Origin of the sequence: Dissulfurirhabdus thermomarina, assembly GCF_012979235.1 — a bacterium.
GTDB classification, from domain to species: Bacteria; Desulfobacterota; Dissulfuribacteria; order Dissulfuribacterales; family Dissulfurirhabdaceae; genus Dissulfurirhabdus; species Dissulfurirhabdus thermomarina.
Genome location: NZ_JAATWC010000002.1, coordinates 224,718 through 281,872 on the forward strand (window position 1 = coordinate 224,718; position 57,155 = coordinate 281,872).

The window sequence follows — 57,155 nt, forward strand, 5'->3', positions numbered from 1 at the left end:
GTGACCGCCACGCCGGCGTGCTGGAGTGTCCCGTTCGGGTAGAGGAGCTTGGCTCCCACCGCCGCCACGCCGGGGTCCCGGTCGAGGACGCGCATCAGGGGTTCGAGCCACCCCGCCTGGACCTCTGTGTCGTTGTTCAGGAAGAGGATCCGGTCGGCCGAGGCGGCCGCGGCCCCCTGGTTGCACGCCCGGGCGAAGCCGAGGTTCTCCGCGTTTCTGAGGATGACGAGCCCTTCCTGCTCGCCGGGCGAGAGGACGTCCGTCACCGGCGGATCGGACCCGTTGTCCACCACCACCACCTCGCATCGCCCCATGTCCGTGTGGCGCCGGAGCGCGGCGAGGCACCGGCCGAGGTCCTCGTGGCGGTTGAAGGTGGGGATGACGATGGCGACCCCGGCCGTCCCCTGGTCCTCGCCCAGGGCCTCCCGGATCACGCGGACGATCTGCCCGGAATGGGTCGAGACGAGGTGGGCGGCAAGGACGTCGCGCCGGGCCGCGGCGCCCATGCGGCGGCGGAGTTCGGCATCGGCGACGAGTCGTTCCAGGGCCGAGACCCAGGCCCCGGTCTCGTTGGGGACGAGGCAGCCGTTTTCGCCGTCCCGGACGTAGGGACGGTAGGGCGGGAGGTCGGAATAGACGCCGGGGATGGCGCAGGCCGAGTACTCGAGCCATTTGATCGGACTCTTGGCCCGGTTGAAGGGGTTGTCCGCCAGGGGCACCAGGGCCACGTCCACGCCCAGCGACTGGAACTTCTCGGCGTAGCGGAGGTAGCCCGCCTCGAAGTCCACGTATTCCGCGCCGGCGATCCCGAGGAGATTCGGGGTCACGCACCCCATGAAGACGAAGGTCACCTCGCCCTCGTGCCGGCCGGCGACCTCGAGGATGGCCCGCTCCACGATCTCGAGATCCGCCCGGTGCGTGGGCGTCCCCGCATATCCGACGCGGACCGGTCCTTCCCGGCGGGCGGGCCGGGGCCGCCAGGCCTTCCCGTCCACCCGGTTCGGCACCACGCGGACGTTCGCGTTGAAACGGGCGAGGCGCTCGCCCAGGAGGGGAGTCGAGACGGTGACCACCCGGGCCCGGCGAAGGACGTCCTCCACGTAGGGGAGGTGGGCCTGGACCTCGCGGTGGTGGGGGTTCGACTCGGGGAGGTCGAAGAAGAGGTCGTCGATGTCGTAGATGACGGGCTTTCCGGAGGCGAAGACCCAGTCGAGGACGGGTTTCGACCCCTCGGAGGGAAAGAGCCGCTGGACGATCACCGCGTCCGCCGCCTCGAGGATGTCCCTGGATATGCGGACCTCGTTTCCCTGCCGGAGCATCGCCCAGCCGGCCTCGACCTGCCACGCGTGCGCCTGGAACGGAGAGACGATCCGGATGTGGCTGCAGGCCTCCTCGCGCCCGCAGTTCGAGAGCACGGCCACGCGCGGCCGCTCCGGGCGCGCCGCCCTGGGGGGGCGGCGGCCGCCGGCCGCCGCCGTGGTGCGCGTCTCCGCCATCCCGTACTGGGGCACGTAGCCGAGGGAGGCCCCGCCCGGCGCCTCCCGGTCCGCGGACGCCTCCCCGCTTTCGTCCGGGATCCGGTAGGGCGCCACGCGCCCGGCGTCGGTGGGGACGAAGCGCCCGTCCCGGAGGATCACGGCGTCGTAGCAGGCCTTGTCCCGCCAGCGCTCCACCAGCCGCTTGAGATTCTGGCCCTCCTTCGCGAAGCGTTCGGCCCCGCTCTGGGATTCCTTGTGGACCACCACGCTCCGAGGCTCGTAGACCAGCCGGTGCCCCGCCTCCCCCAACCGGAGGCAGAGGTCCACGTCCTCGAACCCGTTCCAGTACCCCTCGTCGAACCCGCCCGCCGCCTCGAAGGCCTCCCGGCGGATCGCCAGGCAGGCCGCCGTGAGCACCTGGTAGGTCCGGGCCACGTTGGCGTCCGGGAAATCCCCGGGCAGCCCGTAGTAGTTGTGGATGGGCGAGAGGCGGTGCTCCCGCTGGTGGTTGTCGACCACGAGGACCCCGGCGTGCTGGAGGGTCCCTTCGGGGAAGAGGAGCTTCGCCCCCACCGCCGCCACGGAGGGGTCGGCGTCGAGGACCTCCAGGAGCGGGGAGAGCCACCCGGGCCCCGGCTCCGTGTCGTTGTTCAGGAAGAGGACGTAGGGGGCGGAGGCCGCCTTCGCTCCCTGGTTGCACGCCCGGGCGAAACCGAGGTTCCGCTCGTTCCGGATCACCTTGAAAAGCGGCTCGCCGCTCAGGGTTGCCAGGTAGTCCGGGGTGGGATCCGTGGAGGCGTTGTCCACCACGATGACCTCGGCGCGCACCTCCCGGCTGTGGCGCCGGAGGTGGTCCAGGCATTGGATGGTGAGCTCCAGCCGGTTGAAGACCGGGATGACGATGGAGACCTCGGGCCGATCGTCGTGGTGGCACAGCCCCGGGTCGATGACCTCCCGGGCGGCCTCGACGAGGTCGCCGGAGACCTCGAGAAACGCTCCGAGCCGCCGGAGGACCCCTTCCCGCCCGGGCCCGAGGAGCGCTTCGTAGTGGAGGTCGAAGGCGGGATAGCCCTCCCGGTGCCGGTCGGCCCGGGTGTCGTACACCTCCACAAGATCCAGCCCCTTTCCCACGGGCAGTCGGTGGGTCCGCTTGAGGGACCGGGCCACGGAGAGGGGGTCGCGCCGGATCCGGACCACCCGGAGCCGGTCCCGGCCGAGGACCGCTTCGAAGGCCGGCTTCCAGGCCGGCAGCGTGAGGCAGAACCGGGGATCCTTCAGGAAGAACCGCCGTCCGCCGAAGCGGCGCAGGATCGCCCCCTGGCGCTCCCGCACCGTTTCTCCCGCCGCGGCCACGGCGGCCTCTTCCGGCGGCTGGTGCCAACTGCCCCCGGCACGCCGCAGGATCTCGTCGTTGAGTTCCACCACGGCCCGCCACTCGAAGTAGCCCTTGGCGTTGAACTCGTCGGCCGCGAGCAGCTCGTCGGGCGGCCCGGGGTCGAAGCCCGCCCGAGCGAGGAGGTTCCCCACCATCGAGGTACCGGACCGGTGCATGCCGAGGACGAGAACGGCGACGGGGCCCTCCCCCGCCGCCGGGTCCGCGTCTTCTCCCGGCCGGTCCCCGTCTCCGGCCAGCACCCAGGGCGAGCCCTCGAGGTCCGAGACCTCGTCCGCGACCCGGGCCGTCACGGTGTCGCCCGGGACGGGCCGCGTCCCCTCGGGGAATGTGAACCGGAACCCGACGTTGCGGCGCTCCAGGCCGGGGACCCCGGCGAGGTCCTCCCTGTCGATGTCCGCCCGGACCGTCCCGGCCGGGCGGCCGTTGACCCGGATCTCCACCTCCACCACGCGGTCGTGATGGACACCCGCCGCCCAGCCGATGACGTGGTCCGCCGTGACCGCCTCCACCCGGCCCCGGGCCTTGGTGATGCGGGTGAGATCCAGGTACTGGGGCCGGTCGGGCGAGACGAAGTCCAGGACCTTTCGGACGGCGTCGGGGGTGGGCGCCAGGCCGCAGAACCCGGCGAGTGCCTCGACCAGCTCTTCCTTGAACCGGAGGGCCTTTTCGTACGAGACCAGCAGAGCGGGCGGCCGGAACCGCTCCAAGAAATCGAGGACCTGGCCGTACTCTCGGTGATTCCGGCGCATGTTGGCCAGGATGTCGGACTTCATGGAGATCCGGTTCCGGTTCGAGATGGAGAAGATATCCTTGAACGTAATGATGTAATGCGGACGGCGGAGGATGCCGTGGGTCCGTTCCAGGTAGCCCACTGCGGAGGGCCGCTTCCATCCCCAGGCCTCGTGCTCCCGGTCGTAGGCGGCGACGATGCGGCGGGCGGCGGCTCCACCGTCGGCATTCCAGCCATCCATGGCCCGGCTGAGGTCCTGGTCCTCGAAGACCGGGTCGACGGCCGAGGTCCCCATGAAGAGCCCGAGGTGATGGAGGGCTCCCGCCACCATGGACGTTCCGCTCCGGGCCGGCCCCACCACCACGATGGTCCTCGGCTGTGCGGCCTCGGGCTCGCCCATGACGAAGAGCCCCTTGTTCACCAGTTGTTCCATGGCATCCGATCCTCCCCCGCCGTCCCCCGCTGGGATCTCCCTATCGTTCCCTTCCTTCCGGTAGACGAGGACGTCCTGGAAGAAGAGCCCCGGGCGTTCCTTCCAGTTGCCGGGATAGTGGGCCAGGCGCCGGAGCGGGGTCTTCGCCTCCAGCATCCCGAGGCCTTCCGGCGTGAGCCCGACGGCCTCCTCCGGGACCCGGGCCCACCCGGGGCAGAGCCATTGGCCGGAGGGCGAGCAGGGCCGGTCGAAGATCCAGTGCGCCTGGGAGGTATTGTGGTACCGGCCCTTGGCCGCCCGCCGCCGGGCGAGCGAGGCCTCGTAGTCCGCGTCGAGCAGGAAGGCGGTCACGATGAAGATCCCTCCCTCCCTCCGCCAGCACCCGGGCCGCCTCTCGGAAGTAGAAGACGGCGTCCGCCTCGTTCATGTGGGTCCAGACGGAAAGGGCCGTCACCAGGTCCTGGGAGCCGTCCGGGATGTCCCAGGGCGTCCGTTCCCGTATCTCTTCCGGCGTGTAAGCCGGGTTTCGGGCCTCGAGGTGGACGAAGCGGAAGTGGGGCTCCCGGTAGTGGCCCTTGCAGAACTCGACGTCCCGCCGGCTGACGTCCATCCCCACGTAGAGGCCACCCTCCTGGACGTAGGGCTCGCAGGCGATGGCCAGGAGCCCGGTCCCGCAGCCCACGTCCAGGACCTTCAGCCCCGGCCGGCACGCCGTGAAGTGGGCCACGAGGGCCTGGAAGAGCCCGATGACGTGGGCCCACTCGGCGTAGGCCACCTTCCCGCCCCGGCGGTCGTCGAAGTCGGGGACGAGGCGCAGGTTCGCGGTCCGCAGTACCCGCGCCTTGTCCATGGGGCCGAATCGGGCGTCCAGTTCCCGGTAGGCCTGGTCGTCGCTGGTCATGGCCCGCTTTTTCCTCCCCGTCCGGCCCCGGCGACGGCGGCATGCCCGCCGGGCCCCGTCCCGAATTTCAGCCACCTCGTCCCTGGTCCGATAGAAGGCATGTGGGGGTCGTCGACATGCTCTTGGAACCTGTAAGAACTGCAAATTCCATGCTAGGAAACGGACAGGCGGACCGGGAGGCCAAGGAACTTCCCACCCTCCGGCGGCACGGCGTCCTCATGGGGCCGAATCGGGCGTCCAGTTCCCGGTAGGCCTGGTCGTCGCTGGTCATGGCCCGCTTTTTCCTCCCCGTCCGGCCCCGGCGACGGCGGCATGCCCGCCGGGCCCCGTCCCGAATTTCAGCCACCTCGTCCCTGGTCCGATAGAAGGCATGTGGGGGTCGTCGACATGCTCTTGGAACCTGTAAGAACCGCAAATTCCATGCTAGGAAACGGACAGGCGGACCGGGAGGCCAAGGAACTTCCCACCCTCCGGCGGCACGGCGTCCTCGTGGTGGAGGACGACGACCTCCAGCGGGAGGTCTTGGTCACCTGCCTCCGGCAGTGGGGGCTCACCGTCCGCGAGGCGGCGGACGGCCGCCGGGCGCTCGCCGTCCTCCGGGAGGACGATGCCATCCGCCTCATGATCACGGATCTCCGCATGCCCGGCATGGACGGATTCGACCTCCTGCGCGAGGTCACCGGCCGGTGGCGGGGCCGGATCTACACCATCGTCCTGAGCGGCGTCCGCGACCGGGCCAACCTGGTCCGCGCCCTGGACCTCGGCGCCCGGGACTTCTGGGTGAAACCCTGCCACCCAGAGAAGATGTTCGCCCGCCTGGCCGTCCTCGACCAGGTCATGTCCTACGAGAACCAGTACCAGCGCCTGGTCCGGGACCTCTTCGAACTCATGGGCGAGATGCTGGGCTTCCGGGACAATTACACGGAAGAACATTCCCTCCGGGTGGCAGGCCTTGCCTGCCGGACGGCGGAGCGGCTCGGGTTCTCGCGCGAGGAGCTGGAGGTGCTCGAGATCGGGTGCCTGGTCCACGACATCGGAAAGATCGTCATCCCCGACGACGTGCTCCTCAAGCCGGGCCGCTTCGATTCCCAGGACTGGGCCCTCATGAAGATGCACCCGACGGTGGGCGCCAAATTCCTGGCGCACCGCTATCCCGACGACCGGGTGACCGAGATCGTGCTCCAGCACCACGAGCGCCTGGACGGGTCGGGGTATCCCCTTGGGCTCGGCGGGAACGAGATCGGCCCCATGGTGCGGATCGTGGCGGCCTCCGACGTCTACGAGGCCCTGGTGGCTCGGCGGCCCTACAAGTCACCCATGCCCCGGGAGAAGGCCCTCTCCATCCTCCGGGAGGAGGTGGAGCAGGGGCGCCTCGACGGGGAGGCGGTGGAGACCCTGGCCTCGGTGGTGGCCGAATGGGACCCCTTGGCCATCACCCGGCCCACGTTCTCGGGCGACCACGAGCAGCTGGAGGCCTTCCGGCGGATGACCTACTTCCGGGAGCCCTTGACCGGGCTCCACAACTACCGCTACCTCCTCGCCCTGGACCGGGACCCCGGGTTCCGCTCCGGGCTGGAGGAATACCACCTGCTCCTCCTGGACTTCCGGGATCTCCGGATCTTCAACCAGCGCTGGGGCTACCTCAAGGCGGACAGCCACCTGGACGAGCTGGGCATGGCCATGCAGGAGATCGTCAACCGGTTCGACCGGCGGGGAGTCAGCGGCCGGGGGCCCACGGCCATGCTCTTCCGGAAGGGCGCCGACTACCTCATCTACACCACGTGCCCGCGGGAGGAACTCCGCTCCATGGCGAAGAGCCTCCGGAACCACGTGGCCGGCGTGGAGCAGAAGATCGGGCTCAAGGCCCGGCTCCTGATCCGGAGCCACCCCGCCACCTGCCCGCTGGAGGAGGCGGTGGACCTCCTCGTGGCCGACGAGGAGGAATCCGACGCCGAGGAGGCGCTTCGGGACCATTCCCGTCCCGCCGCCGAGGGGCGGCTGCTCATGTAGAGCCGGCCCCCTCGGGCCGCCCTTCCCCTCCGCCCTCTTCCCTCGCGAAACGGCGTGCCTCTTCCGCCAGGGCACGCAGCCGGGCGTCCACCATGGCGAAGAGGCTGCCGTCCGGGTAGCGGCCGTCCGGCCCGGGCGTCCCGGCGGGCCGGCCCGTCAGGAGTTCGATCCCCTCCTCCACCGTGTGGATGGCCCACACGTGGAACCGCCCGGCGGCCACGGCCTCCACCACCGCCGGCTTCAGCATGAGGTCCCGGACGTTGGCCTCGGGGATGAGGACCCCCTGGCTCCCGGTGAGACCCCGCTCGGCGCAGAGATCGAAGAACCCCTCGATCTTCTTGCTCACCCCGCCGATGGGGAGGATCTGCCCCGTCTGGCTCACCGCGCCGGTGACGGCCCGCCCCTGGTCGATGGGCACCCCGGAGAGGGCCGACAAGAGGGCGAAGAGCTCCGCCGCCGAGGCCGAATCCCCGTCCACCATGCCGTAACTTTGCTCGAAGCACAGGGTGGCGGTGAGGGTGAGGGGCTTGTCCGCCGCGAATCGCGAGCGCAGGTACCCGGACAGGATGACCACGCCCTTGGTGTGGATCCGGCCGCTGAGCTCCGCCTCCCGCTCCACGTTCACCACGCCCTCCTTGCCCAGGGAGACCGCCGCGGTGATCCGGGCGGGCTTTCCGAAGAGGGTGTCGCCGAGGTCGTGGATGGCCAGCCCGTTGACCTGCCCGACGGCAGCGCCGTCGGTGGCCACCTTGAGGACGTCCTTGCGGAGGAGTTCCTGGATGCGGTCCGCGTAGAGCCCGGCGCGGCGCTCCTTGGCGTCCACGGCCCGCTGGACGTGGGCGGCGGAGATGACGCCGCTGCCGTCCGCCGAGGCCCAGTAGTCGGCCTCCCGGAGGATGTCGGCCACCTCCTCGCGCCGGAGCGTGAGCTTGTCCTGGGAGCCGGCCAGCTCCGCGCTGTACTCCAGGATCCGGGCCACCCCGCCCTTGTCCAGGTCGCGGATGGCGCCCCGCTCCACGAGGGACCGGAGGAAGCCGAGGTATTCGGCCAGGTGCGCCTCGTCCCGGTCCACCAGGGTGTCCATGTGGGCCTTCACCTTGAAGAGATCCCGGAAGTCCTCGTCCAGGTTGTAGAGGAGGTGGTACATCTCCGGGGCGCCGAGCAGGATCACCTTGACGTCGAGGGGGACGGGCTTGGGCTTCAGGGTCTTGGTGGAGAAGACGCCGAGCTGCTCGCCGAGGTCTTCCACCTCGAGGCGGCGGTGGCGGAGGCAGCGCTTGAGGGCCTCGTAGCTGAAGGGCCACTTGAGGAGGTCCAGGGCCTTTACCACGAGGTAGCCGCCGTTGGCCCGGTGGAGGGCTCCGGCCCGGATCATGGTGAAGTCCGTGAAGAGGGCCCCGAACTGGGCCTTGCGTTCCACCGTCCCGAAGAGGTTGGCGTAGGTGGGGTTCGCCTCGAAGACCACAGGGGCCCCCTCGGTGGTCCCGTGGTCCACCAGGACGTTGACCTCGTACTGGGTGAAGCTCGGCCCCCCCATGCCTGGGAAGGGAAAGGGGGGCATCCCCTCCGGGGCCTTCTGGCGGAAGGCGTCCATGTTGCGGACCACGTCCTCCCGGACGTCGGAGAGGTAGCCGGAGAGCACGGGGTGCTCCCCGTAGGCCGCCCGGAGTTCCTCCATGAGCGAATCGGCGGTCTGCCCCACGAGTTCCCGGTCGAGGTCCTTGAGCCGCCGGCGCACATCGTGCTCCATCTCGTGGATCCGGCGCATGGCAGCCCCCATCTCCCGGTGGAGGTCCTCGCTCTTGGCGCGAAGGGCCTTCTGCTCCTCCTCCGAGAGGGCGGCGATGTCCTCCGGGGTCATGGGGGTGTCGCCCTCCTTGGCGGGCATGACCATCATGCCCGACTGGTCGGCCTGGAGGAGGAAGCCCTGGGCCCGGACCTTGGCGTCCAGCTCCTCGAAGACCCCGGCACGGGCCTTGTTGAAGCCTCGGATCACCTCTTCCTTCCGGGCCAGGTAGGTCTCGCTCTCGAAGATCTTGGGGACGTGGAGGCGGAGGTTGTCCACGAGCTCCGCCATGGCCGCCTGGAACCGGCGTCCCTCCCCCCTGGGAAGTTCCACGGCCAGGGGGGCGTCCGGGTCCCGGAAGTTGTGGACGTAGCACCAGTCGGAGGGCGCGGCGTCGGCGGCCCGGGCGGTCTCTTCCACGAAGGCGCGGGCCAGATCGGCCAGCCCCGTCTCCTGGTCGCCGGCCACGAAGACGTTGAAGTCCGGGTGGCGGATGCGGAGACCGAAGTTCAGGGCCTCCACGGCCCGTTCCTGGGCCACGATGTCCCGGCCGGCCGCCGGCGCCTGGCTCAGGCGCTCGAAGCCGAGGCTGTCGGGATCCACCGAGTAGCGGAGCGATTCCTTGGTCAGGGCGATGCCGGCCATGGAAGGTATCCCCTCGTCTTGCTGTCGTTGTACGGGTTCATCCGGGCCGGGGCGGCGGCCGGCGGCGGGGCCGTCACGGCTCCCGGCGCCGGTTCAGGTGGGCGTAGGCGAGATCCGTGGCCACGCGCCCCCGCGGGGTCCGGTGCAGGTATCCCTGCTGTATGAGGTATGGCTCGTAAACATCCTCTATGGTGTTTTTTTCTTCACCAACAGCAGTGGCGATGGTCTCCAGCCCCACGGGGCCGCCGCCGAACTTGTCCATGATGGTGGCCAGGATCGTCCGGTCCATCCGGTCGAGGCCCCGTTCGTCCACCTCCAGCATGGTCAGGGCCGCGTCGGCGACCTCCCGGGTGATGGCCCCCTCGGCTCGGACCTGGGCATAGTCGCGGACGCGGCGGAGGAGCCGGTTGGCGACGCGGGGGGTCCCACGGGATCGGCGCGCGATCTCCATGGCGCCCGCCCGGTCGATCTCGATGCCCAAGAGCCGGGCAGAGCGCAGGACGATCTCGGTGAGATCCGTCGGCTGGTAGAAGTCCACCCGGAAGACCACCCCGAAACGGTCCCGGAGCGGCGGGGTGAGCAGCCCGGCCCGGGTGGTGGCCCCCACCAGGGTGAACCGCGGCAGATCGATCTTGATGGTGCGGGCGCCGGGCCCCTGCCCGATGACGAGGTCCAGCTGGAAGTCCTCCATGGCCGGGTAGAGGATCTCCTCCACCACGGGGCTGAGGCGATGGATCTCGTCGATGAAGAGGACGTCGCCGGGCTGGAGGTTGGTGAGGACCGCGGCGAGGTCCCCGGGCCGCTCGATGACCGGCCCGGAGGTGGCCCGGAGGCTCACCCCCAGCTCCCCGGCGATGATGTGGGCGAGGGTGGTCTTGCCGAGGCCGGGGTGGCCGTGAAGGAGGACGTGGTCCAGGGCCTCGCGGCGTTCCCGGGCCGCGCGGATGAAGAGCTCGAGGCCCCGCTTCACGTCCTCCTGGCCCACGTACTCGCGGAGGGTCCGCGGGCGGAGCCCGGGATCCACCGCGGCATCGTCCTGGACGGCCTCTGGGAAGAGATCTTCGATCATGGGCGCGGTCTGCGGCCGGCGAGGGCCGCCGCGGGTCTTACCTTACCGTGTCCCGGCCAAAAGGCGAAGGGCGCGGCGCACGAGTTCCTCCACCGTGGGTTCGCCCTCGATCTCCTCCCGGGCCCGGGCGAGGATGCGCTCGGCCTCCGCCGGCCGGTAGCCGAGGTTCTCGAGGGCGGAGAGGGCGTCGGCCAGGACCGGCCCGGCGGCGGCGCCACCCGGAGCCGCCGTCGGCGGCGGGGCCTTGCCGTAGGCCGCCTCCAGGAAGTCCCGGGCCCGTTCCCGGAGATCCACGCAGAGGCGGGCCGCGGTCTTCTTGCCCACGCCGTGGATGGCCTGGAGCCGGTGGGCCTCGCCGGCGGCCAGGGCGTAGAGCAGGTCCTCCACGGTCATGGCGGAAAGCACCGACAAGGCCAGCCTGGGCCCCACCCCGGAGACCTCGAGGAGGATCCGGAACATCTCCTTCTCCTCCGGCCGGGGGAACCCGTAGAGGGCGATGCTGTCCTCCCGCCAGACCACGTGGGTGTAGAGCACGACCTCTCCCTCCCGGGGGAGCTCTGCCAGCCCCCGGGCCGGCATGCGGACCTCGTACCCCACGCCGCCGGTATCCACCAGGACGCCGTCGGCGAAGACGGCGTGGACCCGCCCCCGGACCAGGCCGATCACGGCGCCCTCCCGGCCTGCTGTGCGGCCCGGGCGAGGGGACCCGCGGCGAAATTCGCATGGCAGACGGCCACCCCGAGGGCGTCGGCGGCGTCCTGGGGCGGCCGGCGTTCCAGGTTCAGCAAGAGCCGCACCATGTGCTGGACCTGGCCCTTCTCCGCCCGCCCGTACCCCACCACCGCCTGCTTGACCTGGGTGGGCGTGTACTCGAAGACGGGGATCCCTTCCCGGACGGCGGCCAGGATGGCCACGCCCCGCACGTGGCCCAGCAGCAACGCAGAGCGGGGATTGCGGGCCTGGAAGACGTTCTCCACGGCGGCGGCGGTGGGCCGATGGCGCCGGATCACCTCCACCAGCCCTTCGTGGATCCGGTGAAGGCGCTCTGCGAGGTCCCACCCGGCGCGGGTCCGCAAGACCCCCGCCCCCAGGCACCGGAAGCGGGTCCCATCCACGGCCACGAGGCCGAAACCGGTGGCCCGGGAACCGGGATCGATGCCGAGGATGAGGTCCAACCGCGGGCCCTACTGCGCCTTCTCCAGGATCTCTTCCGGGATGTCGAAGTTGGCGTAGACGTGCTGGACGTCGTCGTGGTCCTCCAGGGCCTCCATGAGCTGGAGGACCTGGAGCGCCTTCTTCTCCTCGGCGACTTCCACCGTGGTCTTTGGGACCATGGAGATCTCGGCGGACAGACACGGAATGCCCGCCCGGTCCAGGGCCTCCTTGACCTCGCCGAAGGTCTCCGGCGTGGTGTGGATCTCCCATTCCCCGCCCTGGTCCTGGATGTCCTCGGCGCCGGCCTCGATGGCCGCCTCCATGAGGGCGTCCTCGTCCACCGCGTCCTTCGAGACCACGATGAGGCCCTTCTTTTCGAACATCCAGGCCACGCTGCCGGGTTCGCCGAGGTTGCCGCCCCGCTTCCCGAAGAGGTAGCGGAGGTCGGCCACGGTCCGCTGGCGGTTGTCCGTCATGGCCTCCACCAGGACGGCCACGCCCCCGGGGCCGTAGCCCTCGTAGGTGACCTCCTCGTAGGCGGTGCCCTCGAGCTCCCCCGTCCCCTTCTTGATGGCCCGCTCGATGTTGTCCTTCGGCATGTTCTGGGCCTTGGCGGCGGCGATGGCCGCCCGCAGCCGGGGGTTGGCCTCCGGGTCGCCGCCGCCGAGGCGGGCGGCCACCATGATCTCGCGGATGAGCTTCGTGAAGATCCGCCCGCGCCGGGCGTCCTGGGCGCCCTTCTTGTGCTTGATGGTGCTCCACTTGGAATGGCCTGACATAGAGAAACGTCCTCCAGGTCGTTCGGATGATGTGTGTTCGGGGCGGCCGGCCTACCGGGCCTGTATGCGCTCGTAGAAGGCCTTCAGGTCGTCCGCCAGGAAACGCTCGATGCGGGAGAGGTTCCGTGCATGGGCCACCAGGACCTGGCGGGGGGCCTGTTCCGCGACGAGGCGGCGCACCCGGCCCGAGACCTTCTTCCAGAGATCCTGCCGGTAGGCGGTGTCCAGGGGGACGAGGCCGTCCAGGTCTTCCAGGGTGCGGCGGACGAACCGGGGGAACATGAACCGCTGGATGTAGAGGGCGCCGCCGGAGATGACGCCGAGGACCCCGATGATGGGCCAGAGGAACTGTTCCGGCGTGAGGGTGCCGCCCACCAGGCCCACCAGGAAGGGCACCTCCGGGGACCCCAACAGGAGCCGAACCAGGACGTCGGTGAAGAGGAAGGCGCCCACCGCTCCCACCCCGATGCCGCGGCAGGTGCACGCGAATCGGCGGCCGAAGCGCTGGCGGAAGTTCCGAAGGGCCTCCACCTCCATGGCGAGTTCCCGGATCTCCCGCTCCACCCGGTGGAGGATGTGGCTGAGGCGCAGCCGGGGGGCGTTTCCCACCTCCCGCTTGAGTTCGTCGCGCTCGGAGGCCCAGACCTCGAACCCCGGGCGGACCGGGCCGGTGCCGGGGGCGAAGGTGAGGTAGATGCGCGGCATGTCCTTGCGCCCCGTCATCTGGGAGAGGTTCCAGCACAGGGTCCCGTAGGCCCGGACGAGGTCGGCCATGTTCTCGCACTCGTCGATGCGGTTGAGGACGTAGAGGACCCGGTCCTCCCCGGTGGCCTCCGGGAGCGTGCTCCGGATGGCCTCGTAGGTCTCCTTGATGGTGCCCGCCTTGTGGGGGTCGAACATCAGGATGATGAGATCGGCCAGGTGGGCCAGCTCCCCGACCACGCCCAGGTAGTGGTAGCCCCGGTCCTTCTCGGTGACCGAATCCAGCATGCCCGGGGTGTCGATGACGGCCACCTCCCGGAGCAGCGGCGCCGCGACCCGCTTGAGGCGGAAGTGGGTGAGGAGCCCCTCGCCGAACCGGCGGAGGGAGGCGAAGGGCAAACGTTCGTCGTTCACCAGCGTCGGCCCGGGGACCTCCCCTTCCGGCTCTTCGCCCTCCGGCGCGGTGAGCACGGTGAAGCTGTCGTCGGTGGGCGCCTGTCCCGTCCGCTGCACGTCCACGCCGAGCAACTCGTTGATGAAGGTGGACTTTCCGGAGGAGTAGTTGCCGATGACCAGCACCACGGGGCGCCAGCGCAGCGGTGTCACGAGGGCCTCGAGGTCGTAGCCGTAGCGGGCCAGCAACGGGCCCATCCGGGCCCGGAGCCGGTCCTCGATCTCCTTCGCCAGGTCCTGCGCCGCCTTGACTGGTTCGGTCATCTCGTCCCCCCTCTTCGACGGGCCGTACCCGCCGGTTCAGGATGTGGTGGCCTCCTCTTCGGCCTTTTGCTCCCGCTGCTGCAGGGCCATCATCTGGGTGGCGTTGATCACCCGCTGGACCACCTTGCCCATGGCCTCGGCGGTGTGGCTGTTGGGATAGGCGGCCATCATGGGTTTGCCGGCGTCCCCGGTGGTGACGATCCGGGGATCCACCGGGACGCGGCCGAGGAAGGGCACGCCGAGTTCCTCGGCCAGGCGTTCGCCACCGCCGCGCTTGAAGACGTCGATGGCCTTTCCGCAATGGGGGCAGATCATCCCGCTCATGTTCTCGACGATGCCGAGGACGGGCATGTTGACATGCCGGCAGAAGCTGATGGATTTGCGGACGTCCAGGATGGAGACCTCCTGGGGGGTGGTCACCACCACGGCGTAGGCGTCGGGGATGATCTGGGCCACGGTCATGGGCTCGTCGCCGGTGCCCGGGGGGGCGTCGATGACGAGGTAGTCGAGCTTGCCCCACTCGATGTCGTAGATGAACTGCCGGATGGCGGACATCTTCATGGGGCCGCGCCACATGACCGCGGAATCCTTGTCGGGAAGGAGCGGCTCCACGGACATGAACTTGAGGTTCGGCGAATAGTAGACCGGTCCGACGGTGCCGTCGGGCCGCCGCTGGAGCTCGCCGCGCTCGACGCCCAGCATCTTCGGCACGTTGGGGCCGTGGAGGTCCACGTCCAGGAGCCCGACGTAGAAGTTCTCGAGGGAGAGCCCCACGGCGAGGTTGATGGAGACGGTGCTCTTTCCCACGCCGCCCTTTCCACTCATCACCATGATCTTGTGCTCGATCTGGCCGAGCTTGTCGCGAATGGCCTCGTCCTGCTGGGACAGCACGGGGTTGGCCGCCACGTTTTCCTTGCCCTTGCTCACGGGTCTGCCTCCTTAGGGGGTACGTTTTCCAGGTCGCCCGGCCCGCAGGACCGGGCGGAACATGGAAAATACCCCCCTTTCCTCGGCCCGCCAAGCACCCTCGTTCGTTGACGGCCCCGCGGTCATCCAGTATAGATGGCCGCACGAACGAGACCCGGCCCGGGCGCCCGGGTGGTGGAACTGGTAGACACAAGGGACTTAAAATCCCTCGAAGCGCCGCTTCGTGCGGGTTCGACTCCCGCCCCGGGCACCAAAAGCGGCCCCGGTGCCGCCCCGCGCGATCACGGAGCCAAGGAGACGGATCACCGCTGCGCCATGCCACGCCCGCCGCTGCCAGCCCGACCCGGCCGATCCGTCCTGGAAAGGCTCCGGGGCCCAGCCCTCTTCGTCGCCTTCCTGTGCCTGCTCTACGCCTTCTTTCTCAGTATCGGCGGAATGCAGGCCGCCTTCAAGGGCATGGGGGCGGGATTCTCCAGGAGCCTCTTCACCCTGACCCACAACCCCGTTGTGGGGCTCTTCGTGGGCATCCTCTCCACCAGCCTCATCCAGAGCTCATCCACCACCACCTCGCTCGTGGTGGCGCTCGTGGCCTCCGGGGCCCTGGACGTCACCCACGCCATCCCCATCGTCATGGGGGCCAACATCGGGACCTCCGTCACCAACACCCTGGTCTCCCTGGGCCACATCACCCGGTCGAGCGAGTTCCGGCGCGCCTTCGCCGCGGCCACCGTGCACGACTTCTTCAACCTCCTCACCGTGACCGTCCTGCTTCCCGTGGAGATGGCCACGGGCTACCTGGCCCGCACCTCCACGCTGCTTGCCGAGGCCTTCAGCCGGGCCGGCGGCCTCACCTTCACGAGCCCGGTGAAGGCGGTGACGAAGCCCGTGATCCACGCCGTGCACGGGGCCTTCGAGGCCGGCCTGGGGGAGCCCCTGGCCGGGATCTGCCTCCTGGCGGCGGGGTTCGTGGTGCTCTTCGCGGCGCTGGCCGGGATCGTCAAGGTGATGCGGCTGCTCCTCATGGGACGACTCGAAGTGGCCTTCAACCGGTTCGTCGGCGGCAGCGCCCTGGGCGGCATGGGGATCGGCCTGGTCTGCACCGCCCTGGTCCAGAGCAGCTCCGTCACCACCTCGCTCCTCGTCCCCCTGGCCGGGGCCGGCATTCTGGGCATCCGCCAGGTCTTCCCCGTGACCCTCGGCGCCAACGTGGGGACCACCGTCACCGCCCTCCTGGCGGCCATGGCGGTGGAGACGCAGGGAGGCGGACCCTCCGGGGGCCTCGTGGTGGCCCTCTCGCACCTGCTCTTCAACCTCACGGGGATCGCCCTCATCTATCCCGTGGAACGGATCCGCCGCATCCCCATCAACCTGGCGCGGCGGCTGGCCCTTGCGGCCACCCGAAAGAAGCGGGTCGCCTTCTATTACGTCCTCGGGGTCTTTTTCCTGGCGCCCCTGCTGCTCATCGGCATCACCGATTTCCAGGGACTCGTCCGCCTCTTCGGCGGTGCCTGAGACGGGTCGGAAGGAGGAGGCATGCTCTACCAGCTCTTCAAGCTCTTCACCAAGAAGGAATCCCTCGTCACCGAGGCCCGGGCGGAGGCCCTCCGGATGATGGACCAGGCCCGGCACATGTTCGAGACGGTGATGACGGCCATGCTCGCCACCGCCGACGACGCCATCCTCTCCCGGGTCAAGGACCTCGACAAGGAGATCAACGAGGTCCAGCGCGACGTCCGGAAGAAGGTCCTGGAGCACCTCGTCTTCTGCCGGGGAGAAGACCTGGTGGAGGCCATCATCCTCCTCACCGTGGTGGTGGACCTCGAGCGGATCGGGGACTACACCAAGAACCTCGGGGAACTCGTGGTGATGCTTCCGGAGAGGTGCTGCTGGGGGAAGAAGGCCGACGTGGTCAAAGAGCTCCAGGCCCGCACCGTGGCACTCTTCGATAAGGTGCGCGGCGCCTTCGAAGGAAACGACGAGAAGGCCGCCCGGGAGGCCCTCGTCCACTACCGGGAGATCGCCGACGCCTGCGAGCAGCATCTCCGGGAGGTCTTCGAGGCGGCCTCCGGCGAGGAGTTCGTTCCCCGGGAGTTTCTCCACCTCGTCCTGATCTTCCGGTACCTCAAGCGGGTCTCGGCTCACCTGAAGAACGTGGCCACCACGGTGATCAACCCCGTGGACCAGATCGGCTTCGTGAAGGCCGCCGAGGCGGACTGATCTGCGGCCCCGCCCTCCTCACCCCTCGGCGCCCTCCCGGAGAAAGGCCTCGAGCCGTGGCTTGAGCGTTGCGAGTGCCGCGGCCCTGTGGCTGATGCGGTTCTTGACCTCCGGGGGCACCTCGGCCATGGTGGCCCCCAGCTCCGGCACGTAGAAGACCGGGTCGTATCCGAACCCCCCGCTCCCGGCGGGTGCCGGGGCGATGCGCCCCTCGCAGGTCCCCTCGGCGCTGGTCCAGGCGCCGGAGGGATCGGCCACCGCCACCACGCAGACGAACCGGGCGGTGCGCGCCGCCTCGGGCACCCCGGCGAGCTCGGCGAGGAGTTTCCGGTTGTTGGCGTCGTCGTCGGCGTCTTCCCCGGCGTACCGGGCGGAGTGGACCCCCGGCGCCCCGCCGAGGGCGTCCACCACGAGGCCGGAGTCGTCGGCGAGGGCGAGGCACCCCGTGGCAGAGGCCACGGTCCGGGCCTTCTTGAGGGCGTTTTCCAGGAAGGTGGCGCCGTCCTCCACCACCTCCGGGACTTCCGGGTGCCCGGCGAGGGATTCCACCCGGAGCCCGAGATCCCCCAGGATCGCCGCCAGTTCCCGGACCTTGCCGGGGTTGTGCGTGGCGAGGACGATGCGCCTTTCGAGGCTCACGACGCGACCCTTGCGAGGATGACCTCCACCCCGAAACGGGCCAGCGCCGCCAGGGATTCGAACTCGGCCCACTCGAAGGGGGCGGCCTCGGCCGTGGCCTGGACTTCCACCAGGCGGCCGGAGCCGGTGAGCACGAAGTTGGCATCCACCTCCGCGGCGGCGTCCTCGGCGTAGTCCAGGTCGAGGAGGGCCGTCCCGTCCACGATCCCGGCGCTCACCGCGGCGAGGGTGTCCCGGACGGGATCCTCGTCGATCCGCCCTTGTTCCAGGAGGGTGGCCACCGCGTCCCGCAGGGCCAGGAAGGCGCCGGTCACGGAGGCGGTCCGGGTGCCGCCGTCCGCCTGGAGGACGTCGCAGTCCACGCGGAGGGTGAGCGGCCCGAGGGCCTCGAGGTCCACCACGGCCCGCAGGGACCGCCCGATGAGCCGCTGGATCTCGTGGGTGCGGCCCCGGACGGCGCCGGCCCGCCCCTCCCGCGGCACACGAACCGCCGTGGACCTCGGCAGCATGGCATACTCCGCGGTGATCCAGCCCGACCCCGAATCGCGGAGAAAGGGTGGAACCTCCGCCTCCGCGGTCACGGCGCAGAGCACCCAGGTCTGCCCCTGGCGGTAGAGGACCGATCCCTCGGCGTGGGCGAGGTAGCCGTGCTGCACCGTGATGGGCCGGACCTCGTCGTGGGCGCGTCCGTCAGGCCTTCGCATGGTCTTTCTCCGGGGCGGTCTCTTCGGCCGCCCGGACGGGGCCGAACTCCAGGGTCACGGCCCGGGTGGGACAGGTCGCCTGGCACCGGAGGCAGCGGATGCAGGCCGGGGTGTTGGGCCCGTCCACCCCGTCGAAGAAGGAAACGCCGGTGGGGCAGACCGTCCGGCAGGCCCCGCAGGCGACGCAACGGTCCGGGTGGAATCGAAGGCGCAGGAAGCTCACCCGGTTGAAGAGGCCGTAGATGGCCCCCAGGGGGCAGATCGTCCGGCAGAAGGCCCGGAGGGTCATGGTGCACCAGGCGAGCAGGGCGACGAGGACCGCCAGCTTGTGGACGAAGAGCCACCCGGCCACCGCCCGAAGTTCCGGGTGGAGGGCAAGGAGCGGCAACCCCGCCTCGAGGGTCCCCGCCGGGCAGACGAGCTTGCAGAAGTACGGGGCGCCGTAGCCCAGGCGGTCCACGGCGAGCAGCGGCAGCGCCACCACGAAGACCAGGAGAAAACCGTAGGGCATCCAGCGGAGGGGGCGCCAGAGCCCCAACTTGGGGACCGGCAGCCGGTAGAGTCCTTCCTGGAGGAAGCCGAAGGGGCAGATCCAGCCGCAGACGAAGCGCCCGCCGAGGGACCCCACCACGCCCAGGAACCCGGCCACGTATCCCCCGAGCTGGAGTTGTCCCGCCCGCAGCGTGGGCCGGAGGGCGGCCAGGGCGTTCTGAAGGCCGCCCAGCGGGCAGGCCCCCACCGCCGCCGGGCAGGAATAGCAGTTGAGCCCGGGGAAGCAGGCCTTCTTGAGCGGTCCCTGGTAGAGGGGCGCCCTCCAGGGAAAGAGCCAGTAGGCGTTCCCGGCCAGTGCGAAGAGGACCTGGCACCACCTGCGGAGCCGTTCCACGGGTCTACCCGATCCCGATACAGCTCAGGCACACGGTGATCGCCTTTCGCCACAGCACTTCGGCCTCCCCGGCCAAGAGCCCCTGGACCAGGGCCGCCAGGGACAGGCCGAGCACCACCCAGGACCCGATTCGGTGACGGCGGCTCACCGCAGCCGTTCCTCCACGGAGCGGACCTTGTCGCCGAGGTGGACCTCCCGGTCCCGCCGGTCATCCACCTTCACCACGGTGGTGACGCGCCGGGCCCCGGCGGCGAAGGGGGCCTCGTGGAGCCGGGCCGCGAGCCGGAAGAGCTCCTCCGCCGGGCCCTCCACGTGGGTGCCCATGTCGGTGAGCCGGAAGGGGACGCCCTCCCGGCGGAGCAGTGCCGCCAGTTCGGCCACGTAGGTCCCCACGCTGGTGGAGCCGGTGCCGATGGGGACCACGGTGATGTCCATGAGTGCCATCGAAAGGACCTCCTGTGTCTCCTGTGCCTCGTGCCGGACCGGGGTGCCCTTCAGGGGGCCGCCGCCCGCCGGCCGCCCTCGGCCGGGCCCGGCGGACGCCGCCACCGGAACCTGGGGGCCCGCAGTCCCTTCCAGTAACCCGGCACCAGGAGGACCGCAAGGGTGTAGAGTTCCAGCCGGCCGCCCACCATGCAGATCACCAGGACGAACTTGGCGAGCGCCGGAAGGTCGGCGAAATTGGCCAGGGGCCCCACCCCGGCGAGCCCCGGCCCGATGTTGTTCAGGGTGGCCACCACCGCCGTGGTCCCGGTCACGAGGTCCACCCCCGTCCAGGTCACCACCAGGCTGGCCGCCACGAAGACGGCGAAGTAGAGGGCGAGGAACCCGAGGACCCCCTTCATGACGTCGTCCGGGACGGGCCGGCCGTCGAGCTTGATGACCTCCACGGACCTCGGGTGGATGAGGCGGCGGACCTGGACACGGGTGAACTTCCAGAAGAGGAGCACCCGGACGTGCTTGATCCCGCCGCCGGTACTGCCCGCCATGCCGCCGAGGAACATGAGGGTGACGAGCAGCAGGCGGCACACCGGGGCCCACCGGTCGAAGTCGGCGGTACCGAAGCCGGTGGTGGTGAGGATGGACCAGGATTGGAAGGCGCCATAGCGAAAGCTGGCGCCCCAGTCGGCATAGGTGCCGGAACCCACGTTGACCAGGGTGCAGATGGCCGTGGCCGCCAGGCCCACGCCGAGGTAGAACCGCAGCTCCTCGTTCCGCCAGACGGGGCGGAGGTGGCCGGTGAGCCACCGGTGGTGGAGGGTGAAGTTGATCCCGGCCAGCACCATGAAGACCGTGACGACGCCGTCCACCCAGGCGCTGTGAAAGGCCGCCACGCTGGCGGTCCGGGTGGAGAAGCCGCCGGTGGCCATGGTGGCGAAGGAGTGGCAGACGGCGTCGAAGAGCCCCATCCCGCCCAGGCGGAGCAGGACCGTCTCCGCGAGGGTGAGCAGGACGTAGACGCCCCAGAGGATGCGGGCGGTGTCCTGGATCCGGGGCGAGAGCCGGTCCTTCGTGGGCCCCGGCATCTCGGCCTGGAAGAGCTGCATGCCGCCGATGCCGAGGACGGGGAGGATGGCCAGGGAGAGGACGATGATCCCCATGCCCCCCAGCCACTGGGTCAGGGCCCGCCAGAAGAGGAGGCTCGGCCCCAGGGGTTCCACCTCCCGGAGGATCGTGGACCCCGTGGTGGTGAAGCCCGACATGGCCTCGAAGTAGGCGTCGAGGTACGAGGGGACGGCCCCCGAGAGGTAGAAGGGCAATGCGCCCAACCCCGCGGCCGCGATCCAGCCGAGGGCCACCACGGCGAACCCCTCCCGGTTGCCGATCTCCCGGTCGGCCCTGAAGAGGCCGGCCAGGGCAACCCCCAAAAGGATAGTTATCAAAGAGGACAAAATAAAAAATGGATAAGATCCATCTTTAAAGTATATGCTCACCGCTACGGGAACCAAGAGGGCCGCCCCCAGGAAGACGAGCAGCCACCCCAGGAGCACGGCGACGGTTCCGGATCTCATGACGAGAGGAAGGCCTCCACCTCCGGGACCGCCTTCTTCAGGGTGAAGACGATGAGGCGGTCCAGGGGCTGAAAGACGGTCTCGCCGGAAGGGATGATCACCTCGCCGTTTCGCACCACGGCGCCGATGTTGGCACCGCGGGGGAAGGAGATCTCCCGGAGCGGCCGCCCGAGGTGCGACCAGCGCTCGGTCAGGACCAGCTCCACCACCTCGGCCTCGCTCCCGACCAGGGAGGCCACGGAGAGGATGGCGCCCCGCCGGACGAAACGCAGGATCATGTCCGCGGCCACCAGCCGGGCGGAGAGGGCCACGTCGATCCCGAGCTTGCCGAGGAGCGGGATGAAGTCGGGGCGGGTGATCCGCGTGATGCACTTCTTCGCCCCGTGGTGCTTGGCGAGGAGGCTCGCCAGGATATTGGTGGTGTCCCCGTGGGTCACGGTGACCACGAGGTCGGCCTGGTCGATCCCCTCCGCGATGAGCTCGTGGGCCTCGAGCCCGTCGAAGTTGAGGACGATGGTATCCTTGAGTTTTTCCGCCAGGAGCTCGCACCGTGCCGGGTCCTTCTCCACCAGCCGAACGTCGATCTTCTGGCGTTCCAGGGCCCGTGCCACCCGGTAGCCGACCCGCCCGCCGCCGATGATGAAGACCTTTCGGACGGCGCGGCGGCGGACGTTGAGGAGTTCCTCCAAGGCCGGGAGGTCCCGCCGCTTGATGACCAGGTAGATCCGGTCGCCGGGCTGGATGACGTCGTCGCCCCTGGGGATCAGGGTGACCCCCTCCCGCACCATGGCCACCACCAGGAAGTCGTAGAGCCCCACGAGGCCCTTGAGGTCGGCAAGCGACATCCCGGCCACCGGGCTCTCCTCCCGGACCGCGTACCCGAGCAGCACCACCTCTCCGTGGGCGAAGTCGACGGCCTCGAAGGCCTCCGAGACCGAGCTCATGCGCACGATCTCGTCCGCCATGGCCTGGTCCGGGTTGATGAGGAGGTCGATGCCGAGGCTGTGCTCGTTGAGCGGGGAATCGCCGGAGAGGTATTCCTCGTTCCGGACCCGGGCCACGCGCCGGCGGACGCCCAGGGCCCCCGCCATGATGCAGGCGACGAGGTTGACCTCGTCGATGTCGGTGACCGCGATGAAGAGGTCCGCCTTGTGGACCTCCGCCTCCTGGAGGCAGGCGGCGGAGGCGCCGTTGCCCTCCACGGTGAGGATGTTGAGATCGGTTCCGAGCCGGCGGAGGCGGTCCGGCCGGCGGTCCACGAGCACCACCTCGTGGTCCTCCAGGGAGAGCTGTTCGCAGAGGTGGCGGCCCACCGCCCCCGCGCCGATGACCACGATCCTCATGCCACGATCCTCATGCCGATGCCCCCGGGTGGCGGCCCGCCGGCGGCAGCCACGAAAGATGGCCTCGTAAGTGGATGGCTACTCGGGAATCGCCAAGGACACGGCACGACCCTCGCGAGGAACGAGGCGTACTTGGAGTACGCCGCAGTGACGAGAACATCCAAAGCAACACGGCAATTGGTCGCTTTTTGCGACGTCATCATAAAAAACGGATTGCCGGCCGGGGGCCCGCAATCCGTGGAAGATCTGGAGGCGGCGCCCGGATTTGAACCGGGGAATAACGGTTTTGCAGACCGTCGCCTTAGCCTCTTGGCTACGCCGCCGTGAAATCCGCTGTTCATTACCATAGGACCCGTGATCTTACAAGGGTTCCCGGGCGCCTGCGTCCCAAGGCACCCGGCCGTTCAGGAGCCGGACCACGGCGTTGCCGTCCGGGAAGAGGTCCAGGCAGTTGAGGCAGGCGAGGTCTTGCCCGAGGCAGAAGACCCGGTCCAGGGGAAGCCCCAGGGCCCGGGCCAGCACCACCCGGTTGGTCCCCCCGTGCCCCACCAGGGCGAAGGTCCCGCCGGCGTCGCCCCGGACGATTCCCTCCACCACCCGCCAGGCCCGTGCCAGGAGGTCACCGAGGCTCTCCCCGCCGGGCGGCCGGAAGGCGGCCAGGTCCGCCATCCGCCGGGCCAGGAGGTGCGGGGCCCTTCGCTCGATGTCGTTCCAGTGCCATCCACTCCATTCGCCAAATTCTAGCTCCCGGAGGTCCGATGTCAAATGGAGCGGCACCCCCGGCCGGTCCTTGGCGAGGAGTTCCGCCAGGTACCGGCACCGGCCGAGGTCGCTGGAGAAGATGCCGTCCAGGGCCACGCCCCGGAGCCCCTCGGCGGCGGCCTCGCTCTGCCGGCGCCCGAGGTCCGAGAGGGGGACGTCCATCTGGCCGTAGTAGACCCCCTCGGGCGCCTCGACGGCGCCGTGGCGCAGGAGCCAGATCCGGGTGGCCCGTCCCTCCCCTCCGCCGGGCATCTTCATCCCCCCGAAAGCCGGCAGAAAAGCAGGACCAGGACCACCTCCGTCACCTCCGCGTGGGCGCCGAGGACGTCCCCCGTCACCCCGCCGAGCCGGTGCCGGAACCAGGCCGCCGCCGCCGCGCTCAGGACCGTGACCCCGGCGAAGGCCGCCAGGCCCGCCGCTCCCCCCAGGAGATAGGCCGCCCCGAGGGCCGTGAGCCCCGCCGCCGGCAGCGCCCGGGCCGCGCCGGCCCCGGTGAAGGCCCGTCCCAGCCCCTCCCCCGGGCGGGCGTAGGGGGAAAGCGCCCCGAGGACGTTGATGCCCCACCGCGCCAGGCAGGGCACCAGGCAGAAGAAGCCCGTGGCCGCTCCCCCGGCGGAGAGCGCGGCAAGCCCCGTGGCCTTGAGCAGCAGCACGAGGACCACGGCCAGGACGCCCAGGGCCCCGCTTCGGCTGTCCCGCATCACCTCGAGGGACCGGGCCGCGTCGAAGCCGGAGGCCAGGCCGTCGGCGGTGTCGGCCAACCCGTCCATGTGGAGGCCCCGGGTGAGAAGGGCCAGCCAGGCCGCCTCCATGGCCCCCACCACCGGGCTCGGCCACAGGCCCCTGGCCGCCCAGTCGAACCCGGCGAGCAACCCCCCGAGCAGGAGGCCCACCGCCGGGAAGAAGGCCAGGGATCGCCGGAGATCGGCCGCCCCGGCCTCGAGCCGGGGGGCAATGGAGACAACGGTCAGGAACTGGAGTGCGAGCAGGGCCGCCTTGATCTCATTCCTCCCACTCGGTCCGCACCCGCTGGATCACGCGCTGGACGTAGGGGAGTTTCTCCGGGGGGCAGATGCCGAGCAGCGGCGCCCCCTGCTCCACCAGCGCGCCGGACTGGAAGTAGACCTTGTAGATGACCCCGGCCAGCCCCTCGTAATGGATGAGGGTGTCGCGTTTCATGAGGGACATGATGATGGCCTCGTCCCCGGGACGGACGCGGACGGACTCCCCCGGCGCCTTCTCGATCTTGGCCGCCAGCTCCGGCACCAGGAAGTAGCGGGCCCGCTGGGGCGCGGCAAAGATGTGGAGCACCCGGGTAAGGATCCGGTCGATGATCTCCTCCTTGCCGAGGCGGTGCCGGATGGACATGAGGAATTCGCCCGCCTCGACGAAGCGTCCATCGAGGTCCAGGGCGGCGTCGGCCACGATCCCGCTCCAGGGGGAATAGATCTTCTTCACGTTCCGCTCCCGCTCCAGGAGGTAGAGCAGGGAGCCGGGCCGGTGCATCCAGCGCCCGGACGGACCGTTCACCTCGTCCCCGTCCCGGACCCGGAAGGTGACCACCCCCGTGTGCACCGCCTCGACGCGGTAGTGTTCGTACGGGTCGGAACGGTACTGGCGCAAGAGGTCGTTGAGGTTGAGGTCCATGGCCGCCTACTTGCCTACTTGTAGTACAGGTGGGGTCCGCCCATCCGCACGAGGGCGTTGAAGAGGTTCTTCCGGAACTCCTTCCGGTCCCAGATGCCCTGGATGTGGCCCCGGCGAAGCGCGTTCTTCGCGCTGTGGTAGTCGGGGGGCACGTCTTCCCCGGTGGTCTCGCGGATCACCCTCGGGCCGGCGAAGCCGATCCGGCTCGAGCGGATGGCGAACTGGTAGAGCGAGCAGCCCAGGAAGCTCGCCACCGGGCCCGCGTAGGAGTTGTTGTCGTAGACCACGATGTAGAGGCCGCCGCTTTCGATGTATTCCCGGACGGCCACGGTGCACTTGGGCATCTGGATGACGCCCAGGGTTCCCTCGTGGATGCGGATGCCCCCCGTGGTGTGGATGTAGGCCAGGAGGGGACGCCGGGTGGTGCGGGCCCGGTCGCAGGCCCGGACGAACTTCTCCCCCTCGGCGGACCCCACCGTGCCGTTTCGGAAGTCGCTGTAGAGCATGGCCACCACCAGCTTGATCCCCTGGACCTTGGCGTCGAAGGTGATCATGCTCGAACGGCGGCCGGTCTTCTTGACGTCCCGCCGGAGCCGCTTGTCGAACCCCTCGAACCCGAGGGGGTTCCCGGCGGCGATGTGGGCGTTGAACTCCCGGACCGAGCCCTTGTCGAAGAGGTTCTCGAGGTACCAGTGGTATTCCAGCGGGAAGTGGTGCCCGCAGGTGGGGCAGACCCCGCAGAACTCCCCGTAGAGGTCGGGGACCCAGAGGTCCTGGCATCCGCGGCGGGCGGCGTTGGGGCAAGAGACGGTCCGGTCCTCGTTGGCCAGGGGGCTCACGTAGGTCTCCCACTCCTCGACAAAGATGGAGGTGTCGGCGCCGTCGGTCCGCACCGCCTTGGCGGGCCGCTTGGGCTTGGGGAAGACGAAGTCGTAGGCCGCCTTCACGGGCTCGGTCACCTTCCGGAGGAAGACGGAGCCCTCGCTGGAGACCTCCTCGATCACCTTCTGCACCTGGCGCTGGTGGGCCCGGAGCAGGCCGTAGCGAAGCTCGTAGTAGCTCCTCGCGGCGATGTCGCGGGCCCTGCCGAGCCCCTTCGAGAGCCCGCCCTGGTGCTCCTTGAGGAACCGGCGGGCCATGTCCCGGTACTTCTTGGACCGCAGTTCCACCAGCCGGTCCTTTTCGAGGTCGGTGAGTTCCCAGCCCACCAGCACGTCGAACTCGTCGGGGACCGGGTCGCCCTCGCGGCCCTGGCTCTTCAAGGCGTAGGCCCGGAAGGCGCGGAAGCTCTTGGTCTTGAGCACCACCTCGTCCGTGGCCCGGATCATCTCGTAGCGAAGCCGGCGGAAGAAGCCGTAGTCTTCCCTCCGGGCGCCCAGGGGGGGCTCCTCCACGATCCGGTCCACGGTGCCGAGCCGCAGGTTGTCCGCGGCGGTCATGCGGAGCTGGGCCGCGCAGTGGTCCACCAGTTCCTTCGGGACCTTCTGCCCCTCGCGGATCTTGCCCTCGATGGCCGCCGCCCCCTCCGGCGAGATGACGGAGTAGTATCCCCGCGACCCCATGAGCCGGAGGTCGGCGAGCCCGATGGCCTCGGCCCCGCCGGAACCGCCCTCGGAGATGAAGGAAACCATGGGCACGCGCAGCCCTGCCATCTTGTAGAGGTTGCGGGCGATCTGCTGGGCGGCGCCGGGGAAGTCTTCTATGGGGTAGGAGCCCGGGGTGAAGATGAAGAAGTGGATGGGGATGCCCTCGATCTCGGCCACCTTCATGTAGCGAAGGGCCTTCTCGTTCCCCCAGGGCTTGGCGCAGCCGCCGTTTCGGAACTCTTCGCCCCTCCCCTTCTCGTGACCGATGACCATGACCTGGTGGCTGTAGACGCGGTTCTTGACCCGGCGGTTCAGGATGGCGCGGGCCACCACCACGGCGGGATCCACGTTGCAGTCGCCCTCGCCGCCGAGCTCCGTGTAGGAGTCGTAGACGTTCTCGAGGATGTCGCCCAGGGTGAAACGCTGGGGGCTGCGGACGATGTTGACGATCTCGGCCGGCGTGAGCTTCTCCGCCGTCCGGTCTTCGAGAAAGGAGATGCGTTCCTCGAGCAGCCGGAGCTCCTCGAAGAGGGCCGCCTCGCTGAGGTCGAAGACCGACTCCTTGAGCCGGTGGACGCGCTCCAGGAGCTCGTCGAGGTTGGCCCAGTCTCCGCCCCCCTTGATGTCCACGAGGTAGGAGATCCGGTCCGCGAGATCGGCGATGATCTTTCCGCTGTCCGCCATGAGGGTCTTCGTCATCGGTTCCTGCGGGGGGTGTGCCCGGGGTCCGTCTCCGTTCGCGGCCCCGACCGGCTGGCCGCCGGCGGAGTCCGTCCTTCTTGCGAGGTCATCGGAATTGCAGGATGTCGTCCAGGCGCTCCCGCAGGTAATCCAGGTTGACCAGGATGCTCCCTCCGTCCGGTCCCTCCCCTTCCATCACCACCTCGGAAAGATACCGCCGCGCCCGCTCCTGGGCCTGGGGGGTGTCTTCCCCCCAGACGATGGCCAGCGCGAGGTTCGGATCGTATTCCGTCGGGATCTTGTAGGGCCGGTCCCGCGGCACGTGGGAATGCACCGTGAGCCACGGGTGCTCGGGATGTTCGAACCGGGTGATGGTGCCGCACCAAGGTGCGAACCCCCGCCGGGTGTCCTCGGCCACGATCCTGAGCTCGATGCAGGTTCCCTGGAAGGAGATGTCCTTCTGGGCGTAGCCGAGCCGTTCGCCGAGGGCGGTCCGGATCTGTTCCCGGATGAGGTTCGGGGGGTCCTTCTTCCCCCGAATCCGCGAGATGCGGGCCGATATCTCGTTCTCCACCTGGATCCGCGTGTTGACCTCGAGGAGATAGGGACGGCCGTCCCGGGTCACGATCCACTCCCAGGTCCCCACGCTGTCGTAGCCCACCTCGGTGGCCAGCCGGACGGAGTAGTCCACGATCGCCCGGAGGACCCGGTCCGCGTCGAAGGGATACTCGAAGGTGCCGGCGTCGAAACCCGGGGCCACCTCCACCCGTTTCTGCCGTCCCGTGCTCTGGATGGTGCAGTTGCGCGTCCCGAAGTGCACCACCTCGCCGTGCCGGCTGCACAGCAGCTGGACCTCGAGGTGGTGATAGTCCCTGAGGCACTGCTCGATGAGCACGCCCTCGTCGCCGAACTGCCGCTTGGCATAGTTCTGGATGCGCCGGTAGACGCTCCGGAAGGTGTCGAGGTGGGTCACCTCCTCGATTCCCATGCCCCCGCCGCCGGCCGAGGCCTTCACGAGGATGGACGGCTGGCGCAGCCCCTGCTCCTCCTGGAGGTAGAAGAGTTCCCGCGCCAGCTCCTCGGCCTCGATCTCGTTGTAGATGGGCCGGTCCGAGCCGGGGATCACCGGGATGTCGAGTTCCCGGGCCCGGCGCTTGGTGTTGATCTTGCTGCCGAGGTCCCGGATCACCTCCCACCTGGGGCCGATGAAGACCAGGGGCCGGTTGCGGAGGGTGGCCCGCCGGGCGAACCGGAAGTTCTCGGAGAAGAACCCGTAACCGGGATGAATGGCGGTACACTTGGCCACGTCGGCCACCGCGAAGATGTCGTTGGGGTCCCGGTAGTTGGAGATGCGCCAGGCGCGGCGTCCCTTGGCTCCCTCCTGCGCCAGCCGGACGTGGAGGGATTCCTCGTCTTCCTTCGTGTAGACCACCACGAAGTCGAGGCCGAGATCGCGGCAGGCCTGCATGATCCGGATGGCGATCTCGCCTCGGTTGGCTATCAGGATGCGGTCTTTGCTCATCTGGACGAGGGCGCGGCTGGCCGGGTGCAAGACGGATGGCGTCGCAAAAAGTCGCGGGCTGCCGTGGTGCTTCGGATGTTCCCGTCACTGGCGGCGTACCGTAGAGTACGCCTCGTTCCTCGACATCCTCGCGCCTTGCATTCGGCGATCTTTCGCTGAGCCATCCACGCTGAAGCCTTTTGACCGAGGCCATCAAGACGGTGGCGACCAAGGGCCGTTTATAATGGATTCCCCCACCGGCGTCAATTTCGTTTTCGGCCGGCCGAGATTTTCCATGAACTCCCGTTAGGCTCCAGCAGCCGCAGCCGCGATGGACCCGGCCGGACCGGGGCCGGCCGACACCGGGGTCGGGCCCGCGCACGCAGCCGCGGACCACGACCGGCGATGCCGACCGCAACATCATCTTGCCCCTTGACATCCCCCTGTCTTGTTCGTATAAAGGCGGCCAATGCAAAAAGGTTGTTTAGTAATTATAAACTCTCCGCCCGGATCGCCTGGATGAGCCTTGGCATCGGGGAGAAACTCAAGCGGTTGCGGCTGGCCAACAACCTCACCCAGGAGGAGCTGGCCAACCGGACCGGCCTGACAAAGGGTTACATCAGCCAGCTGGAGCGGGACCTCACGTCCCCCTCCCTGGCCACCCTGAAGGACATCCTGGACGTCTTCGGCGAGAGCCTGGCCGATTTCTTCCAGGAACAGACCCGGGAGCCCGTGGTCTACCGGAGATCGGACCGGATCCAGACCTCCGACTCCCGGGAGGACCTGCGGGTGGAGCTCCTGGTACAGGCCTCGCAGCGCCGCGACATGGAGCCCGTCCTCCTCACGCTCCAGCCCGGCGCCGAGACCTGGGAGGACCGACCCCACCAGGGGCAGGAATTCGGCTTCGTGCTGAAGGGCGCGGCCACGATCCAGGTCGGCTCCCGGGCCTATCGGGTCTCGAGGGGAGACTGCTTCTACTTCACAGCGGACCGGCGCCACAAGTTGCGCAACACCAGCGACCGGGAGACTCAGATCCTGTGGGTGGTGACTCCCCCCACGTTCTAGGAGGACAGGGCGATGCAGGACATCGAATACGGCTTCGGCCAACACCTCATGCTGGACGGGTACGGCTGCAACCCCAAAAAACTCAAGGACATCAACGGGATCTACGACTTTCTCAGCCGGTATCCCGACGAGATTCACATGACGAAGATCATGCCGCCCTACGTCTTCAAGTATTCCGGCCAGGTCCCCGAGGACTGGGGGATCTCCGGCTTCGTCCTCATCGCCGAGAGCCACATCAGCATCCACACCTTCCCGGAAAAGATGTACCTCAGCCTGGACATCTTCTCCTGCAAGCCCTTCGACGCCCAGGCGGCCATCGACCACATCAAGGAGATCTTCGAGATCGAAAAGGTGGAGATCAAGATCCTCGACCGGGGTCACGAGTTCCCCAAGGTGATCCGCCGGGTGCAGCACTTCGTCCGCGACGAGCGCGCCCGGATGTCCGCCTGAAGTGACCCTCGCCTTTCTCGGGCCCGAAGGCGCCGTCGCGGATCCCTCGAGGGCCAGGATCCACTTCATCCCCGTCCCCTTCGACGCCACCACCTGCTACCGGCCCGGGGCTCGACTCGGGCCGTCGGCCATCCTGGCCGCCTCGCCCCACATGGAGTGGTACGACGAGGAGCTGGATGCGGAGGTCTGGCGCCTGGGCCTCTACACCCGGCCGCCCCTCGAGCCCGTCCTGCCCCCCGAGGCCATGATCGAGGCCGTTCGGGCCGCCGTATCCGAGTCCCTGTCGGTCGGGGCCTTCCCGGTGGTTCTCGGCGGAGAGCACAGCGTCACGGTGGGGGCGGTCTCCGCCCTGCGCGAGCGGGTGGGGGATCTCGCGGTGGTGCAGTTCGACGCCCACGCCGACCTCCGGGAGAACTACCAGGGCTCCCCCTACAGTCACGCCTGCGTCATGCGCCGGATCTGGGATTCGGCCCGGGTCCGGCAGGTGGGGATCCGATCCCTCTCCCGGCCGGAGATGGAATTTCTCAGGGCCGAGGGGCGCCCGCCCATCTGGGCCCGGGAGGTGAAGGCCGACTGCGCGGGGGCGGTCCGGCGGCTCCTGGACGGCCTCCCGGACATCCCCGTCTACGTCACCATCGACCTCGATTGCCTGGACCCCGCCGTGATGCCGGCGGTGGGGACCCCGGAACCCGGAGGGCTGTCCTGGGACGAGATCCTGGCCTTCCTCCGCGCCCTGGCCGGAACGGGCCGGGTGGCCGCCTTCGACGTGGTGGAACTCGCCCCGCTCCCGGGTCTCGCCGCCCCCGAATACACCGCGGCCCGCCTCGTCTACAAGTTTCTCACCTATCTCTTTGCACCCGGCCCGGGCCGAGGGTAAGCTCCCGCCATGGAAACGGAGACCGGCCGACCGGTGATCGAGGTGGAAGGCGTCCACCACGCCTTCGGGTCTCACCTCGTCCTGGAGGATGTCTCGCTCCGCGTGGACGAGGGAGACTTCCTGGCCGTCATCGGCCCGAACGGTTCCGGGAAGTCCACCCTGGTGAAGATCATACTGGGGCTCCTGCGCCCCAGGTCAGGGACCGTCCGCCTCTTCGGGACGCCGCTCGCCGCCTTCCACGACTGGCACCGCGTGGGCTACGTCCCGCAGAAGGCCACCCACGTCGATCCCCTCTTCCCCATCACCGCCTCGGAGGTGGTGGGCCTCGGCCGCCTGGCCCGGGCCCGGTTCCCGCGGTGGCTCGGGCCGGCCGACCGTGAGGCGGTCCGGTCGGCCCTGGCGGCCGTGGGCATGTCCGGGCACGCCGCGACCCGCATCGGGGAACTCTCCGGCGGCCAGCAGCAGAAGGTCTTCATCGCCCGGGCCCTGGTGAACCGCCCCGACATCCTCTTCCTCGACGAACCCACCACGGGCATCGACGCCGAGTCCCAGGGACAGTTCTACGACATGCTGGACCGGTTCAACCGCCGGGGGCTCACCATCGTCCTCGTGACCCACGACATCGGCGTGGTGAACAAGCACGTCACCAAGGTGGCCTGCCTGAACCAGCGCCTGGTCTTCCACGGCTCCCACGCCGAGTTCTGCTCGTCGCCCCGGGCCCAGGCCCTCATCCCCGGAGACGATCACCTCGTCTGCCACCGGCACTAGGCGGACGGCCCCGGCATCGCCCTTCCATCATCCATCACATTACTTTTTAATCATATCTTTCTAATTTTTTGCCGATTTTTGGTTCAATCTCCACTGCAACCAGGCCGCCGGGGACGGATCGCCACCCGATCCCGGCCACGCCGGTCTCCCGGAGCACCTGGGCATGGGTGGCGAGATGCCGGGTCACCCGGGCCACGGTGAACCGGCTCGGCTCCGGGACCGCTGCGGCGGGCAGGAGGAGCTGGTCGGCGAGGTGCGGGTCCACGTCGGCGCCGGAGTCGAGGAAGTCCAGCATGGCCGCCGCGGCCTCTGCGCCCACCCGCTCGGCCGGCTTTCCCCGCGCGCCCAGGGCGGTGGCCCCGCCCCACCGCCCGCCCCCGGACGCCCAGAGAAACACCAGGCTTCCCGGCGAATCGGCGGGGCCTTCCAGCGTCTCGACCCGGGCCTCGACGCCGCGCCGCTCCAGGGCCTCGCGCGCGGCCCGGGCCTGGCGTTCCCGCACGTGCGGGGGAAGGCGGGAGGAAGCCGACACGCCGGCCACCCGGACCGGCGCCTCGCCGTCGCCTCCCGCGAAGGGCCGACGCGCCGCCGGGGGGGTGATGTCGCAGGTCACCCGGCCGCCGCCGGCCGGGACCCAGCCCCACCGCCGGAGTTCGATCCGGAACCGGAATCCCATGCCGGCGAGGACCGGGCGGTAGACCCGGTCCACGTAGTGGAAACACGGGCTCCAGGGGACGTGGGTCCCGCCGGTGATCTCCAGCCGGGACGGTCCGGGGGCGCAGGCCAGGGGCAGGAGCACCGTCTGGAGGACCAGGAGGGCGGACCCGGCCGTGCCCACGTCGACCCGGTAGGATCCGGGCCGAACGGGCCCGGGGGCGAAGTACACCTTGGAGGCACCCGGTTCGGCCCCCCGGACCTCGGCGCCGCAGACGGCCGCTGCGGCCCGGACGGCGGCCAGGTGCTGGGGCCTGAGTCCCGGCTTCGGCCGCCGGGCCCGGATGTTGACGAACTCCACCGGGCGTCCGGCGAGCACGGCGAGGGCGAGCCCGGTCCGGAGGATCTGCCCGCCCCCCTCCCCCTGCGCACCGTCGATACGCCAGGTCTCCGCCACGGCCGCCCCCCTCGTCGCTCCCGGAACCGCCTCGTCTTTCGCCGTCCCTTTGGTTATTCTCCAGGAAAGCGCCGCCATGGCAAGAAGGCGGGCGCCGCGGGAGGCCGCGCGGTCCTCCTCCCGGGGCCCCGGACCTTGCGCGCGGCGACATTCTGCACGCACCCCTCGAGGGTCTACGAAAAGGAGGTCATCCAGTGGACACTCCCGAGCGCCGTATCCTCCTGGCCACGGCCCTGGCCGGGGCCCTCTTCCTGGCCGCCTGGCCGGCGGCGCCCACGGCCGCCCCGGCCGCCGACACCCACGGGTCCATAAAGGAACGCCCCATGGAACGGATCGACAGCCGGAAAGACTGTTGAAAGGGCCTCGTAAGCGTCGGGTTGCGCTTCCGGGATCCCAAGACCCCCACCGGGTACCGCATGGAGGTCCTCCTCCGGCCGGATACCCTGCCGAAGATGCGCCGGCTGCTCGAGATCGTGGACGGCCGCATCGTGGCGGAGGACCACGCCGGGGACCACGTGCGCCTCGTCGTCGAAAAGGGCCCGCCGGAGGCCGCCCGTGACCGCTGACGCCCCCCTCCCGGGGCTCCCCCCGCCGCTCCGGGTCGGCCCCCTCTCCGTCTCGCCGCCCCTGATCCTCGCCCCCCTGGCGGGCGTGGCGGACTTCCCATTCCGGCGCCTGGCGCGCCGCTTCGGGGCCGGCCTCACGGTGAGCGAGATGATCGCCTCCCAGGCCGTGGTCCGCGATCACCCGCGCTCCCGGCGGATGGCGGCCACGGCGCGCGAGGAGTACCCGCTTTCGGTCCAGCTTTCGGGGGCCGACCCGATGGTCCTCGCCGAGGCCGCACGCCGGAACCGCGACCTTGGGGCCGCCATCCTGGACATCAACATGGGCTGCCCCCAGAAGAAGATCGTGAAGACCGGGGCCGGGGCCGCCCTCATGCGGGACGAGCGCCTGGCGGGACGCGTGGTGGCGGCGGTGGCGGCGGCCGTGGACGTCCCGGTGACGGTGAAGATGCGCCTCGGGTGGGACCACGCCCACGTCAACGCCCCGAGGATCGCCCGGATCGCCCAGGAGGCCGGGGCCGCCATGGTGGCGGTCCACGGCCGGACCCGGAGCGACATGTTCGCCGGCCGGGCGGACTGGGCGGCCATCCGGGCGGTAAAGGCGGCCGTCTCCATCCCGGTGGTGGCCAACGGGGACATCCGGGATGCCGCGGACGCCGCCCGGTGCCTGGCCGAATCCGGCGCCGACGCCCTCATGATCGGCCGGGGGGCGCTGGGCCGGCCGTGGATCTTCCGGCACATCGCCCGGGCGCTTTCCGGCTCGCCCGCCCCCTGGCCCTCCCTGGAGGCCCAGTACCGGGTGGTGACGGCCCACCTGGAGGCACTTCTGGAATTCTACGGGGAGCCCGTGGCCCTCTGGCTGGCCCGAAAGCACCTGGCCTGGTACAGCCGGGGCCTTCCGGGCGGGGCCCGGTTCCGGAGGGAGGTGAACGCAGCCCCCTCCGTCGCGGCGGTTCGGGAGCTGGCGGCGGTCTTCTACGAAACGCTGGCCCGTTCCGGGCCGGCGCCGCACCGGGACGAGGGCCGGAATCCCTCCCGGACCAGGGCGGAGCGGACCGCCCCCACGAGGTAGAGGCTTCCGGCCACGCACAGGAGGTCCCCCGGTCCCAACTCCTCCCGGGCGGTATCGAGGGCCCGGCGCCAGTCGACCTCGAGGCGGGCCCCTGGCGGGAGGGAAACCCCGCGCCAGTCGGCCACCCGGACCGGGCGCCTCGGCCCCGGCGGCTCGGTGACCACCACCCGGCCCGCGGCGCCGGCCACGAGGGCCAGCATCCCGGCGTAGTCCTTGTCGCCCCCCTCGTCGGAACACCCCCAGAGCAGCACCCGGCGCTCCGGCGGCGGCCACTCCCGGCCCGCGTCGAGGGCCGCCCGGAGGGCCCGGACGCCGTCCGGGTTGTGGGCCCCGTCGAGGAGGACCCGGATCGGCCCAGCGAGGACCTCCAGGCGCCCGGGCCAGGAGACCCGGCGACATCCCGCCCGGACGTGCGCCCCGGTCACGGGCACCCCCTGGGCGGCCAGGATCTCGCAGGCCCGGACGGCCAGCCCTGCGTTCCGGACCTGGTGCGCCCCCCGGAGGGCGAGAGAGATCCGGCGGAGCCGCCAGAGCGCCCCCCGGTAATGGAAGCCGAGGTCCGACCAGCGCCGGACGGTGAAGTCGCGGCCGGGTTCCGAGAGCGGGGCGGCCAATTCCCGGCACCGGCCGTGGACCACCCGCCTCGCCGCCGCTCGGCGGACGCCGCTCACCACGGGCACGCCGGGCTTCACGATCCCCGCCTTCTCCCGGGCGATGGCGGCCAGGGTCCGCCCGAGGTAGCTCCGGTGATCGAGCCCCACCCCGGTGATCACCGACACCCGGGGGACCACCACGTTGGTGGCGTCCAGGCGCCCCCCGAGTCCCGTCTCCACCACGGCGAGGTCCACCGCCGCGTCCCGGAACCAGTCGAAGGCGATGGCCGTGGTGGCCTCGAAGTAGCTGAGCTCGCAGCCGGCCTCCACCAGGCGCCGGATCCGGTGGATCCGTTCCGCGAGTTCCGGTTCCGGAATCGGGCGGCCGCCGATCCGGAACCGCTCGGCGAGGCAGTGGAGGTGAGGCGAGGTGTAGAGTCCCACCCGGAGCCCGGCGGCGGAGAGGATGGCGGTGATCAGGGCGGCCGCGGAGCCCTTCCCGTTGGTCCCGGCCACGTGGACCACCGGGACCGCCCGCTCCGGGTGCCCCAGGGCATCGAGGACCGCTTCCATCCGTTCGAGCCCCAGCCGGAAGCCGTGGAACTGGAACCGGTCCAGGTAGGCCAGGGCCGCCGCCAGGTCCGGGCCGCGGGTGCCGCGCGCCGCCATGCCGCCCCCCTACCCGCCGAGCCGCTGGAGGCGGGCGTACTGGAGGTTCAGGACCTTCTCCCCCGAGACGTCGAAGTGCACCCGGAGCTTCTCGGGACCCAGGACCTCGAGCACCCGCCCCGGCCCGAAGATGGTGTGCCGCACCCGGGCCCCCGGGGGAAAGGCCCCGGTGCCGGGCGGCGGGGCCGCCTCCCGGGGGGCGGCGGCCGGCACCGCGACGCCCGCCCGGGGCGACGCCGGCGCCACCTGCTCGAGGAGATCCGCCGGGATCTCCTCGAGGAACCGCGACGGCCGGGCCGGGAGAAGCCCCGCGCCGCTGAAGTTCAACATGGCGGGCCGGCAGAGGTAGAGGTCGTCCCGGGCCCGGGTGGTGGCCACATAGAAGAGCCGCCGCTCCTCCTCGAGGTCCTCCGGGCGGCCTTCCGCCGAGGGTGCCGGGAATCGACCCTCGGCCAGGTGGATCACGAAGACCACCCGCCACTCGAGCCCCTTGGCCGAGTGGATGGTGGAGAGGACGAGGCGGTCGCCCTCCCCCGCCGACTCGTCCGGCTCCGGCGGATCCAGGGCCACCTCGGCGAGCAGCGTCACCGCGTCTTCGTAACGGCCGGCCATGCCTCTGAGCTGCGCCAGGTCCTGGCTGCGGCGGGGATGGTCCTCGAGGAACCGCCGCTCGAGATAGGGCCGGTACCAGGCCTCGATCCTTTCGAGCACGGCGGGGAGCGCCAAGTCCGCCCCCTGGAGGCGGCGGAGATAGGCCCCGAGGCGGCGCACCTGCGGGGTCCACCGCGCCCGGCCGGGCCATTCCTCCAGGAGGGCGAAGGGATCCGGCGCCCCCACCACGGCGGCGAAGACCCGGTCCGCCCCCTTGGGACCGACCCCCGGCAGGAGCTGGAGGACCCGGTTCCAGGCCACCCGGTCGTAGGGGTTCACCAGGAGCCGAAGCACCCCCAGGACGTCCTTGATGTGGGCCGCCTCGACGAGGCGGAGCCCCCCCCGCTTGGTGAAGGGGATGCCCCGGGTGTTGAGCTCCGCCTCGAGCTGGAAGGAATGGAATCCCGCCCGGAAGAGGACCGCCATCTCGGCCAGCGCCACCCCCCGGGCGTGGTACGAGGCGACCCGGTCGGCCACGAACCGGGCCTGGTCCAGCTCGTCGAGGGCGGTGAAACAGACCGGGCGGCGGCCGCCCGGCCGGTCGGCCACGAGGTGCTTGGTGAATTTTTCCCGGGCGTGGGCGATGATGGCGTTGGTGCAATCCAGGTTCGGCTGGGTGGTCCGGTAGTTGCGCTCGAGCTTCACGATCCGGGTGCCGGGAAAGAGCTTCGGGAAGTCCAGGATGTTCCGGAAGTTGGCCCCGCGGAAGGCATAGATGGACTGGGCGTCGTCACCCACGGCCATGACGTTGTCGTGACCGCAGGCCACCAGGCGCAGGATCCGGGCCTGCACGGCGTTGGTGTCCTGGTACTCGTCCACCATGAGGTAGCGGAAGCGCCGGCCCATGGCCTCCCGGACCTCGGGATGGGCCTCGAGGACGTCGCACCACCGAAGCAGCAGGTCGTCGTAGTCCATGAGCCCGTGGGCCCGCTTGTAGGCCGTGTAGGCCTCGTAGAGGCGCCGGAGCCCCTCGGCCTCGGCCAAAAGGTGCGGCCAATCCCGCTCGAGGACCGCCGTGACGTCGCCGCCGGTGTTGGCGGCCCGGCTGAAGATGGCCGCCACGGTGGCCTTCTTGGGGAACCGGCTCCCCGAACCGCCGAGGCCGAGTTCCCCCGCCAGCTGGCGCAGGAGGCCGGCGGTGTCGGCCCGGTCGAGGATGGTGAAGGAGACGGGGTAGCCGGCCAGCGGCGCGTGCACCCGGAGCATCCGGTGGGCGAAGGCATGGAAGGTCCCGCCGGCCACCCGGGCGCAGGCGGGACCCACCAGCCGGGCCGCCCGTTCCAGCATGGCCGAGGCGGCCTTCCGGGTGAAGGTGAGGAGCAGGATGGCCTCCGGCTCGGTCCCGCGGGCGACCAGTCGGGCCACCCGGTGGACCAGGGTCCGGGTCTTGCCGCTGCCGGCCCCGGCGATGACCAGGACCGGCCCGTCGAGGGTCTCCACGGCCTCCCGCTGTTGGGGGTTCAAGCCGGCGTCCGGGTCTCCGGCCGGGGATGCGGCGGTGGTGGATGGATGCCTGCTCATGGACTGGGTGGTCCGGCCGGCGGCGCGCCGGTCCCGGCGCGTCGTCTCAGGACCCCGCCGGGGCGAGTTCCTCGGGGGACGGTATCTCGGCGGACAGGGGCAAGATGAAGAAGAAGTTGTTCCCGAGGGGCCTCGGCTCGTACCCGGTGACCCCCCCGTGGACCTCCACCACCTTCTTCACGAAGTGGAGGCCGTGCCCGGAGCCCGGCTGGCCGGCGGCCGATCGGGCGCGGTAGCCCTCCTCGTAGAGGCGGCCGGCCTCCTCGTCGGGGATGGCGGGCCCCGTGGTGAAGACGTTGAACTTGACCCCGTGCTTTCCGGGCCCGAAGAAGTCCGGCAGCATCTCCCGGCCGTAGGCCATGAACTTGACCGGCTCCCCGTGCTCGTTGGTCACCTCCCGGCAGTACTTCAGGGCGTTGGAGAAGAAGTTGGCGTAGACCTGGGAAAGGAGCCCCACGTCCACGGAGAGGGGGTAGTCCTCGTCCGCGGGGACGCCTCCGAGGAGGTCGTCGATGCGGATGCCGCTCCGCTCGAGGCGCTCCCGGTACCGGGCGAGCTGGGGGTCGATGACCTCCCGCCGGACGTTGCACTGCCGGATGCGCGGCACGAGCTGCCCCCTCTCGAAGTGGTCCCGGCGCAGGAGACTTTCGAGGAAGAGGCTGGTGTTCCGGTAGTGCTTCTCCACGGCCTCGTATTGCTCGAGGAGCTGGCGCGAGAGCCCGGAAAGGCTTTGTTGCAGGGCCTCCATCTCGCCCAGGTCCGGGCAGTCCTCCGCGCGCTTCTCCTCGATCTTTTGCGCCATGCCTTGGGCGATCCGCTCGAGTTCACCGATCCGCCGGCGCAGATCCCGGAAGAAGACCTGGTAGTGCATGTTGGGCACCAGGACGTTGTGTTCGATGTCCGCCACCAGGGTGGCGATGAAGCGCAGGTGACGCACGTTCTGGAGCGCCATCTGCTTGTAGTGCAGGTTGTAGCCGATACGGTTGGCGTACTTCTCGAAGAAGAGCCGGTCCCCCGCGTCGAGGCGGCCCAGGGGGAAGACCTCGTAGACCCCGATGATCTCCTCCCACTGGTCCACGGGCAGCGTGGCGATGAGGCGGCGGTTGCCCCGGATGGGGATCACGTAGGAGTCCTCGAGCTCGTAAGGCCGGTCCTCGAGGCGGATCCCCTCGGGCGGCGGCATGTCGCGCACGTTGAGCCCGTTCAGGGAGTCGCAGACCGTAAGGAGCCTTCCGGTCTCCCGCTGGACGAGATAGAGGCACGAGTCGAAGCCCATGAAGACCTTGGGCACGAAGACGCAGACCCGGTAGAAGTTGTCGAGGGTCTCGAACTCCTGGGCGAGGTCGAAGAAGGCGCGGAGGGCGCGTCCCTGGACCTTGTCGAAGTTGTAGATCTCGTAGTCGTCCCGCTTCTTCCGGATCCGGGAGAGGACCGAGGAGAGTTCGGGGGGATCGGCGGAATCGGTGTACGGCGGCATCGGACGCCCCTGCGGCGTACGCCGCAGGGAGGATCGGCACCCCGGCGGCGCCTGTCTGGAGACAGCTTACCGGCTGGCCCCGCCCCGGGTCAAGGCGCGGCCGGCTAGCGCGCGCCCGCCTGCCGGCGCGCCAGGAAGTCGCGGTCGGCGGCGCGCACCCCCGCGAAGTAATCCTCGATGGCATGGACCAGGTCCACGATGGTGGACTTCTCCGGCAGGATGTCCACCCGGAGGCCGATTTTCTCGGCGGTCTTGGCGGTCACCGGGCCGATGCAGGCCACCCGGGCCCGAGTGAGGATGCGCCGGCGCTGCGCCTCCGGAAAGAGCTTGAAGAAGTGCTTGACCGTGGAGGAGCTGGTGAAGGTGACCACGTCCACAGGGTCGGCCTCGAGGGCCTCCACCATGCCCTCGGGCAGCTCCGGGGCGTAGGTCCGGTAGGTGGGCGCCACGGTCACCTCGGCGCCGAGCCGGCGGAGCCCCTCCGGGAGGAGCTCCCGTCCCTTCTCGGCCCGGGGGACGAGGATCCGGCGCCCGGCGACCCCTTCCCTTCCAAATGCCTCGAGCAGGCCCTCCGCCCGGAAGTCGTCCGGGACGAGGTCCACCCGGAGCCGGAGCGCTTCCAGGGCCTGGGCCGTCCCCTCGCCCACGGCGGCGAGACGGGCCCGGCCGAGGTGCCGGGCGTCGAGGCCCCGGTCCCAGAGCCGGGCGAAGAAGAACCGAACGGCGTTGGTGCTGCTGAAGACCACCCAGTCGTAGGCCGCCAGTTCCGTGACGGCCCGGTCCAGGGGCGCGGGGTCGGCGGGCGGCCCCACGGCGATGGTCGGGCATTCCACGCAGAGGGCCCCCCGCATCTCGAGCCGCACCACCAGCTCGCTGGCCTGCTCCCGGGTCCGGGTGACGAGGACCCTGCGCCCGAGGAGCGGCCGCCCTTCGAACCAGTCGAGCTCGGACCGGAGCCCCGCCACCTCTCCCACCACGATGACGGCCGGGGGGCCGAGCTCCGCCTCGCGGACGCGGTCCACGATGTCGGCCAGGGTGCCGTCCACCGAGCGGTGCCGCGGCGTGGTGCCCCAGCGGATCACCGCCACCGGGGTCTCGGGCGGGCGCCCGTTCTCCACGAGCCGCCGCACGATGTTCGGAAGGTTCGACATCCCCATGAGGAAGACCAGGGTCCCGACGCCGGTGGAAAGCCCCTTCCAGTCGATGGTGGCCTCGTCGTCCTTGCCGCTCTCTCGGTGCCCGGTGACGAAGGCCACCGAGGCGGTATGCGCCCGGTGGGTGAGGGGGATGCCCGCGTAGGCCGGGACGGCGATGGCGGAGGTCACCCCCGGGACGATCTCGTAGGGGATGCCCGCCCGGCGAAGCTCCTGGGCCTCCTCGCCCCCGCGGCCGAAGATGAAGGGATCGCCGCCCTTGAGGCGGACCACGGTCTTCCCTTCCCGGGCCTTCTCCACGATGATGGCGTTGATCCGGTCCTGGGGGACCACGTGGCGGCCGGCCTTCTTGCCCACGTAGATCCGTTCGGCCCCAGGGGCCACGAACTCGAGGAGGCGGGGGCTCGCCAGCCGGTCGTACACCACCACCTCGGCGCGCTCGAGGATCTCCTTGCCGCGGAGGGTGAGGAGCCCGGGGTCGCCCGGCCCCGCCCCCACGAGGTAGACACGCCCCACCCGGGGGCCCGGGGGATCAGGCATGGCCGTAGACCTCGGCGAGGATCTCCCGCCCGCCGGCCTCCAGGATCTCGTCCGCGAGATCGCGGCCGATCCGCGCCGCGTCCGCCGCCGGCCCCTCGGCGTTCCGTCGGACGATGCGGCGGCCCGCTTCGTCCGCCACGAGTCCCTCCATGGAGAGCCGGTCCCCGTCGAGGCGGGCCAGCCCCCCGATGGGGACCTGGCACCCCCCCTCGAGCCGGGCGAGGAAGGCCCGCTCCGCGCGGACGCAGGTCGCGGTGGCCGTGTCCGCCAGCGGCGCGAGGATCTCGCGGGTGCGGGGGTCATTCGAGCGGAGCTCGATGCCGAGCGCTCCCTGCCCCACGGCGGGCAAGAGGACGCCGGCGTCCACCACCTCGGTGATCCGGTCCGCCAGCCCCAGGCGCCGGAGCCCGGCCACGGCGAGCAGGATGGCGTCGAAGGCGCCCTCGTCGAGCTTCCGAAGCCGGGTATCGAGGTTGCCCCTGAGGGAGTGGATCTCGAGGTCGGGCCGGCGAAGACGCAGCTGCGCCATGCGGCGGAGGCTGCTCGTCCCCACCCGGGCGCCCTCGGGGAGGGTCTCCAGGGTGAGCCCCGGCCGGGCCACCAGGGCGTCCCGCGGGTCCTCCCGGCGGGGGAAGACCGAGACCTCGAGCCCCTCGGGGGTCTCCGCCGGGACGTCCTTCAGGCTGTGGACGGCGAGGTCGGCCTCTCCCCGAAGCAGCGCCTCCTCGATCTCCTTCACGAAGAGCCCCTTGCCCCCCACCTTGGCCAGGGGGACGTCGAGGATCTTGTCGCCCTTGGTCACCACCCGGACGAGTTCCACCTCGACTCCGGGCCACCGGGCCTCGATCTGTTCCTTGACCCAGGTGCTCTGGGCCAGGGCCAGGGCGCTCTTCCGGGTGGCGAGTCTGAGTCGTTCAGGCATGGGGATCCTCGATGGCGCCGCACGTGTCACCAAGCGACGACGTCGGCGGCGCTTGGCAGCACTTGGCGGCGGTTTCCACGCGTTGCGTCATGACGGTGCCGGCGGAGACGGAGACGCCCGCCTCACCCGGGGCCCGGTCGGAGACGGCGGTCTCAGCCCCCGCAGGAGCCGCAGTTGCTGCTGGAGCACCCGCTGCAGCCGCCCCCGCCGGGGGTCTTCCCGGTGCCGACGAAGGTGGCCCCGCTCTTGAAGGCGAAGGCGGACAGCTTCTTGCGGACCTCGGGGCTTGCGCACTTCGGGCACTTCACGTCGGACCGGCCGCCGAGGACCAGTTCCTCGAAACATTCGCCGCAGGCGGCGCACTCGAACTCGTAGATGGGCATCCGAAGCCCTCCTCAGGCCGCGTCCCCCGCCTCCAGCGCCTCCAGGACGGCGGCGGCGAGCAACGGCACCATGATCTCGTGGTGGCCGGTGAGGTGGATCCCCCGGCCGCCCTGTAAGGTAGGCCGCTGCACCACGTTTGTCAAAGGCCGGTAGTGACGGATGAAATCCATGTTCACCGTGGTGAAGCGTTCCACGCGGTGCCCCACGTTCCGCACCAGGGTGAGGGCCTTCAGGAAGACCTCCGGCAGGAGCACCGCGGACCCCACGTGGAGGAGCACGCCGCCCTCGAGGCCCGCCACCAGGGTGGCGAAGCGGCGGAAGTCGAGGTGGCTGGCACGGCCGATGGCCGCCCCGTCGGCGCCGGGGTGGATGTGGATGATGTCCGTGCCCACGGCCACGTGGACCGTGACAGGGACCCCGAGGCGCCAGGCGGAGGCGAGGAGGCTCTGGTCGAGGTGGGGGAAACCGGCGGCCGCCAGGGCCTCCCCCACCCCTTCGCCGAGGCCCTTCCCCTCCGCCGCGGCCCGGCGGACGGCCTCGTTGAGGAACTCGCCCGTCTCCCGCGCGGCCCCGAACTGCCCCTCCCCGAGGACGGCCGCCACGTCCTCGGAGGTCCGCCCCGCCATGGCGATCTCGGCATCGTGGACGATGCCGGCCCCGTTCAGGGCGATGCCGGAGAGGATCCCCCGGTGCATGAGGTCGATGAGGACGGGATTCAGCCCCACCTTGATGACGTGGGCGCCCATGGCGAGGAGCACGGGGCGGCCGCCCCGCACGGCGGCGGCCACGGCCGCGGCGGCGGCGCGCAGGTCCTCGGCGGCCAGCTGGCGCGGAAGCGCGGCCAGGAGGTCGGCCACCCGCATCCCGGCCGAGAGCGGGCGGGCGAAGTCGCCGAGGCCCACCTTGCTGGGCCGGTCGTGGAGGGAGTAGGTCCGGAGCGCCCCCAGGTCGAAGGGTTCGGGATACTTCATGACGGCCTCGTATGAAAAGTCCTCAGGCTCCTCGACGTTTCGTGCAGATTTGGCCTTCCATCGTCAGAATCCACACGAAGCAGGGTATGGATAGGCGAGAATCGCCAAGGACAAGGCGCGCCCACCGCGAGGAACGAGGCGTCGCCGGGGACCGCGAGGGACCGAGGGGCTTGAAGCACCACCGCCAAGCGTCCCGCTTGGTGATTCTCGCGACGCCATCCTTCATGGCGCCGCAAAGAGGATCCGCTCCACCAGGTCGCACAGGAGATGGCCCAGGAAGATCTGGACCTCCTGGATCCGCGGCGTGTCGTCGGAGGCGGCCCGGAGGACCAGGTCGGCGGTCTCGGCCATGCGCCCCCCGCCGCGGCCCGTGAGGGCCACCGTCCTGAGGCCCGCCTCCCGGGCGGCGGCCAGGGCCTTGACCACGTTGGGGGAGTGGCCGCTGGTGCTGATCCCCACCGCCATGTCACCGGGCCGGCCCAGGGCCTGGACCTGCTTCGCGAAGACGTCGTCGAAGGAGTAGTCGTTCCCCACGGCGGTGAGGATGGAGGTGTCGGTGGTCAGCGCGATGCCCGGGAGGGGGCGCCGTTCCATGCGGAAGCGGTTGACGAACTCGGCGGCCAGGTGCTGCGCGTCGGCGGCGCTCCCCCCGTTGCCGAAGAAGAAGACCCGCCCGCCGCCGCGGAACACCTCGGCCATCTCTCGGGCCAAGGCGACGAGGCGCCCGCCCTCCGAGGCGAGGGTGGCGCGCTTGGCCGCCAGCGAGGCCTCCAGGGCCTCTTCGAGCAGGGGGACAAAGGGGTCGGTCTGCCGGGACATGGGGCGTCAGCTAAATACGTGCCCGGCGCCTTGTCAACGGGCGCCGGGAACCGCCGGGGCGGCGTCCGGGGCCCGGCGGGTCTCAGACGGTCCCCACCCGGTTCCGTCCCCCCTCCTTGGCCGCGTAGAGGCCCGCATCGGCCTGCTGGATGAGGTCCTCCGGCCCGCCGCCCTTCCCCGGCGCCGCCGCCGCCGCCCCGAGGCTCACGGTGACGTGGTCCGCCACGGGGGAGGCCTCGTGGGGGATCCCCAGGGCCTCCACCGCCGCCCGGATGGCCTCGGCCCGCTTCCGGGCGCCATCGATCCCGGTCTCGGGGAGGATCGCCGCGAACTCCTCGCCGCCGTAGCGGGCGGCGAGGTCCCCCGGCCGCCGCATGGCCTTCTCCACGGCCGCGGCCACCTGCTTGAGGCAGTCGTCGCCCTCGAGGTGGCCGTAGGTGTCGTTGTAGGCCTTGAAGTGATCGATGTCGAGGAGGACGAGGCCCAGCTCGTGCCCGTCCCGGGCGGCCCGGCGCCATTCCCGCGCGAGGGCCTCGTCGAAACGCCGGCGGTTGGCGATGCCGGTGAGCCCGTCCAGGGTGGAGAGCCGCTCCAGGGCGGCGTTGCTCTCTTCCAGCCTCCGCTCGCTCTCCTTCAGGGCGAGGAAGGCCTGGTCGCGCTGGACGTGGTAGAGGTAGGCCCGGGAGTGGTAGCGGATCCGGGCGATGAGCTCGATGCTGTCGGGGAGCTTCACCAGGTAGTCGTTGGCGCCCACGGCGAAGGCCTCGCTCTTCACCACCGGGTCCTCCTTGACGGAGAGGACGATGATGGGGATGCGGCGGGTCTTCGGGTTGGCCCGGTAGTAGCGGACCAGGGTGAGCCCGTCGATGTCGGGCATGACGAGGTCCTGGAGGATCACCGTGGGATGCCACTCCACCGCGGTCTTCACCGCCTGGCCGGGGTCCTGGCAGTAGAGGAACTCGATCTCGGGATCCTTCTCGAGGGCCCGGCGGACCGCCTCCGCGATCATGGGCTGGTCGTCCACCAGGAGCACGGAGGGATGGAGGTCGAGCTCGTCGTGGAGGATGTCGGGGAAGGTCACATCCGGTCCGGTCATGACGGCCGCCTCCCCTTTCGAAAGTAGTCCAGGACCGCCCGCCCCGCCTCGTCCGGGGGCAGGACGTCCACGGCGGCCCCCAGCTCGGCCGCCGCCTTGGGCATGCCGTAGACGGCACAGCTCGCCTTGTCCTGCGCCACGGTATACCATCCCGCCGCCCGGAGCGCGAGGAGTCCCTCGGCGCCGTCGCGCCCCATGCCCGTGAGCAGCACCGCCGCCCCGGCCCCGGGCCTGTTCCGCGCCAGGCAGTGGAAGGCCACGTCCACGCTGGGCCGGTAGGGGTGCTCCCGGGGCTCCTCGGTATAGGCCACGCGGCCGTCCCTCCGGAAGACCAGGTGGTCGTTGGTCTCGGCCACCAGGACCTCCCCCGGCCGGGGCCGGTCACCGGGACGCGCCACCCGCACCCGGAGCGGGGTCTGGGTGTCGAGCCAGTCCGCCATCCCCCGGGCGAACCTCGCGTCCACGTGCTGGATCACCACCACCGGCGCGGGGAACTCCTTCGGCAAGACCGCGAGCAGGCGGGCCAGGGCCTGCGGGCCGCCCGTGGATGCCCCGATCACCAGGAGGTCGGGGCGGCGCGGCGCCTCGAGGGGGCGTTCCCGGAAGGCGGGGCGGCTCCGGGCCGCCCCCCGGGAGGCCTGGATCAACTTCTCGAGGGTGGCGATCTTTCGGAGGAGGGGCGCCGATGCCTCGGCGTCGGCGCAGGTCGGGGTCGGGACCGCGTCCAGGGCCCCGGCCCCCAGGGCCTCGAAGACGCGGCCGGCATTGCCCTGGACCGAGGCCGTGACCACCAGGATGGCGCAGGGGGAACGCTCCATGATCCGCCGGGTGGCCTCGACGCCGTCCATCACGGGCATGATGAGGTCCATGAGGATGAGGTCCGGGGTGTCCATGGCGGCGAAATCCACGGCCTCGGAGCCGTTTCTCGCCACCCAGGCCACCTCGTGCTCCGGCGCGGCCTTGAGGGTCCGGCGGAGGCATGCCACCGCCGTCTCCGAGTCGTTGACGATCCCCAGCCTCATACCATGTTCCCGTCCGTTCCGGTCCCGGGGCATCACGACCCCGGCCGCCGCTCCCTACCCTTCCACGGGCCCGCCGATGAGTTCTTCCACCGCCCGGACGAAGGTCTCGTCGTGGAAGCTCCCCTTTGTGAGATAGTAGTCCGCCCCGGCCTCGAGCCCCCGCCGCCGGTCGTCCTCCCGGTCCTTGTACGAGACGATCACCACGGGGAGACGCGCCAGGCGGGGGTCGCTGCGGATGTGGCGCACCAGCTCGACCCCGTCCATCCTCGGCATGTCGACGTCGGTGATCACCAGGTCGTAGGCCCCGGTCCGGACGGCGTTCCAGCCGTCCATGCCGTCCACCCCGACGTCCACGCGGTAGCCGCGGGCGGTGAGCATCTTCCGTTCCACCTCGCGCACGGTGATGGAATCGTCCACCACGAGGATCCGCTTGGCGGAGGTGCGATCCCGCGGGCTCCGCCAGGAGATGCCCCGGACCCGGCTCCGGGATACCAGGGCGTCCATGGACCGGACCATGTCCTCCACGTCCACGATGAGGGTCGGACTGCCGTCCTCGAGCGTGGCGGCGGCGGCGATGTCCTGCACCTTGCCGAGCCGCGGGTCCAGTGCCCGGACCACCAGCTCCTGGGCCCCGGCCAGCCGGTCCACGAGGAGCCCGTAGCGGCTCTGGCGATCGCTCAGGATCAGCGCATAGAGCGTCTCCCCCGGCGTCCCCTCGGAGAGCCCGAAGAGCTGCCGCGCCGAGACGATGCCGATCCGTTCCTCCTTCCAGGTCAGATACTGCCGGCCCTCGATCTCGGCGATATCCTCCGGCGTCATCTCCACCACGTGGTCCACGGCGAAGAGGGGGAAGGCGTAGGTCTCCCCGTCGACCTCGGCCAAGAGGACCCGCACCACCGAGAGCGTGATGGGGAGCTGGAGTTCGAACCGGGTCCCCTCGCCCGGCACCGAGGAGGCCCGGACCACGCCCCGGACCTCCTGGACGGCGCTCCGGACCACGTCCAGCCCCACGCCCCGGCCCGAGAGCTCGCTCACCGTCCCCCGGGTGGTGAACCCCGGCAGGAAGAGGAAATCCAGGAGCTCCGACTCGCTGAGATCCGCCGCCATGGACTTGGAGACGAGCTTCTTCCGGACCACCTCCCGGCGCAGGGCGTCGTAGTCGATGCCGGCGCCGTCGTCGGCCACCACGATGTTGAGCATGCCGGCCTTGTGGCGCGCCTCGAGGCGGATGACGCCCTCGCGCGGCTTCCCGGCGGCCTCCCGGCGATCGGGGGCCTCCAGGCCGTGGTCCAGGGCGTTTCGAACCAGGTGGTTGAGCGGCGCCTCCAGCTTCTCCATGATCTCCCGGTCCACCGGGGTGTCCAGGCCGGCCGTCTCGAGCCGGACCGCCTTGCCGAGCTGGCGGGCCAGGTCCCGGACCAGCCGGGGGAAGGGCCGGATCCCCTCGGCGAAGGGCCGCATGCGGGCGGAAAGGATCTCACGGTAGAGGGCGTTGGAGAGGGTGGCCACCTGGCCGGTCCGGAGATTGATCTCCTCCTGGAACTCGCCGAGCCGCTCCCGGGCCCCGTCGACCAGGTGCCGGATGCGGGCCGCCGCCTCCACCGCCCGCTCTCCACGTTCCCCGGCGGCCAGCGCCTCCAGGAGATCCCCCAGGGATCGAAAGGCCCGGTCCTGCTCCTTCTTGGCGGACAGGAGCCGGCGGCCGAGGTCCGGGATCCATCGCGAGGTGACCAGGTTTTCCCCCGCCAGCCCCATGAGCCGGTTGAGCCCCTCCGCCGAGACGCGGACGGCGGTATCCCTGGGCGGAGACCCGGCCGCGGCGCCGGCCGGCGGCGGATTCGGGGCGGCGGCCGTCCCGGCGCCGCCCTTGGAATCGCCGGCCGCTTCCCGTCCCGCCAGGGCCCGGATCGCCGCCGCCGTGTCCGACATCTCCCCGGCGCGGTCCCGGATCCAGGCGGCCATCTCGTCCTCCGGGCACTTCGTCAGGCGGGCGAGGAGGTCCACGCCGCGGAGGAGGACGTCCACCTCGTCGCCGCCGAGGGTCACCTCGCCCCGGAGGACCGCCGAGAAGACGTCCTCCAGGGCGTGGGCCACCGCCACCACGGCGTCCAGGCCCACGATCCGCGCCGCCCCCTTCACCGAGTGGGCCGCCCGCATGAGGCCCTCCAGTACCTCGCGGTCCCCGGGCCGCCGCTCCAGCTCCAGGAGCCCGTCGCCCAAGGCGCCGCAGTGGGTGGCGGCGTCCTGCCGGAAGAGCTCCAGCATGGAAAGGTCGCCGTATTCTCCCAGGGCCCCGGGCGGCACCGAGGAGTCCGGTTCCGCCGCCGGCTCGGCGTCCCCGGGAGAAAGGAGCGCCCGGACCGCCTCGGACAGCGCCGCCGCCTCCCGTCCCTTGGCCTCGCCGAGGGCGGAGAGATCCGCCTCGGACAGCGCCGCCACCCCGGAGAGGAAATCCACGCCGCGGAGGAGGACGTCCACCTCGTCGCCGCCGAGGGTCACCTCGCCCCGGAGGACCGCCGAGAAGACGTCCTCCAGGGCGTGGGCCACCGCCACCACGGCGTCCAGGCCCACGATCCGCGCCGCCCCCTTCACCGAGTGGGCCGCCCGCATGAGGCCCTCCAGTACCTCGCGGTCCCCGGGCCGCCGCTCCAGCTCCAGGAGCCCGTCGCCCAAGGCGCCGCAGTGGGTGCCCGCCTCCTGCCGGAAGAGCTCCAGCATGGAAAGGTCGCCGTATTCTCCCAGGGCCCCGGGCGGCACCGAGGAGTCCGGTTCCGCCGCCGGCTCGGCGTCCCCGGGAGAAAGGAGCGCCCGGACCGCCTCGGACAGCGCCGCCGCCTCCCGTCCCTTGGCCTCGCCGAGGGCGGAGAGATCCGCCTCGGACAGCGCCGCCACCCCGGAGAGGAAATCCACGCCGCGGAGGAGGACGTCCACCTCGTCGCCGCCGAGGGTCACCTCGCCCCGGAGGACCGCCGAGAAGACGTCCTCCAGGGCGTGGGCCACCGCCACCACGGCGTCCAGGCCCACGATCCGCGCCGCCCCCTTCACCGAGTGGGCCGCCCGCATGAGGCCCTCCAGTACCTCGCGGTCCCCGGGCCGCCGCTCCAGCTCCAGGAGCCCGTCGCCCAAGGCGCCGCAGTGGGTGCCCGCCTCCTGCCGGAAGAGCTCCAGCATGGAAAGGTCGCCGTATTCCGTCCCGCCGCTCACGCCAGGTGGCCTCGCGAAAAAACCTCCGAGTGGATGGCCAAGCAAGAATCGCCCCATGCAAGGCGCGAAGATGTCGCGGAATGCAGCGTGCTCAAGTACGCCGCAATGACGGGAGCATCCGAGGCAACGCAGCAGCCCGCGATTTTTTGCGACACCATCACGTCAGACTCTTTCGAAAACCCCTGAAGACCAGTTCCCAGTCGAGGAGGGCCACGTCCCCGCCCTCGGCGGGGATCAGGCCCCGGGTGTAGACTTCCCTGGAATGCCCCACCGTGTCGGGAACCCGCCGGAGGTCGGACTCCCAGTACCGGAGGATCCCCCGCACCTGGGAGACGGGAAAGACGAAGGATTCCCCGTTCCAGGTGGCCACCACCAGGCGGTCCACCTCCCGGTCCTCCTCCTTCTGCCGTTCCACGCCGAGGAGGCCGCCCAGGGAGACGCAGACCTCGAGCCGCCCCCGGACGTTCACGATCCCCCGAAAGACCCGGTTCCGGCGCCGGGGGACGGAGTGGATCGGGGCCATGGCCGTCACCTCGCTCACGAAGGCGGCCGGGATGCCGATCCACTCGGGCCCGACCCGGAAGACCAGGGCAGAGCGGTCGCCACGGGCGATCTCCCGGGCCTCCTCGGCGAGATCCCGGGTGACCTCCGCGACCCGGTCCGGGTCCAGGGGCCGGTCCAGCAGGATCCGGGCCGCGCGGGCGAAGGCCTCGCAGTTGCGGCAGTGGATCGCCTCGGCCAGCTCGGGGCAGGTGGGCCCGCCGGGCGCCCACGTTCCGACCCGCTGCCAGCAGGGGTCCACGGGTATGCGTCCCGCCTCTTCCATCCCTGTGTTCATCTCCGTCCACCGCGTCCGGCGGCGCGATCAGGCCCGGCGGCGTCACCGGACGCCTGGGCCACCCGCGCCGCCCGGCGCCGGTAGCCCTCCGCCGCCCGGACATCCCCCGCCCGCTCCGCGAGCAGCGCCAGGAAGACCAGGGCGTCGTAGTGGCCGGGCTCGAGGTAGAGGGCCCGCCGCAAGGCCGCCTCCGCCTCCTCGGGCCGTCCCGCCGCGTCGAGGAGCACGCCCTCGAGGTAGCAGGCCGCGGCGGAGGGGCCTTCCCGTTCCACGCACGCCCGGACCGCGGCCAGAGCCTCGTCGCCCCGGCCCTCGTCGGCCAGGCGGTAGGCGTGATCCAGGCCCGGGGCGTCCGGGGCCGGGCGGGGCTCCCGGGCGGGGCGGGGCGGGGCGGCGGGGGCCGCCGCCCGGTTCCGACCGGCCGGCGGGGCGACGGGCCGGCGGAGCGGGGGCCTCTTCGGTCGCGCCGCCGGCGGCCGGGGCGCGGTACCGATCTGGAAGGCGAAGGCCCGCGGGTAGGGCGCCGGCCGGAAGCCCGCCTCCGGAAAGCGCGCCGTCTCGGCGTGTCCCACGAAGAGCAGCCCCTGGTCCGAGACGAGTCTCCGGAGGGTCGCCATGGCCTGCTCCTGGGCGGCCTCGTCCAGGTAGATGAGGAGGTTCCGGCAGAAGACCACGTCGTAGACCCCGAACTGCTGGTAGAAGTCCGGGTCGAGGAGGTTCGCCCGGTGGAAGCGGACGCAGGCCCGGACCCGGCCGTCGATGACATAGCGCCGGCCATCCGGCCGGAAGTAGCGGGCCCGGAAGCCGAGGTCCCGCCCGCGGAAGGAGTGGGCCGTGTATTCACCCCGCCGGGCCTTCTCCAGGGCCCGGCTGCTCACGTCCACGGCGTCCACGTGGACGGCCTCGTCCGGAAGACCGGCGTCCAGGAGGGCCATCACCATGGAATAGGGCTCCTCCCCGGAAGAGCAGGGGACGCTGAGACACCGGAGACGCCCCGCCGGGTGGGCGGGCCGCCACTTGCGGACGGCGTACTCCGCCAGGGCCCGGAACGGGGCCCCGTCCCGGAAGAACCAGGTCTCCGGGACGACGACCTCCTCCACCAATGCATCGAGTTCCCCGGGCGAGCGGTAGAGGATTCGGGTGTATTCCCGGGGGTCGTCCAGGCCCACGACGTCCATGCGCCGCCGGACGGCGCGCACCAGCGCCTGGTGGCCGATGGAATCCACATGGAGGCCGATGGCCCGGTTCAAGAGGACCTCGATCCGTTCCGTGTTCATTCCGCCGCGGCCTCCGCCGCCTCGCGGAAGAGGATGCGCCGCAATTCGTCCGGCAGGAGCCCGTCGACCTCGATCACCTGGACCATGGATTCCCCGGCGGCCACCTTGCCGAGGTACGGCGCCCCGTCGAGGTGGACCCCGGGCTCCACGAACCGCGCCTCGTCCGCCTGGAGGGTCCCGGTGACCCCCTCGGCGAGGAGGCCCGCGAGGCGCTCACCGCCCCCGGGATCCGGGAGGCGGACCACCAGGATCCGGGTGCTCGCCAGGGGGCGGCAGGGTCGGCCCGCGAGCACCGCGCAGAGGTCCAGGACGGGGATCACCCTGCCGCGGTAGTTCGCAAGCCCCGCCACCTCGCGGGGGGCGCCGGGGAGGCGCCGGAGGTGCACCATGGGGACGACCTCCACCACCCGGTCCACGGGCAGGGCGTAGGCGTCGCCGTCCTGGTGGAAGAGGATGTGAAGCACCCCGGCCTCCTCATCCCTCCACGCGGAACCGGGAGACGCTCTCCCGGAGCCCCACGGCCACGTCCCGGAGCTGGTTCACCGTCTCCCCCGTCTGGACCAGCGACGCCGCCATCTGCTGCACGCTCTCGTTGAGCTGCATGATGGCGTCGCTGATCTGCTGCGCCCCCTGAGACTGCGACACCATCCCCTCGTTCACCTCCTCGATGTGCGGCGTCAAGGCCTGCACCCGCTGGATCACCTCCGACAAGGTCGCCCCGATCCGGCGGATCTCCTTCACGCTTCCCCGAACGTCCTCCGCGAACTTGTCCATCCCCATCACCCCGGACGAAACCGCCGACTGCACCTCCTGCACCATCTGCTCGATGTCGTAGGTCGCCACCGCCGTCTGGTCCGCCAGCCGCCGAATCTCCGTGGCCACCACCGCGAACCCCGCCCCGTACTCCCCAGCCTTCTCCGCCTCGATGGCCGCGTTGAGCGACAAGAGATTCGTCTGGTCCGCCACCTTGTTGATGGTCTTCACCACGCCGGCGATGTTGCCCGCCTTCTCGCTCAACACCCCCAGCTTCGAGACGATGGACCCCGTGGCCGACTCCATCCGGCTGATGGTCTCGTCGATCCGCGAGAGCCCCTCGTGCCCCTCGCCTGCCGCCTCCGCCGTCTCCGACGCCAGCTCCGCCACCCCCTTCATGGTCTCCAGGAGCCGCGCCGACGTCGCCGCGATCTCCGTGGACGAGGCCGCGATCTCCGAGCACGTCGCCGCCAGCTCCGACGCCGACGACTCCTGCTCCCGGCTCGTCGCCGACAACTCCGTCACCGAGCTGTTCACGCTGATGCCCGACTTCTGGATCTCCGTGAGGAGCTCGGCGAGGTACTCGAGGGTGGCGTTGTAGCCGTCCACGAGCTCGCGGAACTCGTCGTTCCGCTCGTACGGGAGCGTGGTGGAGAAGTCCCCTTCCCGGAGCCCCCGCATGGCGTTCACCAGGAGGGCGAGCGGCCGCTTGATGTCGGCGATGAGGATCCCCGCCGCCACGACACCGGCCGCCACCCCGAGAAGGGCGAGCAGGGCGAACCCGGCCCGGATGCGCCGGTAGAGCGCCTCGCTCTCCCGGTGCCGGTCCTTGGCGGCCGCCTCGCGGCGGGAAAAGCGGGCCTCGAACCCGGCCTGGACCTCGGGAAGGAGCTCAAGGTACGCCGCCTCGAGCCGCTGGATACGCCGCTGGTCGCCGGCCCGGAGGGCCGCCCCGAGGTCCCGGAGGACCTCCGCGGCCCGGTCGAGGCCCCCCGCTTCGCCGGCCGCCGCGAGGGCCTTCACCCCGGAAAGCCCCCGGTCGATCTCGCCGGCGGCCGCCGGCGGGGCCAGGCGCCCCTCCCGGACCTCCCGGGGCAGCCGCGGGGCCCGGACCAGAAAGAACAGCTCCGACCGGCGGAGGGCCTCCAGGTCGCGGATCTCGGCCTCGTGGATCCCGGTGAGGACCCGGTCCACGGTCCGGACCCCGAGGACCCCGGCGATGCCGCCCACCACCAAGAGCAGGATCATGAACGCCGAAAACCCCGTCAGCCGCACGTGAACGGGCAGGTCTCTCATCCGGTCGAACAGTTTCATGTGCCTCCGCCTCCCTCTGGCCGGAGCGGCTCGCCTGGCGGGGCGCCGGGGCCAACCGGCGTCCCCCTTCCCTTCTTATCGGTGCCTCCGGACCGGCCCTTCACGGCCCGGGGCCGATCCCTCATCCCTCCACGCGGAACCGGGAGACGCTCTCCCGGAGCCCTACGGCCACGTCCCGGAGCTGGTTCACCGTCTCCCCCGTCTGGACCAGCGACGCCGCCATCTGCTGCACGCTCTCGTTGAGCTGCATGATGGCGTCGCTGATCTGCTGCGCCCCCTGAGACTGCGACACCATCCCCTCGTTCACCTCCTCGATGTGCGGCGTCAAGGCCTGCACCCGCTGGATCACCTCCGACAAGGTCGCCCCGATCCGGCGGATCTCCTTCACGCTTCCCCGAACGTCCTCCGCGAACTTGTCCATCCCCATCACCCCGGACGAAACCGCCGACTGCACCTCCTGCACCATCTGCTCGATGTCGTAGGTCGCCACCGCCGTCTGGTCCGCCAGCCGCCGAATCTCCGTGGCCACCACCGCGAACCCCGCCCCGTACTCCCCAGCCTTCTCCGCCTCGATGGCCGCGTTGAGCGACAGGAGATTCGTCTGGTCCGCCACCTTGTTGATGGTCTTCACCACGCCGGCGATGTTGCCCGCCTTCTCGCTCAACACCCCCAGCTTCGAGACGATGGACCCCGTGGCCGACTCCATCCGGCTGATGGTCTCGTCGATCCGCGAGAGCCCCTCGTGCCCCTCGCCTGCCGCCTCCGCCGTCTCCGACGCCAGCTCCGCCACCCCCTTCATGGTCTCCAGGAGCCGCGCCGACGTCGCCGCGATCTCCGTGGACGAGGCCGCGATCTCCGAGCACGTCGCCGCCAGCTCCGACGCCGACGACTCCTGCTCCCGGCTCGTCGCCGACAGCTCCGTCACCGAGCTGTTCACGCTGATGCCCGACTTCTGGATCTCCCCCACCAGCTCGTGGAGGGCCTCGGCCATCTCGTTGAACCCCTGCGCCAGGGGCCGGAACTCGTCCCTCTGCCCGTAGTCGACCCGGCCCGCCAGGTCCCCCCGCCGCAACCGGTCCATGGCCCCGCGCAGCAGCCCGAAGGAACGATCCAGCCGGCGGACCAGGAAGACGACCGAGAGCACGGCGGTCAGGATGCCGGCCCCGAGAAGGGCCACCGTCAGGACGAGGGCCATCCCGTAGCGGCGCTCGGCGGCCCGGCGCTCGAGCCGGATGTTGGCGAACTCCGCCTCGAGGATGTTGCCGGCCCGCTCGTGGAGTTCGCGGCTGATGGCCGGGAGCCGGCGCCGCTGGAAGCGTTCGAGGCCGGCCCGGTCGCCGGCGGCCAAGAGGCCCTGGAGCTGCGCCTCGAGCCCCCGGATCCCTTCCTCCATCTGGGCGACCTCGGCGCCCATGGCCTGGACCAGGTGCCGGTTGGACGTGCCGCCCAAGGCGGCCATACGGCCGTCGAGGCCCTCGAGGTAACCCTCCGCGTCGGCCAAGGCCGCCTCGAGCCGGCGGCGTCCTTCCTTCCACGCGACCTCGCCGGCGAGCACGCGCTGGACGGTGCCCGAGACGTCCACCATGAGGACGTCCAGGAGTTCGTTCACGTCCCTGAGGACGGCCATGTGGTCCTCGGCGATCTCCGCGAGGGCGATGTTGGCGCGCCGCATCCCGTCGATCCCCGCCGCGCCGGCCAGTGCCAGAAGGCAGAGGAGCAGGGTGGAAAGGGCCGTGAGCTGGAAGCGAAAGGTCCGGTCGCCGAGGATTCTCGGGAGGAATTTCATGGAGGCCTCTCCTTGTGGGCGGTGTGGAGCGCCGGCTCCCTGTTCCCTCTTTATCGGGCGAAGGGCGGCATCACTTGATGGGGCGACGGAAGGGGCCGGACCGAGAGATCGTTGCCGACGGCCCGGAAAATGCTTCATGGATGATGCAACGAGGCGTGTCCCACAAGCACAATTTTTCCAATCGAGAACGAAGGCGCGGGTCAAGCGCCGGGATGGCGCTTGCGGGCCAGCAGCCGGCGCCACTTCTCGAGCCGCTCCCGGATGGTGCGCTCGTGGCCCCGGTTGGTGGGGTGGTAGTAGACCCGCCCCCGGAGCTGCGGGGGGAAGTACTCCTGCGGGACGAGGGCGTCCGGGTCGTCGTGGGCGTAGCGGTAGCCCTCCCCGTAGCCGAGTTCCTTCATGAGCCGAGTGGGGGCGTTCCGGATGTGGAGGGGCACGGGGAGGCTCCCGTGCTTTCTGGCGTCGGCCTGGGCCGCGCCCAGCGCGGTGTAGGCCGCGTTGCTCTTGGGGGCGGTGGCCAGGTAGAGGGCCGCCTGGGCCAGGGCGAGTTCCCCCTCCGGAGAGCCCAGCACGGTGTAGGCCTCGTGGGCGTCCAGAGCCACGCGAAGGGCTGCAGGATCGGCGTTCCCCACGTCCTCCGAGGCGAAGCGGATCATGCGTCGAGCGATATAACGGGGGTCCTCCCCGGCGGCGAGCATCCGGGCCATCCAGTAGAGGGCCGCGTCGGGATCGCTCCCCCGGAGGCTCTTGTGGAAGGCGGAGATGAGGTTGAAGTGCTCCTCCCCGGCCTTGTCGTAGCGAAGGGCCTTGTGCTGGACGGCCTCCTCGACGACCTCCAGGGTGATCCGGGCGCCCCGGCCCTCGGCCCGGCGGCCTACGGCCAACTCCGCCGCGGTCTCGAGGCAGTTGAGGAGGGCCCGGGCGTCACCGTCGGCCTGGCGGACGAGGACCCGCCGGGCCTCCGGCGTCAGCTCCAGCTCCAGGCGCCCGAGGCCCCGTTCGGGGTCCGAGAGGGCCTGGTCGAGGATCCGCTCCAGCACCTCCTCGGGCAGGGGCTTGAGCACCAGGACCCGGCATCTGGACAGCAGCGGCGCGATGATCTCGAAGGACGGGTTCTCCGTGGTGGCCCCCACCAGGGTGACGAGCCCGCTCTCCACGTGGGGGAGGAAGGCGTCCTGCTGGGCCTTGTTGAACCGGTGGATCTCGTCCACGAAGAGGACGGTGGGCCCCTCGCCCGCATCGAGGCGGCCTCTCGCCTCGTCGATGACCTGGCGAAGGTCCTTGACGCCCGAGAGCACCGCGGACAGGGTCACGAAGTGGGCGTTCACGGCCCGGGCGAGGAGCCGGGCCAGGGTGGTCTTCCCGCAACCCGGGGGGCCCCAGAGGATGAGGGAAGGCAGCCGCCCCCGGGCGAGCAGCCCGGAGAGCACCCGTCCGGGCCCCAGGAGGTGGTCCTGGCCCGCGAAGTCCTCGAGGCGCCGCGGGCGCATCCTTTCGGCGAGGGGAACCCGTTTCACGGCGCCTGCGTCCTCCCCCGGCGGGGGCCGCCCGC

Annotated in this window: 49 protein-coding genes and 2 tRNA genes (1 of these 51 only partly in view); 11 read left to right on the top strand and 40 right to left on the bottom strand. The window is 70.8% G+C overall.

Going from position 1 to position 57,155, the window contains the following annotated elements:
- Positions 1-4,193 carry the 5' portion of a glycosyltransferase gene (locus HCU62_RS04415; RefSeq protein ID WP_343066721.1) on the bottom strand. The gene continues 2,614 nt to the left of window position 1, outside the view, so the window shows 4,193 of its 6,807 coding nt (coding positions 1-4,193); the start codon lies at positions 4,191-4,193; its stop codon lies off the left edge, out of view.
- Positions 4,078-4,938, bottom strand: a complete 861-nt coding sequence (locus HCU62_RS11965) for a class I SAM-dependent methyltransferase (protein ID WP_163299178.1) — start codon at positions 4,936-4,938, stop codon at positions 4,078-4,080. The genes HCU62_RS04415 and HCU62_RS11965 overlap by 116 nt, the downstream gene beginning before the upstream one ends.
- Before the next feature lie 420 nt (positions 4,939-5,358).
- Between HCU62_RS11965 and HCU62_RS04420 the strand changes: the two genes are divergently transcribed.
- Positions 5,359-6,948 carry an HD-GYP domain-containing protein gene (locus tag HCU62_RS04420; protein ID WP_163297853.1) on the top strand — a complete coding sequence of 530 codons (1,590 nt, stop codon included), beginning with the start codon at positions 5,359-5,361 and terminating at the stop codon, positions 6,946-6,948.
- Here HCU62_RS04420 and HCU62_RS04425 read toward each other — a convergent pair.
- The 7 genes from HCU62_RS04425 to HCU62_RS04455 form a co-directional block, all read right to left on the bottom strand.
- Positions 6,941-9,379: a Lon protease family protein gene (locus tag HCU62_RS04425; protein WP_163297854.1), complete on the bottom strand. Its 2,439-nt coding sequence runs from the start codon at positions 9,377-9,379 to the stop codon at positions 6,941-6,943. The genes HCU62_RS04420 and HCU62_RS04425 overlap by 8 nt on opposite strands.
- Before the next feature lie 73 nt (positions 9,380-9,452).
- The gene (ruvB, locus tag HCU62_RS04430; RefSeq protein WP_163297855.1) at positions 9,453-10,448 is read right to left on the bottom strand and encodes a Holliday junction branch migration DNA helicase RuvB; all 996 of its coding nucleotides are present in this window, start codon (positions 10,446-10,448) and stop codon (positions 9,453-9,455) included.
- Positions 10,449-10,490: 42 nt separating this feature from the next.
- Positions 10,491-11,114, bottom strand: a complete 624-nt coding sequence (gene ruvA, locus HCU62_RS04435; protein ID WP_163297856.1) for a Holliday junction branch migration protein RuvA — start codon at positions 11,112-11,114, stop codon at positions 10,491-10,493.
- Positions 11,111-11,623 carry a crossover junction endodeoxyribonuclease RuvC gene (gene ruvC / locus HCU62_RS04440; RefSeq protein WP_163297857.1) on the bottom strand — a complete coding sequence of 171 codons (513 nt, stop codon included), beginning with the start codon at positions 11,621-11,623 and terminating at the stop codon, positions 11,111-11,113. Before ruvC ends, ruvA begins: the two co-directional genes overlap by 4 nt.
- A gap of 9 nt (positions 11,624-11,632) precedes the next feature.
- Complete coding sequence (locus HCU62_RS04445; protein WP_163297858.1) at positions 11,633-12,382, bottom strand: YebC/PmpR family DNA-binding transcriptional regulator; 750 nt, start codon at positions 12,380-12,382, stop codon at positions 11,633-11,635.
- A 51-nt stretch (positions 12,383-12,433) separates the two neighbouring features.
- Positions 12,434-13,801 carry a dynamin family protein gene (locus tag HCU62_RS04450; protein ID WP_163297859.1) on the bottom strand — a complete coding sequence of 456 codons (1,368 nt, stop codon included), beginning with the start codon at positions 13,799-13,801 and terminating at the stop codon, positions 12,434-12,436.
- 36 nt (positions 13,802-13,837) lie between these two features.
- Positions 13,838-14,728, bottom strand: a complete 891-nt coding sequence (locus HCU62_RS04455) for a P-loop NTPase (protein ID WP_309474763.1) — start codon at positions 14,726-14,728, stop codon at positions 13,838-13,840.
- Positions 14,729-14,893: 165 nt separating this feature from the next.
- Between HCU62_RS04455 and HCU62_RS04460 the strand changes: the two genes are divergently transcribed.
- From HCU62_RS04460 to HCU62_RS04470, 3 genes are all read left to right on the top strand, one after another.
- Positions 14,894-14,981 (top strand) — tRNA-Leu (locus HCU62_RS04460).
- Between the two features lie 62 nt (positions 14,982-15,043).
- On the top strand, positions 15,044-16,240 hold the full coding sequence (locus HCU62_RS04465; protein ID WP_163297860.1) for a Na/Pi symporter: 1,197 nt from the start codon (positions 15,044-15,046) through the stop codon (positions 16,238-16,240).
- A 21-nt stretch (positions 16,241-16,261) separates the two neighbouring features.
- The gene (locus tag HCU62_RS04470) at positions 16,262-16,945 is read left to right on the top strand and encodes a PhoU domain-containing protein (protein WP_163297861.1); all 684 of its coding nucleotides are present in this window, start codon (positions 16,262-16,264) and stop codon (positions 16,943-16,945) included.
- Between the two features lie 18 nt (positions 16,946-16,963).
- Here HCU62_RS04470 and HCU62_RS04475 read toward each other — a convergent pair whose 3' ends face one another.
- The 13 genes from HCU62_RS04475 to HCU62_RS04535 form a co-directional block, all read right to left on the bottom strand.
- A complete protein-coding gene (locus HCU62_RS04475) occupies positions 16,964-17,584 on the bottom strand; it encodes an XTP/dITP diphosphatase (RefSeq protein WP_163297862.1) in 621 nt (206 codons plus the stop codon).
- The gene (gene rph, locus HCU62_RS04480; protein ID WP_163297863.1) at positions 17,581-18,288 is read right to left on the bottom strand and encodes a ribonuclease PH; all 708 of its coding nucleotides are present in this window, start codon (positions 18,286-18,288) and stop codon (positions 17,581-17,583) included. Before rph ends, HCU62_RS04475 begins: the two co-directional genes overlap by 4 nt.
- Positions 18,275-19,174 (bottom strand): 4Fe-4S binding protein, encoded by a 900-nt coding sequence (locus tag HCU62_RS04485; RefSeq protein WP_163297864.1) that lies wholly within the window; start codon positions 19,172-19,174, stop codon positions 18,275-18,277. The genes rph and HCU62_RS04485 overlap by 14 nt, the downstream gene beginning before the upstream one ends.
- Positions 19,175-19,178: 4 nt before the next feature.
- Complete coding sequence (locus HCU62_RS04490; RefSeq protein ID WP_167522299.1) at positions 19,179-19,322, bottom strand: CD1871A family CXXC motif-containing protein; 144 nt, start codon at positions 19,320-19,322, stop codon at positions 19,179-19,181.
- Positions 19,319-19,618 (bottom strand): MTH1187 family thiamine-binding protein, encoded by a 300-nt coding sequence (locus HCU62_RS04495; protein ID WP_163297865.1) that lies wholly within the window; start codon positions 19,616-19,618, stop codon positions 19,319-19,321. Before HCU62_RS04495 ends, HCU62_RS04490 begins: the two co-directional genes overlap by 4 nt.
- A gap of 50 nt (positions 19,619-19,668) precedes the next feature.
- The gene (locus HCU62_RS04500; RefSeq protein ID WP_163297866.1) at positions 19,669-21,186 is read right to left on the bottom strand and encodes a TrkH family potassium uptake protein; all 1,518 of its coding nucleotides are present in this window, start codon (positions 21,184-21,186) and stop codon (positions 19,669-19,671) included.
- Positions 21,183-22,529 carry a Trk system potassium transporter TrkA gene (trkA, locus tag HCU62_RS04505; protein ID WP_163297867.1) on the bottom strand — a complete coding sequence of 449 codons (1,347 nt, stop codon included), beginning with the start codon at positions 22,527-22,529 and terminating at the stop codon, positions 21,183-21,185. Before trkA ends, HCU62_RS04500 begins: the two co-directional genes overlap by 4 nt.
- 247 nt (positions 22,530-22,776) lie before the next feature.
- Positions 22,777-22,852 (bottom strand) — tRNA-Cys (locus HCU62_RS04510).
- A 37-nt stretch (positions 22,853-22,889) separates the two neighbouring features.
- The gene (locus HCU62_RS04515) at positions 22,890-23,543 is read right to left on the bottom strand and encodes a histidine phosphatase family protein (RefSeq protein ID WP_163297868.1); all 654 of its coding nucleotides are present in this window, start codon (positions 23,541-23,543) and stop codon (positions 22,890-22,892) included.
- Positions 23,544-23,545: 2 nt separating this feature from the next.
- On the bottom strand, positions 23,546-24,292 hold the full coding sequence (gene cobS / locus HCU62_RS04520) for an adenosylcobinamide-GDP ribazoletransferase (RefSeq protein ID WP_163297877.1): 747 nt from the start codon (positions 24,290-24,292) through the stop codon (positions 23,546-23,548).
- A gap of 1 nt (position 24,293) precedes the next feature.
- A complete protein-coding gene (locus HCU62_RS04525) occupies positions 24,294-24,938 on the bottom strand; it encodes a hypothetical protein (protein WP_163297869.1) in 645 nt (214 codons plus the stop codon).
- A 14-nt stretch (positions 24,939-24,952) separates the two neighbouring features.
- Positions 24,953-27,223 (bottom strand): carboxyl transferase domain-containing protein, encoded by a 2,271-nt coding sequence (locus HCU62_RS04530; RefSeq protein WP_246325261.1) that lies wholly within the window; start codon positions 27,221-27,223, stop codon positions 24,953-24,955.
- 88 nt (positions 27,224-27,311) lie between these two features.
- The gene (locus HCU62_RS04535) at positions 27,312-28,727 is read right to left on the bottom strand and encodes a biotin carboxylase N-terminal domain-containing protein (RefSeq protein ID WP_163297870.1); all 1,416 of its coding nucleotides are present in this window, start codon (positions 28,725-28,727) and stop codon (positions 27,312-27,314) included.
- A gap of 498 nt (positions 28,728-29,225) precedes the next feature.
- Between HCU62_RS04535 and HCU62_RS04540 the strand changes: the two genes are divergently transcribed.
- Genes HCU62_RS04540 through HCU62_RS04555 form a run of 4 tightly spaced genes read left to right on the top strand, consistent with a single transcriptional unit; the run spans position 29,226 to position 31,866 of the window.
- Entirely contained in the window at positions 29,226-29,771 is a 546-nt protein-coding gene (locus HCU62_RS04540; protein ID WP_163297871.1) for a cupin domain-containing protein, read from the top strand.
- 12 nt (positions 29,772-29,783) lie between these two features.
- Complete coding sequence (speD, locus tag HCU62_RS04545; RefSeq protein ID WP_163297872.1) at positions 29,784-30,221, top strand: adenosylmethionine decarboxylase; 438 nt, start codon at positions 29,784-29,786, stop codon at positions 30,219-30,221.
- A gap of 1 nt (position 30,222) precedes the next feature.
- Positions 30,223-31,098: an agmatinase gene (gene speB, locus HCU62_RS04550; RefSeq protein WP_163297873.1), complete on the top strand. Its 876-nt coding sequence runs from the start codon at positions 30,223-30,225 to the stop codon at positions 31,096-31,098.
- 9 nt (positions 31,099-31,107) lie between these two features.
- Positions 31,108-31,866, top strand: a complete 759-nt coding sequence (locus tag HCU62_RS04555) for a metal ABC transporter ATP-binding protein (RefSeq protein ID WP_163297874.1) — start codon at positions 31,108-31,110, stop codon at positions 31,864-31,866.
- Between the two features lie 46 nt (positions 31,867-31,912).
- Here HCU62_RS04555 and rtcA read toward each other — a convergent pair whose 3' ends face one another.
- Positions 31,913-32,977, bottom strand: coding sequence for an RNA 3'-terminal phosphate cyclase (gene rtcA, locus HCU62_RS04560; protein WP_169755460.1), 1,065 nt, complete (start codon positions 32,975-32,977; stop codon positions 31,913-31,915).
- 194 nt (positions 32,978-33,171) lie between these two features.
- Here rtcA and HCU62_RS04565 point away from each other — a divergent pair, with 194 nt between their 5' ends.
- Genes HCU62_RS04565 through dusB form a run of 3 tightly spaced genes read left to right on the top strand, consistent with a single transcriptional unit; the run spans position 33,172 to position 34,612 of the window.
- Complete coding sequence (locus HCU62_RS04565) at positions 33,172-33,333, top strand: hypothetical protein (protein ID WP_163299063.1); 162 nt, start codon at positions 33,172-33,174, stop codon at positions 33,331-33,333.
- A 60-nt stretch (positions 33,334-33,393) separates the two neighbouring features.
- On the top strand, positions 33,394-33,543 hold the full coding sequence (locus tag HCU62_RS04570) for a hypothetical protein (RefSeq protein WP_169755461.1): 150 nt from the start codon (positions 33,394-33,396) through the stop codon (positions 33,541-33,543).
- Positions 33,533-34,612: a tRNA dihydrouridine synthase DusB gene (dusB, locus tag HCU62_RS04575; protein WP_163299061.1), complete on the top strand. Its 1,080-nt coding sequence runs from the start codon at positions 33,533-33,535 to the stop codon at positions 34,610-34,612. The genes HCU62_RS04570 and dusB overlap by 11 nt, the downstream gene beginning before the upstream one ends.
- Here the strand turns inward: dusB and HCU62_RS04580 are convergent.
- The 17 genes from HCU62_RS04580 to HCU62_RS04660 all read right to left on the bottom strand — a co-directional run bounded on the left by HCU62_RS04580 (position 34,516) and on the right by HCU62_RS04660 (position 57,093).
- Positions 34,516-35,874, bottom strand: a complete 1,359-nt coding sequence (locus HCU62_RS04580; protein ID WP_163299060.1) for a bifunctional folylpolyglutamate synthase/dihydrofolate synthase — start codon at positions 35,872-35,874, stop codon at positions 34,516-34,518. The genes dusB and HCU62_RS04580 overlap by 97 nt on opposite strands.
- A 9-nt stretch (positions 35,875-35,883) precedes the next feature.
- On the bottom strand, positions 35,884-37,989 hold the full coding sequence (locus HCU62_RS04585) for an ATP-dependent helicase (RefSeq protein WP_246325263.1): 2,106 nt from the start codon (positions 37,987-37,989) through the stop codon (positions 35,884-35,886).
- A 103-nt stretch (positions 37,990-38,092) separates the two neighbouring features.
- On the bottom strand, positions 38,093-39,523 hold the full coding sequence (locus HCU62_RS04590; protein WP_163299058.1) for a sensor histidine kinase: 1,431 nt from the start codon (positions 39,521-39,523) through the stop codon (positions 38,093-38,095).
- 104 nt (positions 39,524-39,627) lie between these two features.
- Positions 39,628-41,217, bottom strand: a complete 1,590-nt coding sequence (cobA, locus tag HCU62_RS04595) for a uroporphyrinogen-III C-methyltransferase (protein WP_163299057.1) — start codon at positions 41,215-41,217, stop codon at positions 39,628-39,630.
- Complete coding sequence (hemC, locus tag HCU62_RS04600; RefSeq protein WP_163299056.1) at positions 41,210-42,139, bottom strand: hydroxymethylbilane synthase; 930 nt, start codon at positions 42,137-42,139, stop codon at positions 41,210-41,212. Before hemC ends, cobA begins: the two co-directional genes overlap by 8 nt.
- 152 nt (positions 42,140-42,291) lie before the next feature.
- Entirely contained in the window at positions 42,292-42,522 is a 231-nt protein-coding gene (locus tag HCU62_RS04605; RefSeq protein ID WP_163299055.1) for an FmdB family zinc ribbon protein, read from the bottom strand.
- Positions 42,523-42,534: 12 nt separating this feature from the next.
- Positions 42,535-43,494 (bottom strand): GSU2086 family protein, encoded by a 960-nt coding sequence (locus HCU62_RS04610; RefSeq protein WP_169755462.1) that lies wholly within the window; start codon positions 43,492-43,494, stop codon positions 42,535-42,537.
- Between the two features lie 222 nt (positions 43,495-43,716).
- Positions 43,717-44,313, bottom strand: coding sequence for a D-sedoheptulose-7-phosphate isomerase (locus tag HCU62_RS04615; RefSeq protein WP_163299330.1), 597 nt, complete (start codon positions 44,311-44,313; stop codon positions 43,717-43,719).
- Positions 44,314-44,395: 82 nt separating this feature from the next.
- A complete protein-coding gene (locus HCU62_RS04620) occupies positions 44,396-45,409 on the bottom strand; it encodes a diguanylate cyclase domain-containing protein (RefSeq protein WP_163299331.1) in 1,014 nt (337 codons plus the stop codon).
- Entirely contained in the window at positions 45,406-46,431 is a 1,026-nt protein-coding gene (cheB, locus tag HCU62_RS04625; protein ID WP_163299332.1) for a chemotaxis response regulator protein-glutamate methylesterase, read from the bottom strand. The genes HCU62_RS04620 and cheB overlap by 4 nt, the downstream gene beginning before the upstream one ends.
- Positions 46,432-46,485: 54 nt before the next feature.
- Positions 46,486-49,635 (bottom strand): Hpt domain-containing protein, encoded by a 3,150-nt coding sequence (locus HCU62_RS04630; RefSeq protein ID WP_169755463.1) that lies wholly within the window; start codon positions 49,633-49,635, stop codon positions 46,486-46,488.
- 157 nt (positions 49,636-49,792) lie between these two features.
- Entirely contained in the window at positions 49,793-50,473 is a 681-nt protein-coding gene (locus HCU62_RS04635) for a chemotaxis protein CheW (RefSeq protein WP_163299334.1), read from the bottom strand.
- Complete coding sequence (locus tag HCU62_RS04640) at positions 50,470-51,750, bottom strand: CheR family methyltransferase (protein WP_169755464.1); 1,281 nt, start codon at positions 51,748-51,750, stop codon at positions 50,470-50,472. Before HCU62_RS04640 ends, HCU62_RS04635 begins: the two co-directional genes overlap by 4 nt.
- The gene (locus tag HCU62_RS04645; protein WP_163298544.1) at positions 51,747-52,214 is read right to left on the bottom strand and encodes a chemotaxis protein CheW; all 468 of its coding nucleotides are present in this window, start codon (positions 52,212-52,214) and stop codon (positions 51,747-51,749) included. Before HCU62_RS04645 ends, HCU62_RS04640 begins: the two co-directional genes overlap by 4 nt.
- Positions 52,215-52,224: 10 nt before the next feature.
- A complete protein-coding gene (locus HCU62_RS04650; RefSeq protein WP_163298543.1) occupies positions 52,225-53,817 on the bottom strand; it encodes a methyl-accepting chemotaxis protein in 1,593 nt (530 codons plus the stop codon).
- A gap of 121 nt (positions 53,818-53,938) precedes the next feature.
- Positions 53,939-55,603, bottom strand: a complete 1,665-nt coding sequence (locus HCU62_RS04655; RefSeq protein ID WP_163298542.1) for a methyl-accepting chemotaxis protein — start codon at positions 55,601-55,603, stop codon at positions 53,939-53,941.
- A gap of 200 nt (positions 55,604-55,803) precedes the next feature.
- Complete coding sequence (locus HCU62_RS04660) at positions 55,804-57,093, bottom strand: replication-associated recombination protein A (RefSeq protein WP_163298546.1); 1,290 nt, start codon at positions 57,091-57,093, stop codon at positions 55,804-55,806.
- Positions 57,094-57,155: the final 62 nt, after the last annotated feature.

What these genes read in the sequence shown, in the direction of transcription:
- HCU62_RS11965 (WP_163299178.1), bottom strand. Translation starts at nt 4,938, where the DNA reads ATGACCAGCGACGACCAGGCCTACCGGGAACTGGACGCCCGATTCGGC.
- HCU62_RS04420 (WP_163297853.1), top strand. Translation starts at nt 5,359, where the DNA reads ATGCTAGGAAACGGACAGGCGGACCGGGAGGCCAAGGAACTTCCCACC.
- HCU62_RS04425 (WP_163297854.1), bottom strand. Translation starts at nt 9,379, where the DNA reads ATGGCCGGCATCGCCCTGACCAAGGAATCGCTCCGCTACTCGGTGGAT.
- ruvB (WP_163297855.1), bottom strand. Translation starts at nt 10,448, where the DNA reads ATGATCGAAGATCTCTTCCCAGAGGCCGTCCAGGACGATGCCGCGGTG.
- HCU62_RS04445 (WP_163297858.1), bottom strand. Translation starts at nt 12,382, where the DNA reads ATGTCAGGCCATTCCAAGTGGAGCACCATCAAGCACAAGAAGGGCGCC.
- HCU62_RS04450 (WP_163297859.1), bottom strand. Translation starts at nt 13,801, where the DNA reads ATGACCGAACCAGTCAAGGCGGCGCAGGACCTGGCGAAGGAGATCGAG.
- HCU62_RS04465 (WP_163297860.1), top strand. Translation starts at nt 15,044, where the DNA reads ATGCCACGCCCGCCGCTGCCAGCCCGACCCGGCCGATCCGTCCTGGAA.
- HCU62_RS04470 (WP_163297861.1), top strand. Translation starts at nt 16,262, where the DNA reads ATGCTCTACCAGCTCTTCAAGCTCTTCACCAAGAAGGAATCCCTCGTC.
- rph (WP_163297863.1), bottom strand. Translation starts at nt 18,288, where the DNA reads ATGCGAAGGCCTGACGGACGCGCCCACGACGAGGTCCGGCCCATCACG.
- HCU62_RS04495 (WP_163297865.1), bottom strand. Translation starts at nt 19,618, where the DNA reads ATGGCACTCATGGACATCACCGTGGTCCCCATCGGCACCGGCTCCACC.
- HCU62_RS04500 (WP_163297866.1), bottom strand. Translation starts at nt 21,186, where the DNA reads ATGAGATCCGGAACCGTCGCCGTGCTCCTGGGGTGGCTGCTCGTCTTC.
- trkA (WP_163297867.1), bottom strand. Translation starts at nt 22,529, where the DNA reads ATGAGGATCGTGGTCATCGGCGCGGGGGCGGTGGGCCGCCACCTCTGC.
- HCU62_RS04515 (WP_163297868.1), bottom strand. Translation starts at nt 23,543, where the DNA reads ATGCCCGGCGGAGGGGAGGGACGGGCCACCCGGATCTGGCTCCTGCGC.
- HCU62_RS04525 (WP_163297869.1), bottom strand. Translation starts at nt 24,938, where the DNA reads ATGGACCTCAACCTCAACGACCTCTTGCGCCAGTACCGTTCCGACCCG.
- HCU62_RS04530 (WP_246325261.1), bottom strand. Translation starts at nt 27,223, where the DNA reads ATGACGAAGACCCTCATGGCGGACAGCGGAAAGATCATCGCCGATCTC.
- HCU62_RS04535 (WP_163297870.1), bottom strand. Translation starts at nt 28,727, where the DNA reads ATGAGCAAAGACCGCATCCTGATAGCCAACCGAGGCGAGATCGCCATC.
- HCU62_RS04540 (WP_163297871.1), top strand. Translation starts at nt 29,226, where the DNA reads ATGAGCCTTGGCATCGGGGAGAAACTCAAGCGGTTGCGGCTGGCCAAC.
- speD (WP_163297872.1), top strand. Translation starts at nt 29,784, where the DNA reads ATGCAGGACATCGAATACGGCTTCGGCCAACACCTCATGCTGGACGGG.
- HCU62_RS04555 (WP_163297874.1), top strand. Translation starts at nt 31,108, where the DNA reads ATGGAAACGGAGACCGGCCGACCGGTGATCGAGGTGGAAGGCGTCCAC.
- HCU62_RS04570 (WP_169755461.1), top strand. Translation starts at nt 33,394, where the DNA reads ATGGAGGTCCTCCTCCGGCCGGATACCCTGCCGAAGATGCGCCGGCTG.
- HCU62_RS04580 (WP_163299060.1), bottom strand. Translation starts at nt 35,874, where the DNA reads ATGGCGGCGCGCGGCACCCGCGGCCCGGACCTGGCGGCGGCCCTGGCC.
- HCU62_RS04590 (WP_163299058.1), bottom strand. Translation starts at nt 39,523, where the DNA reads ATGCCGCCGTACACCGATTCCGCCGATCCCCCCGAACTCTCCTCGGTC.
- cobA (WP_163299057.1), bottom strand. Translation starts at nt 41,217, where the DNA reads ATGCCTGATCCCCCGGGCCCCCGGGTGGGGCGTGTCTACCTCGTGGGG.
- hemC (WP_163299056.1), bottom strand. Translation starts at nt 42,139, where the DNA reads ATGCCTGAACGACTCAGACTCGCCACCCGGAAGAGCGCCCTGGCCCTG.
- HCU62_RS04605 (WP_163299055.1), bottom strand. Translation starts at nt 42,522, where the DNA reads ATGCCCATCTACGAGTTCGAGTGCGCCGCCTGCGGCGAATGTTTCGAG.
- HCU62_RS04610 (WP_169755462.1), bottom strand. Translation starts at nt 43,494, where the DNA reads ATGAAGTATCCCGAACCCTTCGACCTGGGGGCGCTCCGGACCTACTCC.
- HCU62_RS04615 (WP_163299330.1), bottom strand. Translation starts at nt 44,313, where the DNA reads ATGTCCCGGCAGACCGACCCCTTTGTCCCCCTGCTCGAAGAGGCCCTG.
- HCU62_RS04620 (WP_163299331.1), bottom strand. Translation starts at nt 45,409, where the DNA reads ATGACCGGACCGGATGTGACCTTCCCCGACATCCTCCACGACGAGCTC.
- cheB (WP_163299332.1), bottom strand. Translation starts at nt 46,431, where the DNA reads ATGAGGCTGGGGATCGTCAACGACTCGGAGACGGCGGTGGCATGCCTC.
- HCU62_RS04635 (WP_163299334.1), bottom strand. Translation starts at nt 50,473, where the DNA reads ATGAACACAGGGATGGAAGAGGCGGGACGCATACCCGTGGACCCCTGC.
- HCU62_RS04640 (WP_169755464.1), bottom strand. Translation starts at nt 51,750, where the DNA reads ATGAACACGGAACGGATCGAGGTCCTCTTGAACCGGGCCATCGGCCTC.
- HCU62_RS04650 (WP_163298543.1), bottom strand. Translation starts at nt 53,817, where the DNA reads ATGAAACTGTTCGACCGGATGAGAGACCTGCCCGTTCACGTGCGGCTG.
- HCU62_RS04655 (WP_163298542.1), bottom strand. Translation starts at nt 55,603, where the DNA reads ATGAAATTCCTCCCGAGAATCCTCGGCGACCGGACCTTTCGCTTCCAG.
- HCU62_RS04660 (WP_163298546.1), bottom strand. Translation starts at nt 57,093, where the DNA reads ATGCGCCCGCGGCGCCTCGAGGACTTCGCGGGCCAGGACCACCTCCTG.